The organism is Caballeronia sp. NCF2 (assembly GCF_023631205.1).
Taxonomy (GTDB): domain Bacteria; phylum Pseudomonadota; class Gammaproteobacteria; order Burkholderiales; family Burkholderiaceae; genus Caballeronia; species Caballeronia zhejiangensis.
In genome coordinates this window covers 1-51,951 of sequence record NZ_JALQDN010000058.1, presented here as the reverse complement: position 1 = coordinate 51,951, position 51,951 = coordinate 1, and the positions used below count along the sequence as shown (strand labels likewise).

Below are 51,951 nucleotides of genomic sequence, written 5' to 3'. Positions count from 1 at the left end.
CGATCTTGGGATCCGGAACATTCTCGACCGTAACTTCACGAGGACCGCGATACACAACGGCTTTCATATGTTTCTCCCGAGAGTTCAACTGCGAAGAGCCTGAGCCGCGAAACCTTCGGCGGCTGTCGGCGTCGACAAACCCGCAGACCCACCTGCGGTACGTCCCTCTCTCATGCAGACCGGCACTTTGCAGACAGCGTCTGCTATTGCTGGTTGAAGCCGGACAATCTATCGCCATCCTAAATAGTGAGTGCCATGCGCTTCCGGATTCTTGGTGACGGTGCGCGATGTAAGGGCAGCTATCGGCGTGCCCGATTCGGGTCGACAGAGGCGACTCGCGGATGAGCATCGAGATCCAGTGCGATTGATACGGCTATCTAATCGATGCGTGGGGGTGACGTGTAATCGCGTAGTCGCGGAGAACTTGCACCGGGCTGCAGATCTTGCAAGAGCGGCCTGGTTCGAGAGCCGGAAGGGTCGCTATTCGGTCAGTTGACTCGCGGGCTTAACCCGCATCGCCGGTCGATTATCGAAACAGTTGTCCATGACAAAAAAGCTCGGCGCGCCCGCAGATCGGACACGGCAGCGCATAAGGACACTCATTGACATGGACACCGATGCAGGACCAGCGACTCCCGATTCCCGGCCGGCGTCGATGGCCCGATGGACAACCAGCGATGCGGGCAAGACAGCATGCGTTGAACGGAACGTCGAATGCTGTTTGCGTGGCGGTTGCCGCGTTGCTGTGAAGCGAAGAGGATGCCGCGCGATACAACCGCTCACTCACAATGGAGGCTAGCGATGAGAGCGCTCATCTGGGAAGGCAAGAAGGACATCCGGTGCGAGTCGGTTCCGGACCCGGTCATAGAACATCCCCGCGATGCGATCATTAAGGTAACGACATGTGCCATCTGCGGCTCGGACTTGCATCTGTTCGATGGGTTCATGCCCGGCATGGAATCCAGCGACATCATGGGCCACGAATTCATGGGCGAGGTGGTGGAAGTCGGCAACGCGAATAGCACGCTGAAGATCGGCGATCGGGTCGTCGTTCCCTTCACGATCATCTGCGGCGAATGCGAACAGTGCAAGCGCGGCAACTTTTCCGTCTGTGAGCGGAGCAATCGGAACCAGGACGTCGCGAACAAGGTGTTCGGCCACACGACTGCGGGCTTGTTCGGCTATACGCATCTCACAGGCGGCTATCCGGGCGGTCAGGCCGAATACGTGCGCGTACCGTATGCGGACAGAACGCACGTGAAGATTCCCGACGGCCTCACCGACGAGCAGGTGCTCTTCCTCGGCGACATCTTTCCGACCGGCTGGCAGGCGGCGGCTCAGTGCGACATCGAGCCGACAGACACCGTTGCGATCTGGGGGGCAGGGCCCGTCGGCCAGATGACGATTCGCAGCGCCGTTCTGCTCGGCGCGAAGCAGGTGATTGCAATCGACCGGGTGCCCGAGCGTCTCGCCATGGCGCGTGCGGGCGGGGCCACGGTCATCAACTTCGAAGAAGAGAGCGTCCTCGAGCGCTTGGCCGATCTCACACAAGGCAAGGGCCCCGAGAAGTGCATCGACGCGGTCGGCATGGAGTCGCATGCGACGCGCTCATTCGATTCCCTGTACGACCGGGCGAAGCAGGCCGTGATGTTGGAAACGGACCGGCCGCACGTATTGCGGGAGATGATCTACGTCTGCCGTCCGGCGGGCACGCTGTCGGTTCCAGGCGTGTACGGCGGTCTCATCGACAAGATTCCGTTCGGCGCTTCCATGAACAAGGGGCTGACATGGCGCATGGGTCAAACACATGTGAACCGCTGGACGGACGACCTGTTGCGACGCATTCAGGAAGGGCAGATTGATCCGTCGTTCGTCATCACGCACACGGTGCCGCTCGATCAAGGACCCGAGATGTACAAGACATTCCGCGACAAGGAAGATGGCTGCATCAAGGTCGTGCTGAAGCCTTAGTCGGGAAGACGGCGGCTTGCCTGAATCCGCTGGTGCGGAGGTTCCGCCGTGACCGTTGAAACGGTCGCACGATCATGGACGGAAGCACCGCGAATGTCACTGCCGCGAGCCGCCTTCTTCTATGGCGCGGCGACCGCACTGTCGACGGCTTGAGTCAGTTGCGCGATATCGACCGGCTTCGTGAAGTGAAAATCGAATCCGGCGTCTGTTGTGCGCGCCCGGTCCTGTTGCTGACCCCAGCCGGTGACGGCAATGAGCGTCACGTCGTGCGTCGAGGGCGTTGCCCGTATGCGGCGCGCGACGTCGAGCCCGCTCATGCCCGGCAAGCCGAGGTCGAGCAAGATCACGTTCGGGTTGTATTCGCCGAGGAGTTCGATCGCCTCTTCGCCGGAATAGACTGTTCGTACATCGTGTCCCTGCATCTCCAGAAACGCCGTCATTGCGTCCGCTGCATCGACGTTGTCGTCGACGACCAGGATCCGGCGCTTCGGGGCCGACGCGTGAACGGCAAGCGCAGCGCGTGTTGGCGCCGGCATAGGCAACACGCGCGACGTCGCGGGCAGATGAATGGCAAAGCAGCTCCCCCGATCCTTTCCGCCACTCGACGCGGTGAGTCGGCCTCCATGCAGCTCGATGAGCGATTTGGACAGCGCGAGTCCGATGCCAAGACCGCCCTGCCGATGCTGATCTCGATTGACCTGCGAAAACATCGCGAAGATCGCCGACAGTTTGTCCGGCTCGATGCCGATACCGTTGTCCGTGACGGACAGGACGATCTCGGCGTCGTCAGCCGTCGCCGCGAGTTCGATGCGCCCGCCCGGTGGCGTGTACTTCGCCGCGTTCATCAGCAGGTTGGCCAGCACTTGCGCGAGCCGGAGCCGGTCCGCCTCGATATGCAATGGTCTGACGGGCGGCTTGATGACGAGCTCGTGCCCCTTGCCTGCGAGGATCGGTCTCGCGATTTCGACCGCTTCGTCGACGACTTCGCGCATCGCCACGGCCTCTTTGCGCAGCTTGAGCGCGCCGCGCGTGATGCGCGACACGTCCAGCAAGTCGTCGAGCAGAAGCGCCATCGCGGCCGACTGCCGGCGCAGCACGCTGATGCACCAGATCCTGCGCTCTTCCGTCAAGTTCGGCTGTTCGAGTATCTCCGCGACGTGTCGGATCGGCGCCAACGGATTACGCAATTCATGTGCGAGCGTCGCGAGAAACTCGTCCTTGCGGCGATCAGCCTCCGAAAGGGCCTGTTCGGCCCGCACGCGTGGCGTCACGTCTCCGAACCACGCCACGACCGAACCGTCCAGAGACGCCGCGACGACGTGAAACCACTGCTCGCCGTTTTCACCCGATACGCGTATGTCGAAGGCCTCTCTTCCCGGGCGCTGGGCGAGCGGTGTGAGCCGCTCGAGCAGCATGTTCGCCTCCCACCCGGCCGGACGCACATATGCCGTGGAACTGCCGATCACGACTGCGGCGTTCTGATTGAAAAGCTGGGCGGCCGCCTTGTTCAGATAGTCCCATCGAAACTCGGCGATGCGGCCCTCGCGAACGACCGGGGTCAGGATGACGAACGGGACGCCTGCGCTGTCCAGGGCCACGTCGAACCGGTGTCGCGCCTGGCGCTCGACCTGCAGAAGGCGATCCGTGGCCTCCTGCGTAGCGGCTTCGGCGCTTCCTGCACGCCGCGCCACCTTGGCGAGTTGCTGCCCGGCCGCCACCAGAAATGCCCCGACCAACGCGTATGCCACCAGCACGATGCGGTCGTCGTGTTGCAGAACGGCCAGACTGCCGACGGGCGGCATCCAGAGCGCGCCGAAGGCCATGCCGCTCACGAGAAGCAGCGATCCCGACCACGCGCCGAACAGCACCGTGATCAACGGAAGCGTCGCGCTGAAGAAGAGGAATGTCAGCCGTCCGTGGGCAACCATCGTCAGCGCCTGCTGAGCTGTCACGATAACGGCGGTAGCTGCAATACCGAAGACCAGACGCTGTTTCGGTGGATATTGGGCGATGCGTACGATCATGGTCGTGACTCGATTGGGCTGGTTGTTATCCTGTCCACTGTGCAGTCTTTGTTCCTATCTTCTCGCGACTTGCGGAGCGTTGGAATCCGCTGCCGGCGGAACTCGGTGCCCCTCGCTCGGTCAGCGAGTCGCGTCCGAGTCGCCAACAAAAAAGCGCCGACTCCATTCCGGGGGCGGCGCTTGAAAGTCCGTCAAAGAAGCGAGATTCCGACGAACCTGAGAGACCTGAATTCTAGGCAGAAAGGTCCACCGGTTCTAATAGCATCGCGTGATGGCTCGGATAAAACTTTCTTATATCGGTATTACACAGGATGACTCTTGCCTTTCTTTTTGGTGCCTTGGCTCGGCACGACGAAGCCGGCCCGCCACCCGCCATCACCGCAGCGGCGCGATCCCGTCCGCGACGCCGGCTGGCATGCAGATATGCTTGAGCTCGGTGAAATCCGCAAGGGCATCATAGCCATGAAGCCGTCCCAGCCCGCTTTGACGATAGCCGCCGGTTTCCGCCTCGGCGAATAGCTTGTTGTGATCGTTGATCCACACCGTCCCGTTGCGCAGCGCCCGCGCCATGCGAAACGCGCGCGGACCATCGTTCGTCCACACGCTCGCGGAGAGGCCGAAAACCGTATCGTTGGCTTTCAGAATCGCTTCCTGCTCGTTCTCGAACACCTCCAGCGTGACGAACGGACCGAATATCTCGTCCTGACAGAAGAACGCCTTGGGGTCGGCATGCTCGACGAGCGTCGGCGACAGAAACGCATGTCCCGATGGAGCACCGCGCAGCAGCACGCGATCGGCAGTCGCGCACGCACGTTCGATCGTGTGCTCGACGGAATCGCGCGTGGCGGCGTCGATGAGCGCGCCGATATCCGTCGCCGGATCGATGCCCGGCCCCACCTTCAGCGACGCGAGCGCCGACGCGAGCTTCTCGCGCATGTCCGCCGCCCGCGACGCATGAACCAGCACGCGGCGCGCCGCGGTGCATTGCTGACCCGAGATGATCGTCGCGGCCCGCGCGAGACGCGGCGCGATGGCGTCGATATCCGCATCGCCGAACACGACGCAGCACGACTTGCCGCCGAGTTCGAGCGACAGCTTCTTGATGCTGTCCGCCGCCGCGACCATGATCTTCTTGCCCGTCGCGGTCGATCCCGTAAAGCTGAGGACATCGACGCCGTGTGAATCCGCGAGCCACTCGCTCGCCGCATATCCGCGCTCGTTGACGAGATTCACGGCGCCCTTGGGCAACGCGGTGAGCTCGAAGCAGCGCATCATCGCGGCCGTCACGAGCGAAGTCTGGGCGGCGGGCTTGACGATCGCCGTGCAACCGGCCGCCAGCGCGGGCGCGAGCGAGCGCACGAGCAACACGGCGGGCGCGTTCCACGGCACGATGATCGCGACGACGCCGGCCGCTTCGCGCAGCATCGTCGATATCGTGCCGGGCTCAGGCTCCAGCACATGCCCGGCGATATGGCGCGCGAGGCCCGCGTAATAGCGCACCTCCGAGATGGCGCCCGCGATCTCGCCACGCGACTGCGCGATCGTCTTGCCGTTCTCGCGCGTGAGCAGCGTCGCGAGCGACTCGCGCTCGTGGTCCAGCGCCGCGGCCCACGCCAGCAGCACGTCCTGACGCAAACGCGCGTCCTGCGCCCACGTCGTGCGATCGAACACATGTCGCGCGGCGGCGATGGCTGCGTCGGCTTCGTGCGCGCCGCCGTCGGCATATTGGCCGATGGCTTCCCCCGTCGCGGGGTCGATGCTGTCGAGCGTCGGCGTGCCGGTCCATTCGCCGGCGATCCAGTGTCGTGCGTTCATGCGGAGCTTTCCTTGATTAAGGGGGAGGGTTCGTCACCCGAAAAGTTCGACGCCCGATGCAACTCGTCGCCGATGATCGCGATGAGCGCTTCGGCCGCCGCGCTCAACGGGCGGCGCGGATGGCTCACGCAGAGAATGTGTCGCACGATGCGCGGCGCAAGAATCGGACATGCGCGCAACGTGCCGTGCCGCGCGGCCCGCTCGACGACGATGCGCGGCAGGATCGTCGCGAAGCGCGTATTTTCGACGAGCTTGAGAATGGTCGACAGCACGTCGATCTCGAAGCGCGGCGCAAGCAGGATGTCTTCGTGCTGCGCGGCGCTGTCGAGCACGCCGCGCAGACCGTGGCGCTTGGTCGGCAGCACGAGTTCCAGTTCCGGCAGTTGCGCGAGTTCGATCGCGTGCGGCAGATCCGGTCCATGCGTCGCACTGGTGGCGAGCACCATCTCTTCGTCGAGCAGCGGGCGCGAGTCGAGCGAAAGACGCGCGCGCGGCTTGTTGATGATGGCGGCATCGAGCTGGCCGCCCGCGACCCAGTCGATGAAGGTGGCGCTGTAGCCATCGGCGACGGTGACTTCGACATCCGGGTAACGCGCGTGAAAGCGCGACAGCGAATCCGCGAGCACGCTCTCCGTCACCGATGCGATCAACCCTATGCCGACATGTCCCGTGACCACTTCGTCGCGCTGCACGAGTTGCTGCCGCGCGTGGGCCAGGTCCCGCATGATCGGCAAGAACAGGCGGTACATCAGCCGTCCCGCGGCGGTCGGCGCCATGCCGTGCGCGCCGCGCTCGAAAAGCTGCTGATGCAATTCGTCCTCGAGCTTCGCGATCTGCATGCTGAGCGCGGGCTGCACGATGTTGAGACGCTTGGCCGCGCGCGTGACCGAGCCGTCCTCGAACAGCGCGATGAAGTACTGGATTTGCTTGAGGTCCATGTTCCGTGGGGTATCAGCGATGCTAATAGGCGACCGCACCGTTATCAGACTGCTTCGATGGACCGCGCCGGGCGTTTGTTCAGGCTTGCTGCTCAAGCGCCCATTCGCGCGTGCTCCATTGATACGTGAGCGCAACAACCGTGTCATCCGGGCTAGCACCGATATAAGCACGAATGATTCGGCGCATCAATAAACAGTATTAGCCGTTATGGGGTGATCTCGCTACGCTTCATCCAATGCGCTGGCTTTGGCAGGCGCGCCCAGATGGAGACGCTGATGAACACACGCGATGCCGCAACGAACGGCAATCCCGCATTCTCGTGGGCCCCGGATCGCACCGATACCGGCTCCCTTTCGCTGCGCGACTGGCTCGCGCATCTTGCGCGGACCGGCCGCGTCGCGACGATCGACAAGCCCGTTGCGCTCGAACATGAACTCGCTGCCATCGCCAAGCGCCTCGACGGCACGCAGGCGGCGTTCTTCACGCAGCCGGGCGGTCACGCGGTGCCTGTCGTCAGCGGCTTCATGGCGAAGCGTGCATGGATCGCGGAAGCGATGGGCGTCGACGAAACCGAACTGCTCGCCCGCTTCTCGGCTGCTGCTGCTGCGCCGCTTCCATCGAAACGCGTCGAACGTGAAAACGCGCCGTGCCAGCAAGTCGTGCATACGAACGGCATCGACCTGCACGCGCTGTTGCCGATTCCGACGCATAGCGAACACGACAACGGCCCGTACATCACCGCGGGTCTCGTGATTGCACGCAATCCGCGGACCGGCGTGCAGAACGTTTCGATCAACCGCATTCAGGTGCATGGCCGCGACCGCATGGCGATCCTGCTGCTGCCGCGCCACCTCTATGCCTTTCAGCGCGCGGCGGAAGAAGCCGGCGATGCGCTGGATGTCGCCGTAGCCATCGGCGTCGATCCGCTCACGATGCTCGCTTCGCAAGCGATCACGCCGATCGATCACGACGAGCTGGAGATCGCGGGTGCGCTGCATGGCGCGCCGCTGCCCGTCGTCGCGTGCGTGACGAACGGCGTGCATGTGCCGGCGTTCGCGGAGATCGTCATCGAAGGGCGCATTCTGCCGGACGTGCGCGAGCCGGAAGGCCCGTTCGGCGAATTCCCGAAGTACTACAGTGCAAAGGAAGCGCGCGAAGTCATCGAAGTGACGGCGGTGACGCATCGGCTCGATCCGGTCTTTCATACGATCGTGCCCGCCGAGATGGAGCATCTGCTGCTCGGTGCGATTCCGCGCGAAGCGACGTTGCTCGCGCACCTTCAACGCAGCCATCCCAACGTGAAGGACGTGCATCTTTCGGTGGGCGGCGTGTGCCGTTATCACCTGTGGGTGCAGTTCGACAAGAAGCGCGAGGGCGAAGCCAAGAACGTGATCCTCTGCGCGTTCGGCGCGCATTACGACATCAAGCAAGTGGTCGTCGTCGATCCCGATGTGAACGTGCACGATCCCGCCGAAATCGAATGGGCCATCGCGACGCGTTTTCAGGCGGACCGCGATCTCGTCGTGATCGCGGGCGCGCAGGGTTCGCCGCTCGATCCGTCGACGACTGTCGGCCAGCCCGCCGATGCGCCCGCGCATCTGCAAGGCATGAGCACGAAGATGGGCCTCGATGCGACGCGCCCCGTCGTCTATGCCGAGCACGTCTTTACGCGCGTGCGCATTCCCGGACAGGACGCAGTCGATCTGGACGCGCTCGTCGCCGCCGACAACAGCGCACTGGACGCCTACCTGGCGCGCAATCATGGCTGAGCAGAAGAAGCGCATCGTCGTCGGCATTTCCGGCGCGAGCGGCGCGGTGATCGGCGTGCGCCTGCTCGCTGCGTTGCGGCGGCTCGGCACGCACGAGACGCATCTGATCGTGTCGGCATCGGGCGCGGTGACGGCGGCGCAGGAACTCGGGCTGACGCGCGGCGACATCGACCAGCTCGCCGACCTCGTCCACAACGTGCGCGATATCGGCGCGTCGGTCGCAAGCGGATCGCATGTCAGCGACGGCATGGTGATTGCACCGTGTTCGATGAAGACGCTCGCGGCCGTCGCCAACGGCTTCGCCGACAACCTGCTCACGCGCGCCGCCGACGTGATGCTCAAGGAACGCCGCCGCCTCGTGCTCGTCGCGCGCGAAACGCCGCTCAATCTCGCGCATCTGCGCAACATGACGCTCGCCACCGAAATGGGCGCGATCGTGATGCCGCCGGTGCCCGCGTTCTACGCGCATCCGAAGAGCATCGACGATGTGGTCGATCACACGGTCGGGCGCATTCTCGATCTCTTCGGCATCGAGCATCAGGAGATCGCGCGACGCTGGAGCGGCCTCGCCGATGCATTCGGCCGCCGCGCGCAAGATGAGGAATGATGCGATGAATCAGCGCGATACCGCCTTCGCAGATATCAATGCACGCGTCGCCGACGACGCCGTTGCCACGCCGCAGCGCCACGTCGGCCGCGCCATGCAGCGCCTCGAAGATCCGGCGATTCTCACGGGCCGCGGCCGTTACGGCGATGACATCGCCGTGAAACCAGGCACGCTGCACGCCGCGGTCCTGCGCTCGCCGCACGCTCATGCCGACATCGTTTCTATCGACACGGACGCCTCGTTGAAGCTGCACGGCGTGCATGCGGTGCTCACGCGCGACGATCTGCGTGCGTGGTCGCGTCCGTTCGTCGTCGGCGTGAAATCGCCGATGGAACAGTGGGCGCTCGCCATGGACCGCGTGCGCTATGTGGGCGAGCCGGTCGCGGTCGCCATCGCGGATTCGCGTGCCCTCGCGGAAGACGCGCTCGATCTCATCAAGGTCGAATACGCGACGCTCGATCCGGTCACGTCGATCGAGCAGTCGGTGCGGGACGACGCGCCGTTGCTGCACGAGCGCGTCGGCAGCAACGTCGTCAGCGACCGGCATTTCCGCTACGGCGAGCCGGAAGCGGCGTTCGAGAACGCGCCGCATCGCGTGAAGCTCGTCGCGCAGTATCCGCGCAACACCTGCGCGCCGATCGAGTGCGGCGTCGTGATCGCCGAATATCTGTCCGGCGACGAAGGCTACGACGTCACGTCGAACTTCATGGGACCGTTCTCGCTGCACGCCGTCATGGCGATGGCGCTGAACGTGCCAGCGAACCGTCTGCGTCACAAGGCTCCGCGCGACTCTGGCGGCAGCTTCGGCGTGAAGCAGGCCGTGTTTCCGTATGTCGTGCTGATGTGCCTCGCGTCGCGCAAGGCGGGCGCGCCGGTGAAATGGGTCGAGGACCGGCTGGAGCACCTGAGCGCGGCGACCTCCGCGACGGCGCGCCTCTCGACCATCGAGGCGGCGGTGCAAAGCGATGGCCGCATCGTCGCGCTGTCCTACGACCAGCTCGAAGACGTCGGCGGTTACGTGCGCGCGCCGGAGCCCGCGACGTTCTACCGGATGCACGGCTGTCTGACGGGCGCGTATGCGAGCCCGAATCTGCTCGTGCGCAATCGGGTCGTGCTCACGAACAAGACGCCGACCGGCCTCGTGCGCGGCTTCGGCGGACCGCAGGTGTACTTCGCGCTGGAGCGGCTGATTCAGCGCATTGCCATCGAACTGAAGCTCGACGTGCTCGACGTGTATCGCCGCAACTTCGTTCCCGCCGATGCGTTTCCGTATCGCGCGGCGGCCGGCGCGCTGCTCGATTCAGGCAACTATCAGGAAGCGCTGCGCCGCTCGATCGACGAAGGCGGCTACGCCGAACTCGTCGCACGCCGCGATGCCGCGCGCAGGGAAGGGCGGCTCTTCGGCATCGGCTTCGCGGCGATCGTGGAGCCGTCGGTATCGAACATGGGCTACATCACGACCGTCATGCCCGCCGACGCGCGCCGCAAGGCCGGGCCGAAGAACGGCGCGATCGCGAGCGCCACAGTCAGCGTCGATCTGCTGGGCGGCGTCGTCGTGACGATCGCATCGACGCCCGCGGGGCAGGGGCACATGACGGTGTGCGCGCAAGTCGTCGCCGATGTGCTCGGGCTGGACCCGAAGGACATCGTCGTCAACGTCGAATTCGATACGCACAAGGACGCGTGGTCCGTCGCGGCGGGCAACTATTCGAGCCGCTTCGCGGGCGCGGTGGCGGGCACGGTGCATCTGGCCGCCACGCGCGTGCGCGAGAAGCTGTCGCGCGTGCTCGCGAAGCAGTTCGGCTGCTCGCCCGACGAGATCCGCTTCGAAGGCGCGCGCATCTTTCCTGTGCACGCCGAGGATCGCGCGCTGCCGTTCGCGCGCGCCGCGAGCAATGCGCCGCACTGGGCGCCCGCGCTCCTGCCCGAAGGCGAGGAGCCGGGCCTGCGCGAGACGGTGTTCTGGTCGCCGCCGCACATGGACGCGCCCGACGAGGCCGACCGCATCAACACGTCGGCGGCGTATGGCTTCGCGTTCGACATGTGCGGCGTCGAAGTGGACCGGGCGACCGGGCGCGTGCGGATCGACCGTTATGTCACCGTGCACGATGCCGGCACGATCCTCAATCCCGCGCTCGCCGATGGCCAGATTCGCGGCGCCTTCGCGCAGGGCGTCGGCGCGGCGCTGATGGAGGAGTTCCGCTACGGCGCGGACGGCAGCTTCCAGTCCGGCACGCTCGCCGACTATCTGATGCCGACGACCTGCGAAGTGCCCGATCCGGTGATCGTGCATCTGGAGACGCCGTCGCCGTTCACGCCGCTCGGCGCGAAAGGGCTCGGCGAAGGCAACAACATGAGCACGCCGCCGTGCATCGCGAACGCGGTGGCCGATGCGCTCGGCGTCGAAGACATTCGCTTGCCGCTCACGCCGTCCAGGGTCATGGCGATGATCGGCATCGACGATCCGGAGCCGTCGCGCCCCGAATATCGCGAAGCGCCGGCGGCGAAGCCCGCGACGCCGGGCGGCGGACGCGCACTGACGGCGCAGGGAAGCGTCGATCTGCCCGCGACGCCGGAAGCCGTGTTCGCCGTGCTGCTCGATCCGAAGGCGCTCGCTAACGTGATTCCGGGCTGTCATGCGCTCGAAGAAGCCGCGCCGAACCAGTATCGCGCGGACGTGACCGTGGGCGTCGGCCTCATCAAGGCACGTTTCGAGGCGCGCATCGGCTTGTCGGAGATCGACGCGCCGCATCGTCTGCGGCTGGCGGGCGCGGGCACGTCGCCGCTCGGCAGCGCGCGCGGCAGCGGTCTCGTCGAACTGAAGCCGCAAGGCAGCGGCACGCGGCTCACGTACGACTACGAAGCGCAGGTGTCGGGCAAGGTCGCCGCGGTCGGCGGCCGCATGCTCGAAGGCGCGACGAAGGTCGTGCTGAATCAATTGTTCGAATCGCTCGGGCGGCAGGCGGCGGGCAAGCCGGTGCAGACGCGCGGATCGTGGCTCGCGAGATTCCTCGCACGTTTCAGGAGGCGCGCATGAAGCCCGTAGCGTTCGATTATCTGCGCGCGCCGACCACGCAGGACGCGCTCGACGCCCTTGCGCAATACGGCGAGGACGCGCGCGTGCTGGCGGGCGGACAGTCGCTGATGGCCGTGCTCAACATGCGGCTCGCGCAGCCGAAGATGCTCGTCGATATATCCCGCACCGCCGAACTCAGTGCCGTGCGCATCGACGAGAAAGCGGGGCGGCTCGTCGTGAGTGCGGCCGCGACGCAAGGCAGCGTCGAATGGCGCGCGACGCTCGCAGAAGAAGTGCCGCTGCTCGCGATGGCCTTTCCGCATATCTCGCATTTTCAGATCCGCAATCGCGGAACGGTGTGCGGATCGATCGCACATGCGGACCCGAGCGCGGAACTGCCGCTCGTGCTCTCGGCGCTCGGCGGCGACGTGATGCTGCGCTCGAAGAAGAAGCGGCGCACGCTCGCCGCGCAGGATTTCTTTCAGGGCATGTTGATGACCGCGCGCGAGCCGGACGAACTCGTCGAAGCGGTGCGCTTTCCGCTGCGAAAAGCTAGCGAGCGCTACGCGTTCAGCGAATTCTCCGCGCGTCACGGCGATTTCGCGATCGTCGCGTGCGCGGCGGTCGTATCGGACGATGCGATTCGCATCGCGGTGGGCGGCGTCGCCGACAGGCCCGTGGTCGAAAGCTGGCCGCGTCTCGCAGGCGACGACCTGCGCGGCGCACTGAACGATTTGAGCTGGAAACTGAACGCGCAGGACGACGCGCATATCAGCGCGAAATATCGCCGGAATCTGGTCCGGCAACTCGGATGGCGTGTGATCGAGGAGGCGAAGTGAGCGACATGTCGGCAAACATCATGCGGCGGGACGAACGGCAGCGCATCGCGCTGACGCTCAACGGCCGCGAGCGCAGCGGCCATTGCGAGCCGCGCGAACTGCTGTCGGATTTCATCCGGCACGAACTGGGCGCGACCGGCACGCACGTCGGCTGCGAACACGGCGTCTGCGGCGCATGCACCGTGCACGTCGATGGCGTTGCGGCGCGCGCGTGCCTGATGCTCGCGGTGCAGGCGGACGGACGGCGTATCGATACCGTCGAAGGTCTCGCGCCCGAGCAGACGCTCGGCGACCTGCAGCAGGCGTTCCAGCGGCATCACGCCTTGCAGTGCGGCTTCTGCACGGCGGGCATCCTCATGTCGTGCGCGGATTATCTGCAACGCGTGCCGAATCCGACCGAGGAGCAAGTGCGCGAAATGCTGTCGGGGCATATCTGCCGCTGTACGGGCTACACGCCGATCGTGGCGGCGGTGCTCGACGTGGCGGCGCGCCGGCGGACGCAAACGGACACGAGCGAGGTCGAACATGCTTGATCTCGGCCGCACCTTTCTGCAAAGCGTCGAGCGCAGTCCGAACGCGCTCGCGCTCGTCGATGGCGAACTGCAACTGACCTATGCACAGTGGCATCGCGTGATCCTGAATGTCGCCGATGGCCTGCGCGCGCTCGGTCTCGAACGCGGCGACCGGCTGCTCGTCGTGCTGCAGAACCGCTGGGAAATGGCGACGCTGCATTGGGCGGGACAATTCGCCGGCATCGTGATCGTGCCGCTCAACTGGCGCGCGAAGCCGGACGAACTCGACTATTGCGTGACCGATGCCGGCGTGAAGGCGATCGTCTACGAGCCCGTTTGCGCCGATGCCGTCATCCAGAGTCCGGCTGCGCAGAACGTGCCGCGCATCGGCCTCGACGATGCGCCCGGCCGCAACCTGGGCTTCGATGCGCTCGTTGCCGACCGCAGCGAAGCGCGCCACGACGCGACGACGCGCGCCACCGCCGACGACATCTCGCTGATCCTCTACACGTCCGGCACCACCGGCAAGGCCAAGGGCGTGCCGCGGCGTCATCGTCACGAACGCGCGGGCGCGCTCGCGCATGTCGCGCAGAACCTGTATCGGCGGGGCGAGAGAACGCTCGGCGTGATGCCGCTCTATCACACGATGGGCGTGCGCTCGCTGCTCGCGATGGCGCTCGTCGACGGCCTGTTCGTCTGCGTGCGCCGCTGGAACGCGAAGCTCGCGCTCGAATCCATCGCCGCGCACGGGCTCACGTGCCTCTACCTCGTGCCGACGCTCTATCACGACCTGCTCGCCGACAAGACGTTCGCGGCCACGGACACGTCGTCGGTCAGGAAGCTCGGTTTCGCGGGCGCGCCGATGAACGACGGCCTGCTCAAGCGCCTGTCCGCCGCCTTCGAGCCGGAACTCTTCGTCAATCACTATGGCTCGTCCGAGGTCTATACGTTCAGCATCGATCAGGACGCGACGAAGAAGCCCGGCAGCGCGGGGCGCGCGGGCATCAACACGCGGCTGCGCGTCGTGAAGCTGGATGCCGTATCGCCCGATCAGATCGCCGCTGCCGGCGAGGAAGGCCAGATCATCGCGGACCTGCTCGGCGACGAGGCTTTCGAAGGCTACTGGAATCGCCCGGACGCGAATGCGAAGTCGCTGCGCGAAGGCTGGTACTTCACCGGCGACACCGGCTACTTCGATGCCGACGGCGACCTGTACGTCACCGGCCGCGTCGACGACATGATCATCAGCGGCGGAGAAAACATCTCGCCGGTGGATATCGAATCGGTGCTGTCGCTGCATCCGGCCGTCGACGAAGTCGCGGTCGCGGGCGTCAAGGACGAGCGATGGGGCCAGCGCGTCGTCGCGTTCATCAAGCGCCGCGAGTTCGTCGATGCAGAAGCGCTCGACGGCTGGTGCCGTCAGTCCGATCTCGTCAACTTCAAGCGGCCGCGCGAATACGTGTTCGTCGACGACATACCGAAGTCTCCGGTCGGCAAGATCCTGCGCCGCAAGCTGCAGGCCGGCGAATACGCGAGCGAGACCCACGCAACCTCTACAGAGACCACCAAGGAGTAACCGAACATGAGCGATTTGAACCATCGCGGCCAGACGCTGCTGCAAGACCTGGACGGCTTTTCAGTCGAGATCGACGCCGCCCGCGAGCGCGCCGACATCATCCTGCATCGCCCGCCGTTCAACGTCATTTCGATGCACGCCCGCGACCAGTTGCGCGCTGCATTCGAGGCGCTCGACGAGGACGACCGCGTGCGCGTGATCGTCGTGCGCGCCAGGGGCGAGCACTTCTCGAGCGGCGGCGACATCAAGGGCTTTCTCGAGGCATCGCCGGAACATGTGTCGAAGCTCGCGTGGAATATCGCGGCGCCCGCGCGCTGCTCGAAGCCGGTCATCGCGGCCAATCGCGGATTCTGCTTCGGCGTGGGCTTCGAGTTGTCGCTCGCGTGCGATTTCCGCATCGTCACCGATACGACGTTCTATGCGCTGCCGGAGCAGAAGCTCGGGCAGATTCCCGGCTCGGGCGGCTCGGCGCGCTTGCAGTCGATGGTCGGCATCGGCCGCACGAAGGACATCGTGATGCGCTCGCGCCGCATTCCCGGCAAGCAGGCGTACGAATGGGGCATCGCGGTGGACTGCGTGGCCGACGCGGAACTCGAATCAGCGACGGATGCGCTCGTCGACGAACTGCGCGCGTTCTCGCCGCTGGCACAGCGCACGGCGAAGAAGCTGCTGAACGACTCGGAAGACGCGCCGCTTTCGATCGCGATCGAACTCGAAGGCCATTGCTATAGCCGCCTGCGCTCGTCGGACGATTTCCGCGAAGGCGTCGAAGCGTTCCACGGCAAGCGCAAGCCGGTGTTTCGCGGGTCCTGATCCCGCGCTTTGCACAATAAAAGGAGACAGGCGATGGAGCGCTTCGATGTCGTGATCGTGGGCGGCGGCTCGGCGGGATGCGTGCTGGCGCATCGGCTGTCGGCGGTGCCGTCGCTGCGCGTCGCGCTGATCGAGGCGGGCGCGGATACGCCGCCCGGCGCCGTGCCCGAGGCCATTCTCGACAGCTATCCGATGCCGGTCTTCTGCGGCGATACCTACATCTGGCCCGACCTGAAAGCGAAGGCCACGAAGGATGCCGCGCCGCGCGTGTACGAGCAGGGCCGCGTGATGGGCGGCGGCTCGAGCATCAACGTGCAGTCGGCCAATCGCGGCCTGCCGCGCGATTACGACGAATGGGCCGCGAACGGCGCCGATGGCTGGGCGTGGCGCGACGTGCTGCCGTACTTTCGCAAGCTCGAACGCGACGTCGACTTTCCCGGCGGCGAGATGCACGGCAGCGACGGCCCGGTGCCGATCCGCCGCATCATGCCCGACGACTGGCCGGCGTTCTGCCACGCGTTCGCAAAGGGTCTGCGCGAGAACGGGGTCGCGCAGTTGCAGGACCAGAATGGCGAGTTCGGCGACGGGTTCTTTCCCGGCGCGTTCTCCAATATCGACGATCGGCGCGTGTCCACGGCCATCGCCTATCTCGACGAGGCCACGCGCAGGCGTCCGAATCTCGCGGTCTACGCGAAGCTGCGCGTGGAACGCATCGTGATGGACGGCGCGACGGCGCGCGGTGTCGTCGCGATTGCGGAGAACGGCGAGCGCGTTCAGTTCGATGCGGACGAAGTCGTGCTGAGCGCGGGCGCGCTGCAGTCGCCGGCGATGCTGATGCGCGCGGGCATCGGCGATGCGCGCGAGCTCGCGGCGCTCGGCATCGCGTGCGAAGTGGACTTGCCGGGCGTCGGACGCAATCTGCAGGATCATCCGTCGCTGACGTTCTGTCATTTTCTCGAGCCGCGCTTTCGCATGCCGCTCGCACGACGCCGCGCCAGCATGATGGCCGCGCGTCTGAGTTCCGGCGTCGCGGGCTGCGATGCCTCGGACCTGTATCTGTCGAGCGCGACGCGTGCGGCGTGGCATGCGCTCGGCAACCGGCTCGGACTCTTCTTTCTGTGGTGCAACCGGCCGTATTCGCGTGGCCGCGTGCAGCTCGCATCGCCCGATGCGGCCGCCGCGCCGCGCGTCGATCTCAATCTGCTCGACGACGAACGCGATGTGCAGCGCCTCGCCGCGGGCGTGCGGATGCTGGCGAGCGTGGTCCACGCATCGGGACTCGGGCGCAGTTCGCGCGACTTCTTTCCGGCGGCGTTTTCTGCGCGCGTGAAGGCGCTGAGCCGGGTCGGCGAGGGCAATGCGCGCCTCACGTCCGTTCTCGGCGTGCTGCTCGATGCGCCCGCGCCGGTGCGCCGTTTCCTCATCGAACGCTTCTTCACGCGCGGACTGAAGATGGACGCGCTGCTCGCCGACGACCGCGCGCTCGCCGCGTTCATCCGCGCGAACGTGTTCGGCGTGTGGCACGCGAGCGGCACATGCCGCATGGGCGGCGCGGAGGATCGCGATGCCGTCACGGATACCGAAGGGCGCGTGCACGGCGCGCGCGGCTTGCGCGTCGTGGATGCATCGCTGATGCCGAGGCTGCCATCGGCCAATACGAACATACCGACCATCATGATCGCCGAGAAGATCGCCGACGCGATGGTCGCGCAGCGAAGCGCGAGCATGGCCCCGCCGCTCGCCGCCGCGTACTGACACTGCTCGAGCAATTTCGTTTTTCAATCGTAACAAGAGCACGCATCCATAAAAGCGTGCCTGCGGTAATCCAAAGGAGATACACATGTCCGTAGCAGCGCAAGACGGAGCCGCCGTGCTTCCGGCAAATCAGCGGCAGATCATGGGTGCAGTGATGGCGTCCTGCATCGGCTGGGCCCTCGATCTGTTCGACTTGTTCGTGTTGTTGTATGTGGCGCCGGTTGTCGGGCGTCTGTTCTTCCCGTCCGAACACGCGATGCTCTCGCTCGCGGCGGTCTACGCTTCATTCGCGGTGACGCTGCTGATGCGTCCGCTCGGCTCCGCGCTCTTCGGCTCGTATGCGGATCGTCGCGGCCGCAAGGGCGCCATGATCTTCGCGGTCGTCGGCGTCGGGTTGTCCACTGCGGCTTTCGGCGCGCTGCCGACGGTCGCGCAGGCCGGCATCGTCGCGCCGATCCTCTTCCTGCTGCTGCGTCTCGTGCAGGGCGTGTTCGTCGGCGGCGTGGTGGCGTCGACGCATACGATCGGCACCGAATCGGTCGCGCCGAAATATCGCGGCGCGGTGTCGGGGCTGATCGGTGGCGGCGGCGCGGGACTCGGCGCGCTTCTGGCATCGCTCACCTTTCTCGCGATGTCCGCGCTCTTTCCCGGCGATGCCTTCGACGTGTGGGGCTGGCGCTGCATGTTCTTCACCGGGATCGTGAGTTCGGTGCTCGGTCTCTTCGTCTTCAACAGTCTCGAAGAGTCGCCGCTGTGGAAGAAGCTCGCCGCCGAAAAAGCCGCGAAGGCCGCGGCGAATACCGAGCGCGCAAAGGCCGAAGTCGTGCGCTCGCCGATCCGCACGCTGTTCTCGCGCGAGTACCGCGGCGTGTTGTTCGTGAATCTCCTGCTGACCATCGGCGGCGGCAGCGGCTACTACCTCACGTCGGGCTATCTGCCGACGTTCCTCAAGGTCGTGAGCCACGCGCCGAACGGGGCGGCCGCCGCGATCCTGATGATCTGCAGCGTGGCGGTGGTGATCGCATCGGTTTTGGCGGGGCATCTCAGCACGTTCATCGGGCGCAAGGGCGCGTTCATCTGGATCGGCATCATCCGGCTCGTCGCCTTGCCCGGCCTCTTTCTGCTGTTGCCGACGGCAGAAAGCATCACGATGATCGGCGTCTATGCGGTGTTGTTGTCCGCGCTCGGCAGCGCCGGTTACGCGCCCATACTGATCTTCCTGAACGAGCGCTTTCCGACCGCGATTCGCGCGACCGGAACGGGCCTCTCGTGGAACATCGGTTTCGCGATCGGCGGGATGATGCCGACCTTCGTCTCGCTCGTCGCGAAGGATGCGAGCCAGTTGCCGTCGACGCTCGCGATTTTCGTCGGCGCGATCAGCGTGATCTTTCTCGTCGGCGCGTTCGTGGTGCCGGAGACGCTCGGCAAGCTCGAGAACGGCGACGCGGGCAGTCCTTCGTGACCTTCACGGCGCGCGTCATTCCGGCGCGCGCGTCGTCACGCGTCCGATCTCCTCGGCGATGATCGCGATCAATGCCTCGGCGGCCGGCCCGATCGGCCGCTTCGGATGCGTCACCTGAATGATGTGGCGCACGATGGGCGGCGCCGAGATCGTGCGTATGCGCAAGCGGCCTTCGTCCGCTTGCGCCTGCACCACGACGCGCGGCAGGATCGTCGCGACGCTGCTCTGCTCGACGAACTGCACGATGGTACTCAGCAGATCGATCTCGAACTTCGGCTGGATGACGACATCGGCCGCCATCAGGGCGGCATCGAGCGCGCCGCGCAGACCGTTGCGCCGCGTAGGCAACACGAGCTCGATGTCCGGCTGCCCGGTCAGATCCATCGTGCCGGGAAGCTCGGGGCCGTGCAGCGCGCTCGTCACCAGCACCATTTCTTCGACGAGCAACGGCTTGACGTCCAGCATCAGGCGTCCGCGCGGCTTGTTGATGATGGCCGCATCGAGCCGGCCCGATTCGACGGCGTCGATCAGTTGCGCGCTGAAGCCATCGGCGACGGATACTTCGACTTGCGGGAAAAGCGCATCGAAGCGGGCGAGCGATTCGGGCAATACGCTCTGCGCTTCCGACGAGACCATCCCAAGCGACACGCGGCCCGTCACGATGACATCGCGACGGCTCAGGTGCTCCCTTGCGTGGTCGATGTCGCGCAGGATCGGCGTGTAGAGGCGGTACATCAATCGTGCGGCTTCGGTGGGCGCCATGCCGTGCGGCCCGCGCTCGAAGAGCTTCTGCCGGATCTCGGATTCGAGTTTGGCGACCTGCATGCTGAGCGCCGGCTGCGCAATGTTCAGCCGCTTTGCGGCACGCGTGACGGTGCCTTCCTCGAAAAGCGCGATGAAGTACTGAATCTGCTTCAGTTCCATGAGACGGGTGTGCGGGACGGTCCGTGAACATAGTACCGCGCGCCGTCTTTCAGGGGGCGGCGTCGCGTCGCCAACCGGAGAATCGAGTCGCCGGTTGCCTGCAACGAGACCGCCCCGGCCGCCGTCAGCTCATCGCGATGACGGCGATCTCCACCAGCAACGCAGGCGACGCGAGCTTCGCTTCCACGGTCGCACGCGTCGGCGCGCAGCCTTCGGGAACCCACGCATCCCACACTTCGTTCATGCCCGCGAAATCACGCGCGATATCCGACAGCCACACTTGCGCCGACACGAGACGGGTCTTGTCGATGCCCGCCTTGTCCAGGAAGCCATCGATCTTTTCGAGCACCTTTGCCGTCTGCAGCTTGATATCGGGCGTCTGATCCGCGGACGTCTGCCCGCCGATGAACACGAGTCCCGCCGCCTTCACGACGCGGCTCATGCGCTGATTGGTGTCGATGCGAACGATATCGCTCATTACTTGTTCTCCTTACGAAAGGGTTGGGGAATACGGATCAGTGCGTGACGAGCGGCAACGCATCGGCGGCGGCCGACGTGGCGCGCGCATGGAAACGGTCGATGGCGAATGCATCGAGCGACAGCGACGGCTCGCCGTCGAGCATGAGTTCGGAGACGAGCTTGCCGCAGCCCGGCCCGAGCTGAAAGCCGCTGCCGCAATAGCCGAACGAGTAGTACAAATTCGACGCCGTGCGGCTTGCCGAAATCACCGGCAGTTCGTCTTCGGTAAATGCTTCGACGCCCGCCCACGCGCGATTCACGCCGAGATGACGCAGATGCGGAAAAAGATCCGTGACCGTCTGCGCGCTTTTCACGAGGCGCATGAAATCGACTTCGCCGTGACGGTTCGCCAGTTCCGCGATGCCGATCAGCTTGCCGCCGATCACGACCGTGCCGTTGTCGAATTGCTTGAAGGACAGCGGACGGCCCGTCGCGCCGAGCGTCGCGCGGCAGAAGGGCGCGACCCGGTGCGTGACCATCAGCATCAGGCCTTCGGGATGCACGGGCACCGGCTCGCCCGCCTGCTTCGACAACTCGCCGGACCACGCGCCCGACGCGATGAGCATCTTCTGCGCGCCGAACGTGCCGCGCGGCGTCTGCGCGAACCATCGCTCGCCGCGCTGTTCGATGCGTCTCACCGGCGTGCCTTCCAGAAAGCGCACGCCCAGACGTTGCGCCGCGAGCCTGAAGGCAGTCGTCGTGCGGTACGGCAACGCGTAGCCATCGCGCTCGACCCAGATGCCGCCGGTCACGTGCCTCGCGAGCGCCGGTTCCAGTTCGAGCACGGTTTCGCGATCGATGATCTTCTCGTGCGTGAAGCCATGCGACGCCAAAAGCGCGACGCGTTCGCGGCAGGTTTCGAGCTCGGCTTCCGTTTCCGCGATCTTCAGTTGCCCCGACGGCACGAAGCCGCCATCCTCGCCCAGCAGATCGGTCATGCCGTGCCATATTTCGCGCGACATCAGCGCGAGCGGAATTTCGGGCAGCGGACGCCCGAGCGTGCGCACGCCGCCCGCGTTGACGCCCGACGAATGACGCGCCACGTAATCCGCTTCGAGCACGATGACTTTCACGCCGCGCTTCGCCAGATGCAACGCGCTGCTGGTGCCGTGCAGACCGCCGCCGACGACGATCACATCGGCTTCGCTGATTTCATTCACCGGCGAGTTCTCCGAGCGTGAGCGGTTTGATCGGCGGGCGAATGCGGTAATAGCCGACCTCGGCAGGCGACACGCGCCGCGCATCCGCGATGACTTCCGTCACCGTCAGCCCGCACATGCGGCCTTGGCACGGTCCCATGCCGCAGCGCCCGAACGACTTCGCCTGGTTCGGCCCGACGCAGCCCAGCTCGACGAACTTGCGCAACTCGCCCGCGGTGACTTCCTCGCATCGGCAGACGATGGTTTCGTTCTTCGGAATGCGGTTCACATCGCGCGGACGATACAGCGAATCGAGGAACGGACGGATGCGCAGAGCGCCCGCGAGATCGCGCCTGAGCGCCATCGCTTCGAGATCGCGCTTGCGGGTATCGATCGCGCCGAGTTGCGCCGCCACCGCGACGCCCGCGAGCGCGCCCTGCAAGGCCGCCGCCTGCGCGCCGCCGATCCCCGCGCCGTCACCCGCGACGAAGATGCCGGGCACGTCGAGCTCGCCCCATGCGTCGGTCTTCGGCGTGAAGCAGAGTTGCGCGTTATCCCAGCGATGCGTCGCGCGCAACGCCTGCGTGAACTGCGTATTCGGCACGACGCCCTGATGCAGCAGAATCACGTCCGCTTCGATGCGGTGCGCCGCGCCCTGCGTCGTGAAGCCGAGCGCGCTCGCATGCTCCACGCCGTCGGCGCCGGTGCGCGATTCGACGCGCAGGTCGTCGGCGGCCTCGAACATCGGCACGCCCGCTTCGCGCAGCGTGCGCATCAGCTGCAGTCCTTTGCTGAGATACGGCCACGCGCGCAAGGCCGACAGCATGTGACGCTTCGCGCGCCAGCGGTCCTCGTGGCGCGTCGTGTCGACGAGCGCGCGAATCGGCACGCCCGCGCGGATGTACTGCCAGCCGAGCAGATACAGAAGCGGTCCGCATCCCGCGAGAATCGGCGGCGCGGCAGGCACTTCGCCCGCGCTCTTGAGCAGGATTTGCGCGGCGCCCGCCGTCAGCACGCCGGGCAGCGTCCAGCCGGGAATCGGGAAAGGCCGCTCCATCGCGCCGCTCGCGAGAATCACGCGCTGGGCGTCGAAGCTGCCGATCCTGCCGTCCTTCAGATAGTTGATGCCGCGCTCGCGCGTGACCTGCCACACGGTCGCGCCCGTCAGATGCCGCGCGCCCGATGCCGCGAACGCCTGGGCGATCGCGCCGCCCGCCGCGTAATCGGGACCGAGAATCTCCTTGCGGCGCGCGTCCGCCCGGCCGATGCCGCGATAGATCTGTCCGCCGGCGGCGTCCTGTTCGTCGATCAACACGGTCTTGAGGCCCGCGCGCGCGGCACGCGTCGCGGCGCTCATGCCCGCGGGACCGGCGCCGATCACGACGACATCGACAGCTTCGGCATGCGACGAAACGAGTTCAGCGGCCATGTGCGTTCTCCAGCGATGCGTCGGCGGTATCGGTGCCGATCGAAGGGGGCAGATCGCGCGCGCCTTCCTGCGACCGGATGCGCATGCCGGCTTTCACTTCGACCATGCAGCTCTGGCGGCTCGGCACGCCGTCGATCTCGACGAGGCATTCGAAGCACGCACCCATCATGCAGTAAGGCGCGCGCGGTGCGCCCGAAACCGGCGTCGCGCGAAACCGCGACACGCCCGCCGCGAGCAAAGCCGCCGCGACGGAGCGTCCGCCTTGCACGGTCAGCGCCCGGTCGTTGAAGAAGATGTCGATGCTCGCGCCGTCCGCGCCCGGCAGCGGCTTGAAAAGCGTAGGTGTCGATGAAGTCATGTCGTGCGTGCTCAATGTGCGGAGATGAGTTCTTTGGCGTGCTCGAAGCGGCGCGCGGAGAAGGTGGGCAGTTCGTCGGGAACCGGTGCGCCGAGAATCCACGGGGCGATGCGCATGGCGTGCGCGGCGGCGAGCGTCACGCCGCTGTGGCAGGTCACGACGAACGCGCCGGGATGCCGCTCCGACTGGTCATAGACGGGAAAGCCGTCGGGGCTGTAGACGCGCAACGCGGCCCACATGCGGACGAGGCGCACATGCTCCAGCAGCGGGAAGGCGCGCACCGCACGCCGGGCGATATCGGCGAGGACGGGCGTGGTCGTGAAATCGTCGAAGCCCACTTCTTCCATCGAATCGCCGAATTGCAGGCTGCCTTCGTCGGTCTGACGCACGTTGAGCGTCGGATAGTGCAGGAACGGCGCGACGCGCTCGCTTACCAGCACTTGTCCGCGATTGGGCGCGACCGGCGCATTCAGCCCGACGAACGGCGCGAGCGTGCGATTGCCGAGACCCGCCGCCAGCACCACGCGTCCCGCGCGATACGTGCCGCGCTTGCCCTGCACGACGAAGCCGTTCGCTTCGGGCACGATGCGCTCGGCGCGCTCGCCGGAAACGAGGCGCACGCCGCGCGTCTGCATCGACGTATGAAGGCCGCGCAGCAGTTTCAGCGGATTCACATGGCCGTCCATCGGCGTATAGCTCGCGCCGATCACCTTCGGCCCGACTTGCGGAATGCGCTCGCGCACTTCGGCGCCGGTGAGGATCTGATACGGGTAATCGCCGAGTTCGGCTTGCAGCGTCGAAAGGCGCTTTTCGCGGTCGGCGAGTTCGGCGTCGTTGAAGCAGAAGTGGAAGCCGCCGGGCTGGCGCAGCGCCACATCGACGCCCGATTCGGCGTGGAGCGACTCCGCGAGCGCAGGCCAGCGCACCGCCGACGAACGCGACCAGCGCGCATACGGCGACAGGCCGTAGCCCTTGCCCTGAATCCACACGAGGCCGAAGTTGCCGCGCGAGGCACGCAAGCCGCCGTCGTCTTCATCGAGCACGGTCACGCGCGCGCCTTCGCGGGCGAGACCATAGGCGACGGCGGATCCGACGAGGCCGCCGCCGAGAACGAGTACGTCGGGACTAGCAGAAGTCATCGGGCTTCTCCGATCAGAATACGGTCGAGTCCGACCATGCGGTCGAGCAGAATCATCAGGAGCACCGTGCCGACGATCAGCACCGCCGAGACGCTCGCGACCAGCGGATCGATCGTCTGCGCGATCTGGTTGTACATGGCGACCGGCAGCGTCGTGGTGCCGGGCGTGGCGACGAAAATCGTCATCGTCAGTTCGTCGAAGCTCTGGATGAAGGACAGCACCCAGCCGCCCGCGACGCCGGTGCGGATCATCGGCAACACGACGCGGCGAAACGCGGTGAAGCGGCTCGCGCCACAGGACAGCGCCGCGCGTTCGGCATCGCGGTCCAGGCCGACCGCCGACGAGAGCGCGAGCCGCAGCGCATACGGCAGCACGATCACCACATGCGCGCACACGAGCGACCAGAACGATCCCGACAGATTCAGCATCGACAGGAAGCGCAGGAACGCGATGCCGAGCACGACGGCGGGAATCATCATCGGCGAGAGGAAGAAGCTCGTGAGCGCGGCGCGGCCGGGAAAGCGGTAACGCGCGATCGCCAGCGCGGCCGGCACGGCGAGCAGTACGCCGATGGTCGCCGCCGCGAACGCGAGCTTGATCGACAGCCAGAACGCCGACACGATGTCGCCGTTCTCGATGATCGCGTGGAACCAGCGCAACGATGCGCCGTCGAAGGGCATCGAAATGAAGCCCTTGTCGGTGAACGAGACGAGCATCACCACGACGAGCGGCGCGAGAATGAAAGTCAGGAAAAGCGCGTTGAATACGAGCGCGAGCGGGCCGTTCTGCTTCATGTGCGTGTCCTCGCGGTCAGTCGAAAATGTGCTTGAAGCGGCGCTCGGCGAGACGGCTGCATCCCATTACGATGGCCACGTTCGCGATCAGCAGCAACACGGCGATGCTCGCGCCGAGCGGCCAGTTCAGCGTGCCGAGAAACTCGTCATAGGCGGCGGTCGCGACCACCTTGAGCCGCCGTCCGCCAATGAGCGCGGGCGTGGCGAACGCCGACGCCGACAGCGCGAAGACGATGATCGATCCCGACAGCACGCCCGGCATGATCTGCGGCAGCACCACGCGGCGAAACACCTTGAGCGGCGATCCGCCGAGCGAGCGGCCCGCCCATTCCACTTGCGGGTCGAGCTTCTGCATGTTGGCCCAGACGGACATCACCATGAACGGCACCAGCACGTGCGTCAGCGCGATGATCATGCCGGTCATCGTGAAGACGAGGCGGATGGGTTCCTCGGTGATATGCAGGGCTTGCAGCACGTTATTGAGCACGCCGTTGTTGCCGAGCAGAATCTGCCAGCCGAGCGTGCGCACGACGACCGAGATCAGCAGCGGCCCGAGCACGATCAGCAGACACAGCGATTGCCACGGCTTCTTCATGCGCGCGAGGATGATCGTCTCCGGCACGCCGAGCACGATCGACAGGAGCGTCACGCCCGTTGCGAGGCCCGCCGTGCGCAGAAAGATCGTGCCGTAGTACGGGTCGCTCACGACTTCCCAATAGTTCGACAGCGTGAACGCGCTGGTGATGCCGGCCGTATCGCTGAAAACGCGGAAGGAGAGGACGAGCGTGAGGATCAAGGGCACCAGCAGCAGGCCGGTGAACAGCAGCAGCGCGGGGCCGGACAAGAGCCACGGCGCAGCGCCGGGGTGAGCGTCGTCAAGCGTGGCCATGCAGCGTCTCCTTGCCGTCTTGCGTGAGCACGCGCAGGTCGTCGTCGGTCCAGTCGAGACCCACTTCGTCGCCTTCTTGCGGCGGCGGCGCGCCGTGGTTCGGCTGCGCGATGCGCAACTTGCCGAGCGCCGTCTCCACTTCGAGCAGCCATTGATTGCCGATGAACACACGCGTCGCGATACGTCCTCTGATGCGCGCATCGCCGTTGGCGAGATGCACTTTCTCCGGGCGAATATAGACATTCACCGCGCCATCGACGTGACGGCCTTCGTGCGGCACATGCAGTTCCGTCCCGGCGACGTTCACGACCGCGCAACGCGGATTGCGCTGCAGCACTTCGCCCGCGAACGCATTCGTGCGGCCGAGAAAGGTCGAAGCGAAGGGCGTCGCCGGACGCTCGTACGCATCGTAGGGCGTGGAGAGTTGCGCGATCTTGCCGCCATGCATCACCGCGATGCGGTCGCTCATGGTCATCGCTTCGACCTGATCGTGCGTGACGAGGATCGTCGTGATGCCGAGACGCTTCTGAATCGCGCGCAATTCGATGTGCATTTCCTCGCGCAGCTTCGCGTCCAGATTGGACATCGGTTCGTCGAGCAGCAACAGTTCCGGCTGCATGGCGATGGCGCGCGCAATCGCCACGCGCTGCCGCTGCCCGCCCGACAGTTCCTTCGGATATCGATGCCCGAGGCCCTTGAGCCGCACCAGAGCGAGCGCCTCCTCGATGCGCTCTTCGCGCTCGCGGCGCTTCACCTTGCGCATCTCCAGCCCGAAGCCGACGTTGCCCGCCACCGTCATGTGAGGAAACAGCGCGTAGCTTTGAAACACCACGCCGATGCCGCGCTTCTCCGGGCGCTCGTTGGTGATGTCGCGGCCATCGAGCAGGATGCGGCCGCTCGTCGGCGTGACGAAGCCCGCGACCATCTGCAGTGTCGTGGTCTTGCCGCAGCCGGACGGACCGAGCAGCGAGAGAAATTCGCCGCGTTCGACGGACAGATCGACATGTTCGATCGCCGTGAAATCGCCGTAGCGTTTGGAGATGCCCTGAAGCGTCAGGAATGCCATGCGCGTGACTCCTTCGACAGATGCGGATGCGCGGCTTTAGCGCTCGACCGAACGGTTCCAGCGTTCCGTCCATTCCGTGCGATGCTGGTTGATCGTCGCCCAGTCGACGGCGGTGAGCTTCGACACCTGCTCGGGACCGTAAGGCACGCGCGCGGCGACCTCCGGCGCGAGCTTCACGGTCTTGTTGACCGGCCCGAGACCGATGTTCTGCGCTTGCAGCAGTTGCACTTCGGGCGTCAGCAAGTATTGAACGAATTCCTGCGACAGCTTGGGCTGCGCGTTTTCCGCGAGCACGCACGCCGCCACTTGCAGCGCGACCGCGCCTTCCTTCGGATAGACGAACTTGAGCGGAAACCCGGTGTTCTGCAACGCGACCGCGCGACCGCTGCCGTAGGGCGCGAGAATCACGTCGCCGGATTGCATCTGGCCATCCATTTCGCCGGGCGTCGGGGCCCACGAGAGCACGTTGGGCGCGACTTGCTTGGTCATCGCCGTGAAGCCGGGGTCGATGTTCTTCTCGCCGCCGCCCGAGAGACGCGCGAGCATCACGAGGGTATGCAGGCCGTAAGTGTTGGTGATCGGCGGAACGCCGAGCTTGCCCTTGATGCGCGCATCGGTGAGCACTTTCCACGAGTCCGGCGGCGGCAGGCCGGCCTTCTTGAACGCTTCTTCGTTATAGCCGATGCCCGTCGCCACCATGCCGACGCCGATCGCCGTCGAGCCGAGTTTCGCGAGCGGATACACGTCGTTCATGATGGGCGCGTCGTCGAGCTTCGCGCACAGGTTCATCTGCATGGCCTGATACATCGGGCCGTCGTCCATCACCGCGACATTGATCTGCTGATGGCCCTTTTGCGCCTGCAACTTCGCGAGCGTGTCGCTCGAATTGCCCGCCACATAGACGACCTTCACGTTGTGCGCCTTCTCGAACGCCGGAATGATTTTCTGCCGATACAACTGTTCGTTCGAACCGCCGACATTGGCGACGTACAGCGTCGTGTCGGCCTGCGCGAGCATCGGCGCGGCAACGGCCGCCGAGAACGCGAGAGCGGCGATGACGCGACGTGCGGGAAGGGCGGACGGACGGCGATGCAACGCTTTTTTCATGACGAGGATCTCCATTGCGGGGGCGTGGGCGGGTGGGATTTGGAAGACATCTGGCCCATCGACGGATCGAGTGTCGCGCTGTCAATTCATATCGTCCAATACAAATAAAATACCTACCTATACATGGTTGATATACATTTCATCGTGTCATGGTGACTACTTAAGGGAAAGCGCGCATGAACCTGAAGCACATCGAGGCGTTTCGCGCGGTCATGGTTTCCGGGTCGATGACGGCCGCGGCCAAGGCACTCTTCACATCGCAGCCGAACGTCAGCCGGCTCATTTCGCAACTCGAACGCGACACCGGTTTGCAGCTTTTCCAGCGCAGCGGCGTGCGTCTGATTCCGACCAGCGAAGGCACCGCGTTCTTTCGTGAAGTGGAGCGCGCGTTCGTCGGCTTGCAGGGTCTCGCGAATGCGGCGGCGCAGATCCGCAATCTCGGCAGCGGGCGGTTGCGCATCGCGGCGATGCCATCGGCCGGCATGACGCTCGTGCCCCATGCGATCAAGCGATTTCATGCGCTGTTTCCCGACGTGACGGTCTCGCTGCATGTCAATACGTCGGGGACGGTGAATCACTGGACGGCATCGCGCTTTTGCGATCTCGGGGTCGCGGTGTATGTGAGCGAAGCGTCCGATTGCCAGGTCGAGCAGTTATCGAACGTGGCCGCCGTGTGTGTGATGCCGGCGAATCATCGGCTCGCGGCGAAGCGCAACATTCGGCCGAAGGATCTCGAAGGCGAATCGTTCATCTCGCTCTGTCACGGCGATGGCACGCGCGCCGTGATGGATGAAGTCTTTCAGCGCGCGGGAGTGCAGCGCGTGCTGGCCATCGAGGCGCAATACACGGCCATGTGCTGCGAGATGGTTCGGCACGGCATGGGCGTGACGCTCGCGCATCCGATCGTGGCGCGAGACTTCGTCGGACCGGACATCGTCATCCGGCCGTTTCAGCCGGTCACGCGCTTTCCGACGTATCTGCTGTTTCCGCCGCATCGGCCGCGTGAGCGGCTTGCATCCGCGTTCGTGGAGGTCCTGCGCGAGCTGCACGACGAACTGCTCGATGGGATCGTCTAGCCGTCGAACGGTGCTCATCGGCTCGGCGTATTCACCGCAATCCTTTCACGAAGTACGCGGTCGCCTTTCGCAAGAATCTCGATACGGGTCTTGCACTGTCCGGCCACGCCGTGACGGCGTTTGGCTCCGCGGCACGCGGCATGCTGGCAATCAGCATTCCAGACAGGAGATTCCATGAACACCACACCGACTGCGACGGCCCTGGACGTGGGCGCGCCGCATGCGCAGCGCGTCGCCTGTACGCTCTCGATCAACGGCGGGACGCAGACCTTCGACATCGAGCCGTGGACGACGCTGCTCGATCTTCTGCGCGAGCGGTGCCAGCTCACCGGCACGAAAAAGGGCTGCGACCACGGGCAGTGTGGCGCTTGCACCGCGCTCGTCGATGGCCAGCGCATCAATACGTGTCTCGCGATCGCCGTTTCATACGACGGCGCGGAAATCACGACAATCGAAGGGCTCGCGAGCGGCGACACGCTGCATCCGATGCAGCAGGCGTTCATCGACTGTGACGCGTTCCAGTGCGGCTACTGTACGCCGGGCCAGATCTGCTCGGCGGTCGGCATGCTCGCGGAAGGACATGCACACGACGCCGCGGAAGTGCGCGAGGCGATGAGCGGAAACATCTGTCGATGCGGCGCGTATCCGAACATCGTGCAGGCGATTCTGCAAGTATCGAGCGCGAACGGCGTCGATGAGACCGCCGTCGAGAACGGGGAGACGCACTCATGAACCGGTTCTCCTACACGCGCGCGAACGATGTATCCGCGGCGCTCGAAGCGCACCGCGCACCGTCGGCGCCGTTTCTCGCGGGCGGCACCAATCTCGTCGATCTCATCAAGGAAGGCGTCGCGCGTCCCGAGCGGCTCGTCGATATCCGCCGCCTGCCGATAGCGGCGATTCAGCCAAGCGCGGACGGTGGCATCGAAATCGGCGCGCTCGCCACGAACAGCGCCGTGGCCTACGACGAACGCATCCAGTCGCGCTACCCGCTGCTGTCGAAGGCGATTCTGTCCGGCGCTTCGGCGCAGATTCGCAATGTCGCGACGGTCGGCGGCAATCTCCTGCAGCGCACGCGTTGTCACTATTTCTACGACACCGCCACGCCATGCAACAAGCGCCGGCCCGGCAGCGGCTGCGGCGCGATGAATGGCGTCAACCGCATTCATGCCATTCTCGGCGCGAGCGAGCATTGCATCGCCGTTCATCCGTCCGATATGTGCGTGGCGCTCGCCGCGCTCGACGCCTCCGTGCGCGTGACAGGCGGCGAAGGCGAGCGCGTCGTGCCGTTCGACGCGTTTCACCGGCTTCCCGGCGATGCGCCGCATATCGATACGAACCTGCGCGACGACGAGATCATCGTCGCTGTCACGTTGCCCGCCGAGGGCTTCGCCGATCGCTACGCCTACGTCAAGGTACGCGACCGCGCGTCGTTCGCGTTCGCGCTGGTGTCGGTCGCGCTCGCGCTCAAGCTCGACGGCACGCGCATCGAAGCGGTCCGCTGCGCGCTCGGCGGCGTGGCGCACAAGCCGTGGCGCAATCGCGATGCCGAAGCCGCGTTGCGGGGCAAGACGCTCGACGCTACGACGGTGCGCGATTTCGCGAGCGCGATGATGCGCGACGCGCGCGGCCTGCCCGGCAACGCATTCAAGATCGAACTGACCGCGCGCGCCATCGAGCGCGCTTTCGAGCAGGCATCGGGGATCAGCCTCGCCGCCAGAGAGGACGACGCATCATGAACTTTCCGAACGAACTGGAACGCATCGCCGAACGGGGCGCGCATGTCAGCGGCAAGCCCGTCAGCCGGGTCGACGGCAGGAAGAAGGTGACGGGCGAGGCCCGCTACGCAGCCGAATTTTTTTCCGATGCAATGACCTACGGCTTCGTGCTCCCGAGCCGCATCGCGAGCGGGCGCATCGTGTCGATCGAGTCGCGGCGCGCGCTGGAATTGCCGGGCGTGCTGATGGTGCTCACGCACGAGAACCGGCCCGAACTGCCGCTGCGCGACGCGGCGTGGCAGGACCAGTCCGCGCCGGGCGGCATGCCGTTTCGGCCGCTCTGGGACGACCGCATCTGGTACAGCGGCCAGCCGGTCGCGCTCGTCGTCGCGGAAAGCCATGAACTGGCGCGTCATGCCGCTTCGCTGATCGAAGTCACCTACGAGCGAAGCAGCCACTGCACGGATCTGCGCGAGGTGGAAGCCGAGAGCTATCCGCCATCGACCGAAAAGGGCGGCTTCGAGCCTCCGCCGCCGCCTCGCGGCGATGCCGACGGCGCGCTTGCCGCAGCCGCCGTGAAAATCGACAGCCGCTATTCGACGCCGGCCGAGTATCACAACCCGATCGAATTGCACGGCTGCACGGTGATTCCCGAAGCCTCCGGCAAGTTCGTCGTGTACGAGAAGACGCAGGGCGTGCTCAACACGAAGCAGTATCTGACGAAGCTCTTCGGCTTCGACGACGACGCGCTCGAAGTCGTCTCGCCGTTCGTCGGCGGCGCGTTCGGCTCGGCGCTGCGTCCGCAATATCATCTGCCGCTTGCCGTCATGGCCGCGCGCGATCTGAAGCGGCCCGTGCGCCTCGTGCTGACGCGGCAGCAGATGTTCACCTTCGCGCATCGGCCGATGAGCCTGCAACGCGTCGCGCTCGCCGCGAATCGCGACGGCAAACTGCAGGCGGTCATCCACGAGGCGGTGTCGGAAACGTCGCAATACGAGGACTATTGCGATGTCATGGTGAACTGGGCCGGACAGCTCTACGCCTGCGACAACGTGCGGATGGACTACAAGGTGAGCAAGCTCGACGTGCCGACGCCCGCCGACATGCGCGCGCCGGGCGCAGCGCAGGGGCTCTTTCCGCTCGAAATGGCGATGGACGAGCTCGCCGAGGCGCTCGACATGGACCCGCTGAAGTTGCGCCTCATCAACTACGCGGAGCGCGACGGGAACAAGAACCTGCCGTTCTCCAGCAAGGCGCTGCGTCAGTGCTTCGAAGAAGGCGCCGCGCGCTTCGGCTGGGACAGGCGCCCGCTCGCGCCGCGTTCGATGCGCGAGGGTAACGAGCTCGTCGGCTGGGGCATGGCGACGGGCATCTGGGACGCGATGCAGAACGAGGCTTCCGCGCTCGCGCAAATCGGGGCGGACGGACGTGTCGTCGTGGCGAGCGCCACGGCGGACATCGGCACCGGCACCTACACGGTGATGACGCAACTCGCCGCCGATGCGCTCGGCGTGCCGCTCGAGCACGTCGATTTTCGCTTGGGCGACAGCCGTCTGCCGAAGGCGCCGCTCGAAGGCGGATCGTGGACAGTGTCATCGGTCGGCAGCGCGGTGCACGCGGCCTGTACGCGTTTGCGCGGGAAGCTGACGGCGCTCGCGGCCGAACACGGCGGCGATGCGTTCGCTCGCGCGCAGCCCGACACGATGCAACTCGATGGCGAATACGTCGTTTGCGGCGAGGGCAAGGCGCAACGCGTGTCGCTGTGGGAACTGATGACGCGCGCCGGCCTCGACACGATCGACGCGCAGGTAACGGTCACGCCGCACGACAGGCAGCAGTCGTATTCCATTGCCACGCACTCGGCGGTATTCGTCGAAGCGCGCGTCGATGCCGCGCTCGGCACGGTGCGCGTGACGCGCGTGGTCAGCGCGGTGGCGGCAGGACGCATCGTCAATCCGAAGACGGCGGCGAGTCAGATATCGGGCGGCGTGGTTTGGGGCATCAGCATGGCGTTGCACGAGCACGGGCAGTTCGACCACGAGCTCGGCCGGCAGATGAACCACAACCTGTCCGAATACCACGTACCGGTGAACGCGGACATCCACGACATACATGTGCTCTTCGTCGACGAGCATGACGACATCGTGAATCCGCTCGGCGCGAAGGGCGTGGGGGAGATCGGCGTGGTCGGCGTCGCGGCGGCGGTGGCCAACGCGATCTGGCATGCGACGGGCAAACGCGTACGGGATTTGCCGATCACGCTGGAGACAGTCTTCGCATGATTGGCAGGCCGGCCATCCTCGCATGGCAGAAACCGCCGCGAAGCCGCTTTCTGCAGACAATTGTGCGACGGCGCACGTCAGGCCGGTGCGCCGAGCGTTAAGTTAGCGCTTCCAAAACTGATGCGTCCCAGCGCCGCGGTGGTCCGCGATGTCTTCGGGGCAACGGACATGGCCCTCGTCAAGATCACCGCCCGCGAACTGCAAATTGGTACGCCGCTTCCGTTCGCCGTGTATTCCGCAGCCGGCAAGCTCCTTCTGGCGCGCGGATATCGGGTTCAGTCGGAGAGCCAGCGCGACCGGATTCTGGCGGCCGGGGGCTTGCGCAGCGAGGATGCGGTGACGAGTGCATCGAACGAAAGCGCACCCCGGCCAGCCGGAATACTCATCTCGACTGCCAGACATGAAGAGGAATCGGGCGAGGCCATCCTCGACGAGCCCATAGCGAACACTGGAATGCTGCCGAAGACGCTGGACAGCATCCAGGTGACGGTCGACGGAAGCGGAACGCTGCGTTGTCAGACCGACTTCGTTGGTTCCATTACCGGCCGCGCGCTGCTCGTGACCGCTACGGACGGACACGAGTTGTTCGAAACCGGCGCCGAGGTCGCTTGCAGTGCGCTCAGAGGGCGTCACATCCATCAGTTTCGCAGCACCGTGATCGGACGAAGCGAGACGCCGGTACGCGTCATCTATCTCGCATGGCCCGAGTCCGTGAAGACTCAGGTCGTGCGCAACCATGTGCGCGTTTCGACGGAGATGCCGGGACGGCTCATTAGAAACGACTGTATCGCCGCCGGGTTCGACATTTCGGTCACGAACGTGAGTCTGGGCGGAGTCGCCTTCCGTGCCTCCGACGCCCTCGTCAACGTCGCCGAGCACTTCCGGTTAGGACTGCGCCTGCGCGCCGGAGGTAAGTCTCACGCGGTCGTGTTCAACTGCATCGCGCGCAATGTCAGGCGCGTCGACGGCGGCGTCCTGATAGGCGCCGAGTTCAGCAGCCAACAGGCGGATACCATGGCGCTTCTGAGGCATCACATGTTCGAAGCCGCAACGGGCAGTGCCGCGCAGTTGCGCTGAACACGACGCGAATCGCGGAGCGCCGCCGACATCGACGTATCGCGCCGCCTGGGTCATCGATGAATGATGCGCGTCGCCCGAAACGGCCGACGAGCCTTGCCGCTCGTTCGCATCGGCATGAAACCAATCCAGGGCTTTTCGGTCGACCCTATGTCGATCGATAACGCGCGTCACTGCGCACGTACCTGGAAAGGCGAACCATTCACATCATGGACAAAAGAGCACTCATCATTGGAGCCACCGGCATCGTCGGCGGCAATCTGGCCGACCATTTGCTCGCATCCGGCGACTGGCACATCACCGGACTCTCGCGCGGACGTTCCGCCTTGTGTGACGGTGTCGAATCGATTACGGCGGATCTCACATCGGCCGAATCGGTGCAGCGCGCGTTGAGCGGGAAGCAATTCACGCATGTGTTTTTCACGGCATGGTCGCGACAGGCGACGGAGCAGGAAAATATCCGCGTCAACGGCGCGATGGTTCGTCATGTACTCGAGGCGCTCGGACCTTCCGGCACGCTGAAGCACGCTGCGCTCGTCACAGGGCTCAAGCACTATCTGGGGCCGTTCGAAGCCTATGCGAAGGGCAGCGTGCCGCTGACGCCGTTTCGCGAGGAGCAGGGGCGGCAGGACGTCGATAATTTCTACTACGAGCAGGAGGATCGACTGTTCGACGCCGCCAGGCAGTTCGGTTTCGGCTGGAGCGTTCATCGTCCGCATACGGTCATCGGCTTCGCGGTCGGTAATGCGATGAACATGGGCGTGACACTCGCGGTGTACGCGACGCTCTGCAAGGCGAGCGGCGCGCCGTTCATATTTCCCGGGTCCGCAGCCCAATGGAACGGCCTTACCGACATGACGGATGCCCGCTTGCTGGCGCGTCATCTGGAATGGGCGGCGACGTCACCGAACGCCCGCGACGAAGCATTCAACGTGGTCAACGGCGACGTGTTCCGTTGGAAGTGGATGTGGTCGCTCGTCGCGAATTACTTCGGAATCGAGCCGGTGGAATTCGACGGCACGATGCGTCCGCTCGAAGATCGCATGCAGGATGCGGGCGAGGCGTGGCGTGAAATCGCCGCGCGCCACCATCTTGCCGAAGCCGATATCGGCAAGCTCGCGTCCTGGTGGCACACGGACGCCGATCTGGGGCGGCCCATGGAGGTGCTCACCGATATGAGCAAGAGCCGCAAGGCAGGCTTTCTCGACTATCAAAGCACGCCCGACTCTTTCATTGCGCTATTCGATCGTTTGAAGACGCTTCGCATCATTCCCAGCTGAAGCGTCCGATATGCCGGACGTCTCGTCGTCCGGTACAAAACCGCACCGAGCGTCCTGGTACTTTCCCTTACCGAATAGCTCAGTCCACATCTGAATTGCCATAGGCAATATCGCTATTGCATTCATTGCATTGCCAGAGTGTGCGCGGAATCGTATCTTCGTCTCCATTCGAGGAGACATATATGAAGATCGCATTTCTGGGCGCGGGCGCGCTGGGCTGCGCCATCGGCGCCGCGTTGACCGAAGGGGGTCACGAGACGTGGCTCGTCGACAAGTTCGCGGCGCACGTAGAGGCCATGTCCCGCGACGGCCTGCAAGTCGACGACGAACGCGGCACGCGCCGCGTCAAGGTGCGCGCGACGATGAACCCCGCCGACGTCGGGCCGGTGGACGTCGTGATCGTACTGGTCAAATCCTTCCACACCGATTCGGCGATGCGCGGCGCGCTCGACCTTATCGGCCCCGAGACGCTCGTGCTGTCCCTTCAGAACGGCCTCGGTCACGAAGACGTGCTGAGCGATATCGTCGGACGCGAGCGCGTCCTTGCGGGCAAGACCTACGTCGGTGGCGTGTTGCGCGCACCGGGACACATCCAGTCCGGCGTGACCGGAAAGATCACCATCATCGGCGAACTCGACGGCCGCGTGACGCCTCGCGCCCAAGCCGTGGCGGAAGCGTTCGACAGCGCGGGGCTCACGACCACGGTCAGCGACAACATCCTCGGCACGATGTGGGACAAGCTGCTGATCAACGTCGCGACCGGTGCCATCACAGGCATCACGCGTTTGACGTATGGGCAGCTTTACAGCGAACCGGTGCTGAAGGCGACCTCGCTTGCCGCCATCGAGGAAGCGATGGCCGCGGCGAAGGCGGCCGGCATCGAACTTTCCATCACGCGTGCGGAAGACGCCTGGAACATGGCCGCCGAAGGACTGCCGGCCGCGTTCAAGACCTCCATGCTGCAAAGCCTGGAGAAGTCGTCCGTCACCGAAATCGACTTCATCAACGGCGCGGTCGTGCGATGGGGCGAACGGCTCGGCGTGCCGACGCCGGTGAATTCGACGCTCGTGGCGTGCATAAAAGGCATCGAGCGTGGCATGACCGACCGCCAGAATGAGGAGCGCGCGGCATGAGCGCAACCGAAGCCTATCTCGAACACGTCGCGATCTGGGTGAAGGATATCCACTGGCACATTCGCTTCTTCGAAGAAGTGCTCGGCATGACCATGCGCGAAGTGGACGGCCCGCGCGGCGAGCCGCGTCAGTACTGGACACTCGGCGGACTCCAGTTCATCAGCGATCCGACTTACGACGGTCCCGACGGCCGGCTCGCGCATCTGGGCGTGATGTGCGAGGACCTCGAAGCCGCGCTCGCCGCCGCGCAGCCGTTCGGCGTCACGGAGATGACGCAGGGCCGCAACTGGCTGCGTCTGCCCGACGGGCTCGCCGTCGAACTCATTCAGGCAAGACCCGCCACATGCGTCGCGCAGGCGCTGTCGATCAATCCACGCGCGGAGGCGTGAGCATGAGCACCATCAACATCACCGAGAAATACTGGGACGATGCGCAGGAAGGCGACGCGTGCGTCAGCCCGACCTACACCGTCACGAAGGAACGCATTCTCGCTTACGCCGATCTCACGGGCGACCATACGCCGGTGCATGTCGACGAGGACTATGCCACCGCGAGCCACTTCGGGTCGATCGTCGCGCATGGCCTGTTCGGGCTGTCGATCGCCGATGGCCTCAAGACACAGAGCGACTATCGCTTCCTGCCGGGCATGTCGCTCGGCTGGACGTGGGACTTCGTGCTGCCGATCAAGGTCAACGACGTGCTGCATGTGAAGTTTCGCGTGACGTCCATGCGCGCGAGCAAGAGCCGTCCGGGCTGGGGCATCGTCGTGTTGCCGTCCGAACTGATCAACCAGAACGGCGAAGTCGTTCAACGCGGCGAGCATCGTCTGATGGTCCCGCGCCGTCCGGGAGCCTACTGATGCAAGCCCGTCCCCTCGAAGGCTTTCGCGTCGTCGACTACAGCCACTTTCTCGCCGGTCCCTATGTCGGACGCTGTCTCGCCGCGCTCGGCGCCGAAGTCATCAAAGTCGAGCGTCCCGGCAGCGGCGATGCAGGCCGCCAGCACGCGACGATCCTCGACGACCAGCAAAGCGCCTACTTCCTCCAGTTGAACATGGGCAAGCGCGGCGTGAGCGTCGACATGAAAGATCCGCGGGGCAAGGCGTTCATGCAGCGCCTGTGCGATTCGGCGGATGTGTTCTTCGAGAACTATCGCCCCGGTGCGCTGGATAAGCTCGGCCTCGGCTATGCCGCGCTCTCCGAGCGCAATCCGGGTCTCGTCTATTGCTCGATCTCGGCGTATGGTCACACGGGTCCGGACGCGCATCGCGCAGGCTTTGGGCTGATCGCGGAAGCGAAGAGCGGCATCATGCAGATGATCGGCAACCCGGGCGAGCCGCCGCCGCTCATGCGGATTTCGCTCGGCGACATGTACACCGGCATTCATGCGGTGGCCGCGATCAACGCTGCCTTGCTCGGCCGCGTGAAGAGCGGACGCGGCCAGCATATCGACATGGCGCTGTACGATACGCTGTTCTCGATGCACGAATATGCCGTCCAGTGCTACACGATGCAGGGCGTGGTCCCCGAGCAGACCGGTCATGACATGCCGACATCGACTTTATACGGCGTGTTCCGCGCAAACGATGGCGACCTGGTCATCGCCGCGCAGGTCGACGAATCGTGGAAGCGCTTCGCCGCGGCCGTCGAGCAAAATGGCGGCCCCGCGGGCTTCGCGACCGATGCGCGCCTGCACAGCCTGAACGGGCGCAATGCGAACCGCGAGGCCATTCTCGCGGTCGTGAAGCCGTGGGTCGCTGCACGCAACGTCGCCGATGTGCTCGCGCTGCTGGACAGCGTCGATGTGCCCTGCGCGAAGGTGCAACGCATCGACGAGGTCGTGGCCGATCCGCAGATCGTCGCGCGCGGCATGGTGATCGAACAGGAGCATCCGCGTCTGGGCACGCTGCGTCTGCCGAACCTGCCGTTTCGCTTCTCGGACTGCGATACGTCGATTCGCGAGGTCGGCCCCGATCTCGGGCAACACAACGAGGAAGTCGCGCGGTCGCTGGGCTTCAGCGCGGCCGAGATCGATGCGATGCAGACCGACGGCGTGCTGTTCTCGAAGCCGGGGGCATGATGAGCGATCGATACGCGGTCATCGGCAATCCGATCGGGCACACGAAGTCGCCGTTCATCCACGGCTTCTTCGCGCAAGAGACCGGCCAGGACATGAGCTATGAGGCCATCGAAGGGCCTGTGGAACCTGCCAGCGGCTTCTCCGATAGCGTCAAGCGCTTCATTGCAGCGGGCGGCCGCGGCATGAACGTGACCGCGCCGTTCAAACTCGCTGCATTCGCCATGTCCGATGAGCGCAGCGAACGAGCGGAGCTCTCGGGCGCGGTCAACGCGATGAAGTTCGAGGGCGGCCGAATCATCGCCGAAAACTTCGATGGCGTCGGACTCGGGCGCGACATCGAAGTCAACCTGCATCAGCCGATGGTCGGCAAGCGCGTGCTGATCCTCGGCGCGGGCGGCGCTGCGCGCGGCGCGCTGCTGCCGTTCGTCGCGGCACGGCCTGCCGAGCTCGTCGTCGCCAACCGGCATGTGGACAAGGCGCGTGCGCTTGTCGAACAGGTCGCCCGATCGAACACTGCTGGCGGATCGCTCACCGCGTGCGGGTATGCGGACCTGGCGGCACTGGGGCGCTTCGACCTCGTCATCAACGCGACATCCGCGAGCCTGACCGGGCAACTGCCGCCGGTGCCAGCGAGTGTCTTCAGCGCCGGCGGAAGCGCCTATGAACTCGCTTACGGGAAGGGGCTCACGCCTTTCTTGCGGCTGGCGCGCGATGCAGGGGTGGAAAGTATCGCTGACGGCGTGGGCATGCTGGTCGAGCAGGCTGCGGAGGCGTTCGCGTGGTGGCGGGGCGTGCGTCCAGAAACGCGCGCGCTCATCGAGCGGCTGACCGTTCCGCTCGATTGATCCGGCGAAAAGAGGCGCAGCGGTCGAGAAGACATCGGTGGAATGAACATTAACGGTCTGCAATTAGACTCGGACGAAAGAATGAAAACGTTTCTTATGCTGCATGGCGTCAACCACAACATGTTCGGCAAGCGAGATCCCGTTCAGTACGGCACGGCCACGCTCGCCGACATCGATGAGAAATTGCAGGCGCTCGCGAATCAACTCGGCGTAACGGTCGAAAGCTATCAGAGCAACAGCGAGGGCGACATGTGCGAACGCATCCATCAGGCGTTTGCCGACAAGGTCGATGGCGTGCTCGTCAATGCGGGCGCATGGACGCATTACAGTTACGGCATCCGCGATGCACTCGCCATTCTGACCGTGCCCGTCGTGGAGATTCATATGTCGAACATCCATGCACGCGAGGCTTTCCGTCATCATTCGGTGTTCGCGGAAATCGTCAAGGGGCAGATATGCGGGTTCGGTATCGAAAGCTATTCCCTTGGTCTGCGCGCGGCGGTGTCCGCGGCAGCGTGACAAACAAAGTCAGGTCCGGTGTGCGTCATCTCTGATGCAATGGTCACAAGAGCGACATTGCGTTCTACAATGGATGCATGACCACGCCCGATCTGCCCGACCTCAAGCTGCTTCAGCTCTTCGATCTTCTCTATGACGTTCGCAGCGTCACGCGTGCAGCGGAGCAGCTTGGACAGGCCCAACCGACCGTTAGCATCTGGCTCGCGCGCTTGCGCGAACATCTGCAGGATCCCCTTTTCATTCGCACGCCAGGCGGCATGACACCCACGCCTCAGGCGGATGCGCTGATCGGTCCGTGCAGGGAAATCCTCGAGTCGCTTCGCAGATTCTCGTCGTGGGAGATTTCTTTCGATCCGGTCACGGCGAAGCGACGGTTTCGCATCTGCATGACCGACGCGAGTCATATCACCTTGCTTCCGCGGATGCTGGCCTATGTGCGCGCCAAGGCACCGGGCATCCGTCTGGAGGCGGCGCGGATCGACGGCAACACCGAGCGCGCGCTCGAATCTGGCGAGGCCGATCTGGCGATCGGTCATGTTCCGTGGCTCGGCGGCGGAATGTATCAGCAACAGCTCTATATGCAGGATTGGGTGTGTCTCGCCAACCCGGACCATCCGCGCGTCCGCGCGAAGCTGACACTGAAGCAATACCGCAGCGAAGGGCACGTCATCATCGCCGCAGGCACGGGTGCGCAGTTACTCGAACAGGCATTATTGCGCGATGGAATCGAACGTGATGTCGTGCTGGAGCTTCCGGGAATGCTTGGGCTTGGATCGATTGTCAAATCAACCGACCTGATCGCGACGCTGCCGCGAAACATTGGAGAAACCTTGGCAAAAGTGAATGGCCTTGCGGTTCACTCTTGCCCGTTCCCGGTAGAGAAGTTCGCGGTGCGGCAGCATTGGCATGCGAAGTACCACGACGAAGCGGGAAACCGCTGGCTTCGCTCTGTCGTCGCTGAGCTGTTCCTCGCGAAAAACTAGACGGGCGAATAGCAATCGTCGTTCCGCCGGGCGCAGGAACAACGGTTGCAGCAAATTCCTCTCCGGGGCGGCGTGCCCTGCCACGACCTAGGAGACGAATATGGCTCACTTGTGCGACGTATGCGGCGCACGGCCCGCGACCGTGCGCCTCGCAGTGCTGCGCAACGGCCGCCGTCACGTCATCGACGTGTGCGATTTTCACTATGCGCAGCTCACGCGGCACCAGCGCGCGCTCTCGCCGCTCGAATCGCTGTTCATGGGCGGCGCGCCCGGCGAGGCGTCCGCGCCCGAAAGTGCCGCACAGCAAGAACCGCGCGATGCCGGTGTGCGGCGCAACGAAAACGAAGGCGCGAACATCGACCGATACTTCAGCGACGGCGCGAAAGAGATGCTGATGCGCGCCGCCGAGCGCGCAGTGCAATCCGGCTGCTCGCAGGTCGACACGGAACATCTGCTCTACGAGCTTGCAAACAACGCCGTCATCGAGTCGATTCTCAAGAGCATCGGCATCGATGCGGCCGAAGTCCGCGGCTTCATCGACGCCAACGCGCAACGCCGCGAGCGCGCGAGCCCGCCGCCGGACGGCATGATCGCCGTGTCGCCTCGTCTGAAGAGCGCGCTCGACCGCGCTTTTCTCGCATCGCGTCAGCTGCGGCATAGCTACGTCGCGCCGGAGCATTTGCTGATCGGCCTTGCCGATGTACCCGACAGCTTCGCGGGCCAATTGCTCGGCAAGCTCGGTGTCGATCAGCAGGCGCTCAGGCAGCAGACCGCGCAGACGGTCGGCGCGGGCGGACCGCCGCGCGGCGACGGGCCGCCGTCACGCACGCCGCATCTCGACAAGTTCAGCCGCGATCTCACCGCGCTCGCACGTGAAGGGCATCTCGACCCCGTGATCGGACGCGCGCGCGAAATCGAAACCATGGTCGAAGTGCTCGCGCGCCGGCGCAAGAACAATCCGGTGCTGATCGGCGAGCCGGGTGTGGGCAAGACCGCGGTCGTCGAAGGGCTCGCGCAGCGCATGGTCAACGGCGATGTGCCCGAGTCGCTCCGCGACAAGCGCCTCGTCGAGCTGAACATCAACTCGCTGGTTGCGGGCGCGAAGTATCGCGGCGAGTTCGAGGAGCGCGTGAAGCAGGTCGTCGATGAAATCACCGCGAATCGCGAGAAGCTGCTGCTGTTCGTGGATGAAGTGCATACCATCGTCGGCGCGGGGCAGGGCGGCGGCGAAGGCGGACTGGATATCGCCAACGTGTTCAAGCCGGCGATGGCGCGCGGCGAGCTGAACATGATCGGGGCGACCACGCTTGCCGAGTATCAGAAGCACATCGAAAAGGACGCGGCGCTCGAGCGGCGCTTTCAGCCGGTGCTGGTCGCGGAGCCGACCGTCGCGCAGACCATCAATATCCTGCGTGGACTGCGCGACCGGCTCGAAGCGCACCACAAGGTCACGATCCAGGACGATGCGATCGTCGGCGCGGCGGAACTGTCGGATCGCTATATCACCGGGCGCTTTCTGCCTGACAAGGCGATCGATCTCGTCGATCAGGCCGCGGCGCGCGTGAATCTGTCGGCCACATCGCGCCCCGCCGATATCCTCGAACTGGAGTCCGAGCTCGCGCAATTGCGACGCGAACAGGACTATGCGGCATCGCGCAAGCAGTTCGACCGCGCGCATGCTTTGGACAGCGAGATCGCGCAGAAGGAAAAGCAACTCGGCGATGCCACGGATAGCTGGAAGCAGCGCGTCGGCACGAACACGTCGACGGTGACGGTCGCGCACGTCGCCGAGATCGTCGCGACGATCACCGGCATTCCCGTGACTCAACTGACCGAGGAGGAGCGTGCCCGTCTGCTGCAGATGGAAGAGCGCCTGCACAAGCGGGTGATCGGGCAGCAAGAAGCGGTCGTTGCGGTGTCGGACGCGGTGCGGCGCGCACGTACCGGCTTGCAGGGCCGCAACCGGCCGATCGCCGTGTTCCTGTTCCTCGGGCCGACGGGTGTGGGCAAGACGGAGCTTGCGAAAGCGCTGGCGGAAGTCGTCTTCGGCGATGAAGACGCCATGCTGCGCGTCGACATGAGCGAGTACATGGAGCGTCACGCGGTGTCGCGGCTCATCGGCTCGCCGCCGGGTTATGTCGGCTATGACGAAGGCGGGCAATTGACGGAGCGCGTGCGGCGTCGGCCTTATAGCGTGATCCTGCTCGACGAGATCGAAAAGGCGCATCCCGATGTGTACAACGTGCTTCTGCAAGTCTTCGACGACGGGCGCCTGACCGACGGCAAAGGCCGCGTGGTCGATTTCAGCAACACGCTGATCATCGCGACGAGCAATCTCGGCTCTGACGTGATCGCCGGTCAGAAGCGCGCGACGCTCGGATTCACGACCAACGCGAGCGATGCGGACGCATCGGTTCAGAATGGCGTGATGAGCGTGCTGCGCCAGCATTTCAGGCCCGAGTTCCTAAACCGGATCGACGACATCATTCTGTTTTCCTCGCTCGGCCGCGATGAGGTGCGCCAGATCGTTCGGCTGATGCTCGATCAGGTGCAGCGCCTCGCGCACAGCCAGGACGTCGTGCTGGAGTTCGACGAATCCGTCGTCGATCATCTCGCGGACGTCGGCTACCGTCCCGAGTTCGGTGCGCGCGAACTGCGTCGGCAGATCAGGCAGTCGATCGAAAACCAGTTGGCGAAGGAAATGCTCAAGGGCGACGTTACCGAGGGCGCACAAGTGAAGTGCCACTACGACGCGGAGAACAAGCGGCTCGCGTTCGATGTGAAGCGCGCGGGACTGGCGAATCAGGCGGGCGAGGGCACGCCGCCCACACCTTGACCGCGAGCATCACTACGCCAAACCTCGCGTCTTTCAAGCCGACGGGCGACGGTCGCGTCATGATCCGGCAGGGTTATCCCCGATCCATTCGGAGAGAAAACATGTAATCATATATATGAATTCGATGGAGACGATCATGCAGGCCGATGGCCGCTTACCCCGTTATCAGCGCCTGCGGGATGAAATGGTTGCCCTGATCGCGGCTCGTGAATGGCGCCCGGGCGAAGCGATCCCGACCGAGCAGGCGCTTTCTCAAAGCTACGGCCTTGCTGTCGGCACAGTGCGAAAGGCCGTCGATCTGCTCGTCGCGGAAGGCATGCTCGAGCGCTTTCAGGGAAGAGGGACCTTCGTACGGCGCGCGAACTTCGACGGCTCCCTGTTTCGCTTCTTCCGCTTTCAAACACGGCAAGGCGAACGGCGCATTCCGGAGAGTCGCATACTGCGCCGGGACGTGGTCGATGCGCCATCGGCGGTAGCCGCGAGACTGCAGATATCGAGCACGGCGCGCGTGATCCAGATGTCGCGCGTGCGGCTGATCGACGGCGTTCCGATGCTCGCCGAAGAGATCTGGTTGCCCTACGCACGTTTTGCGGCGTTTGCGAAGATGGACGTGGGCGAGATCGGCGACCTCCTTTACCCGGTCTACGAGACGCAGTGCAATCAGATCGTGGCATCCGCCACGGAAACCCTTACCGTCGAAGCCATCGGCTCGCGACACGCGAAGCTTTTGAACATCGAGCCGGGGACGCCTGCCGTGGTCATCGAGCGTCTCGCCTGCGGCTACGATCGGCAGCCGCTCGAGTGGCGCCGTTCGCGCGGACCCGCCAGCGAATTCATCTATCAGGCGGAGATCCGCTAGCCAAAGAACCGCGATTGGGAGACGGCATGCGCAACCGGTTCAGGGCCGTTCGCCTGAAGCCGACGCGACCATGCTTCCCTTTCCGAGCACGATCGATTGACGAGCACGCTCGGCAAACCATTCCAAACCTAAGATTCATTCCATGACCAGTCTAGATATCGATTTGTTGCTGACCGCGCTGATCAGCGTGGTGCTGCTTGTCGCGCTCATCGTGTCGCGCATCAAGATGCATCCGCTTCTCGCTTTGCTCGTCGTTTCAATCGGCGTAGGGTTCGCAACCGGCATGGAGCCGGGAAGCATCGTCAAGCATCTGACCAACGGCGCGGGCAAGACGTTGGGCGCGGTGGGCGTCGTCATCGCGCTGGGTGCGATGCTCGGCAAAATCCTCGCGGATGCGGGCATTACCGAGCAGATTGCCGAGGCCATTCTGAGGCGCGCCTCCGACCGTATGATTCCCTGGGCGATGACCCTCGTGGCTTTCGTGGTCGGCATTCCGATGTTCTTCGAAGTGGGGCTGGTCGTCATGCTTCCCTTGATCTTCAGCGTAGCGCGCAAGCTGGAAAGCCATGCCCGGTTCAAGGGCTCGGCCTATGTGTACGTCGGCGTGCCCGTGATTTCGGCTCTTGCCGCGATGCACGGCATGGTGCCGCCCCATCCGGGTCCTTTGACGGCTATCGCCACGCTCAAGACTTCGGTGGGGCCGACCATGCTGTACGGCTTTCTGGCGGCCATTCCCGCGATGATTCTGGGCGGCCCGCTCTATGGCGCGTTCATCTCGCCGCGCATGAGCACCAGGCCCGATCAGGCCTTGCTGGACCAGTTCACCGTCGTCGAACAGTCCGACAATGGCCACCGCGCGGGGGTCGGTCTCGGCGTGCTGGCGGCCCTGTTGCCCGCCATCCTGATGCTGGTTCATGCGGTGGCGGAGATGGTGTTGCCGAAGAACGCACCGATGCTGCACGTTGCCAGCTTCCTCGGCAATCCGCTGATAGCCATGCTGCTGGGCGTACTTTTCGCAGTTGCGGCGCTGGTCCTCGCCCGGGGCGGCGATGCCGAAAAGCTGCGTCACGCGCTCGGCAACAGCCTCAAGCCGATTGCTTCCATCATCATGATCATCGCCGGCGGCGGCGCGTTTCAGGAAATGCTGACCAGTGCGAAGGTGGGTGAGGCGATCGTGCATCTGACGCAGCACTTCGCTTTTCCCCCGCTGATCCTCGGATGGCTGATCGCGATGTTGCTGTCCGTGTCTACCGGATCGGCGACGGTGGGAATCGTCGGCGCGGCGGGTCTGCTGGCTCCGCTGGCCGGCGCCGATCCGAGCCTTAACCTGCCTTTGCTGGCCTTGTCCATCGGCTGCGGTTCGCTGTTCTTCAACTATGCGAACCACGCCGGCTTCTGGATGGTGAAGGAATCGTTCGGCATGACGATGGGCGAAGCCACCAAAACGATCTCGGTGGTTCAATCCATCGTGGCTGTGGTTGGCCTGGTGATGGCGCTGATCTTCAACGCGGCAGTCCACGTTGGCTGAACTGCAGGGAACACGCCGGCAATCAGTCATCGGAGCGCTGACGACTCCAGACGAAGCGCGTGATCACCGCGCGTGCGCAGCTTCGTGACGGCCACGGCTACAACCGTGCCCAAAGCCCAGCCTAGGGTGGCCAAGCTGCCTAGGCCTCGCAGAATGGCAAGGGCGAAGGTCCAAGGATTGTCGCTGCCGATGTTCGGACCGCCGAAGCGAGCGCGTTGAAACTTTCGTTGCGGCACAGGCTCGTTGTCGTCGATGGTTTCGCAAGTCAGTGCGTCGCTTCGCTTACGGTCGGCATTCCAATGGTTCCGTCTTCCGTCCATCGCGCACCTCGGCGATTCCCAACGCGGCACGGGGCGCTTGGCGGCGTGCAGCATCGACGTATAGGCATCGACATAATTCTGCGCCATCCTGCTGGCGCTGAAGCGGCGCTCGAATTGCGCGCGGACGCGGGCGCGCGACAGCTCGTCGATCCGATGCAGTGCGCCGACCGCGTCTTGCACGTCTTCGCAGATGAAACCGGTCACGCCATGATCGATCACCTCGGGCACCGCTCCGCGCTTGAACGCAATCACCGGCGTCCCGCACGCCATCGATTCGATCATCACCAGGCCGAACGGCTCGTTCCAGTCGATCGGAAACAGTAGCGCCTTCGCACCCGACAGAAAATCCGGCTTCCGCGTTTCGCTGATTTCACCGATGAATTCGACGTGCGCCTGCGAAAGCAGCGGCTCAATCGTCGACGCGAAATACTTCTCATCAGCCTTGTCGACCTTCGCCGCAATCTTCAGCGGCAAGCCGCTTCGCGCCGCGATTTCGATGGCGAGATCGGCACGCTTTTGCGGGCTGATGCGGCCGAGGAACGCCAGATATTCCGGCTTCTTGTGCGGCTGCGGCGTGAGCAGGCCGTCCGGCAAGCCGTGATACACCGTCTTCAGCCAGTTTGCGCGCGGCAAGGGGCTACGCTGGTCGTCCGAGATCGAGATGATGTTCGCGTGCGTGAACGTCGCGAAGATCGCGCGCAGCTCGGGCAGATCGAGACGGCCGTGCAGCGTCGTGACGAACGGCGTATCGCTTTGAGAGAACAGCGGGAACGGCAGGTACTCGAGATGGAAGTGCAAGACGTCGAACTCATGCGCGCGGCGGCGAACGGTTTCGAGCAGCAGCATGTGCGGGGCAAGCGAATCGCGGATGCCCGGATCGAGCCGCAGCGCGCGCGGCCAGGCTGGTTCGAGCCTCGCGCGGGTCTGCGAATCGCCGCTTGCGAACAAGGTCACATCGTGGCCGAGGTCGACGAGTGCATCTGTCAGATACGACACCACGCGCTCAGTGCCGCCGTATAACTTCGGGGGAACCGCTTCGTGCAACGGTGCGATTTGTGCGATTCGCATAGGTTGGTTCTCCAGTGCGGCCCGCCTGCGGATTCGTGCAACGCGAGTGCTCAGACATGCTCGCGACGCTCGCACCCATCCCTGCGGGACGTCCCCTCTCATGCAGACCGGCACCTTGCAGACAGCTTCTGCTATTGCTGGTTGAATCCGGACAATCTATCGCCATCCTAAACAGTGAGTGCCAACGCCGCGCATTATTCGTGACGGTGCGTGATGAAATCGGCAGCTATCGGCGTGCCCGATTCATGTCGACAGAGTCGGCTCGCGGATGAGCATCGAGATTCGGTGCGATTGGTACGGCTATCTAATCGATGCGTGGCGCGCGACGTGTAATCGCGTAATCGCGGAGAACTTGCACTTGGCTGCAGATGTTGCAACAGCGGCTAGGTTCACGAGCCGGAAGGGTCGCCATTCGGTCAGTTGACGCGCACGCATAGTCTGCATCGGTGATGCCTCGTCATGAGCACCTGTCCAGGACGACGAAGCGCACCGATCTGGTGACGGGCCGCGGATCAGACACAGAGACGAGCCGTTTCGCGAAACGCTCACATCGCGTAGCACACGGAGATGCTTCCCCTGGCGTGGACACCAATGCAGAGCCACCGGCCACCCGTTGCCCGTGGTCGCGATGATTCAACGCGAAAAGAAGATCGGTGCAAGAGAGCAGGCATTTAACGGAACGTCGAATGCTGTCCGATACCACCGCTCACTCACGATGAACGTTAGCGATGAGTCAGGCATCCGTTTCATCGCGGCCGGCGAATTAGCCGACACGCCGCACGGAGGAACACGTTCGAAAGAGACTTGTCAGGAGATGCCCCTCGACACCCGGCGGTTCGAAAGAACTCAGCGCTGTGCGCCATAGGTATCGAATCGCCCCAACCGGAGACGATTGATATGCCAGCCCTTTGCGAGATTTGTCATGCCCGTCCGGCGGTTGCGCAGGTAACCGTCGTGCAGAACGGCCGCCGCAAATCGATGTCGATTTGCGAGTACGACTATCGCCAGTTGATGCGGCATCAAACCATGCTGAATCCTTTCGATTCCTTACTGGGCGGCGGAGGTCTGTCGCGTCTGATGGGTGACACGGACGGCACTGGCGAGGAAGACGAGGACGATATCGTCGCTTCGGTGCCGCGCGAGTCCGTCGACGTGACCGATGCCTTCAGCGAGCAGACGATGGAACTTCTGCAACGCGCCGCCGAAAAGGCGCACGAATTGCAGAAGACGGAACTCGACACCGAGCAGGTGCTTTACGTGCTGGCCGACATGGACGTCGTGCAGGCGCTCTTCAAGGAGTTGAAGCTTTCTGCCGACGACATCCGCCGCTATATCGACGAGCACGCGCAAAAGGGCAAAGCCGCGCCCGATACGCCGGTCGAAAAGATGACGATTTCGCCGCGCTTGAAGAAGGCTTTTCAGTACGCGTTCCAGGCCTCGCGAGAACTCGGCCATTCCTATGTCGGTCCCGAGCATGTGCTGATAGGGCTTGCGTCCGTGACCGACAGCATCGCCGGGGGGCTCCTCCGAAAGTACGGCGTCACGCCCGAGGCGCTTCGCCAGAAAGTGGTGAAGGTCGTGGGCAAGGGTGCGGAAGACGGCCGCGTCGATACGCCGACCGGCACGCCGACGCTCGACAAGTTCGGCCGCGATCTCACCGCGATGGCGCGCGCAGGCAAACTCGACCCGGTGCTCGGACGCGCACAAGAAATCGAAAGTACCATCGAGGTGCTCGCGAGGCGCAAGAAGAATAATCCTGTGTTGATCGGCGAGCCGGGTGTGGGCAAGACTGCGATCGTCGAAGGGCTGGCACAGCGCATCGTGAACGACGACGTGCCCGAAGACTTGCGCAACAAGCGGCTCATCGAGATCAACATCAATTCGATGGTCGCGGGCGCGAAGTATCGCGGCGAATTCGAAGAGCGCGCAAAGCAGGTGATCGACGAGATCACTTCGAAGCAGGATGAACTCATCGTGTTCATCGACGAGTTGCACACGATAGTCGGCGCGGGTCAGGGCGGCGGCGAGGGCGGACTCGACATCGCGAACGTGCTGAAGCCGGCGCTCGCGCGCGGCGAGCTGAGTTTGATCGGCGCGACGACACTCAACGAATACCAGAAGCACATCGAGAAGGATGCGGCGCTCGAGCGGCGCTTTCAGCCGGTGCTCGTGCCGGAGCCGACGGTCGAGCAAACCATCGTCATTTTGCGCGGCTTGCGCGACAAACTCGAAGCGCACCATCAGGTCACTTTCGCCGATGAAGCGTTCGTCGCAGCAGCGGAGTTGTCGGACCGCTACATCACATCGCGTTATTTGCCCGACAAGGCTATCGATCTCATCGATCAGGCTGCGGCGCGCGTGCGAATCGGCTCGAAGTCGCGCCCGCCCGAAATGCAGGAGCTGGAAGCGGAAATCGCCCAGTCGAAGCGCGAGCAGGCCTATGCCTCGTCGCGCAAGCGTTTCGATGAAGCGAAGAACTTCGAGGAACGCATCAACGAGAAGCAGACGAAGCTCGACGACCTGACCGAGGCATGGCAGCGCAAGACCGGATCGGAGACGCTCGAAGTGACGGTTGCAGCGGTCGCGGAAGTGGTCTCGCGTCTCACCGGCATTCCCGTCACCGAACTCACGCAGGAAGAACGCGAAAGACTGCTCGAGATGGAGAGCAAGCTGCGCGAACGCGTGATCGGTCAGGACGAAGCCGTGGTCGCGGTGAGCGATGCGGTGCGGCTGTCACGCGCGGGCATGGGGCAAGCGCACCGGCCCATCGCGACGTTCCTGTTCCTGGGACCGACGGGCGTCGGCAAGACCGAGCTTGCGAAGGCGCTAGCGGAGACCGTGTTCGGTGACGAGCAGGCGGTGATCCGCATCGACATGTCCGAGTACATGGAGCGCCACGCAGTCGCGCGGCTGATCGGCGCGCCGCCGGGATACGTCGGCTATGACGAAGGGGGACAGCTGACCGAACGCGTGCGCCGCCGTCCCTACTGCGTGATCTTGCTCGACGAAATCGAGAAGGCGCATCCCGATGTGAACAATGTGCTGCTGCAAGTATTCGACGATGGCCGCCTCACCGATGGCAAGGGCCGCGTCGTCGACTTCAGCAACACCGTCATCATCTCGACCAGCAATCTTGGCGCGTCCATCATCATGGACAACCTCGAGAGAACCGAGAAGGACCGCGACACCGAGGCAGCCATGCGCGAGAAGCTCATGGACGTGCTGAAAGGCCACTTTCGCCCCGAGTTCCTGAATCGCATCGACGAAATCATCGTGTTCCACGGGCTTTCGCGCGAGAACATCCGCTCGATCGTGCAGATACAGCTGGACCGCGTCGCGCGCACGGCGGCGGCTCAGGACATCAAGCTCAGGGTGCAGGACTCGGTCATCGATCATCTTGCCGATGTGGGTTATCGGCCCGAATTCGGCGCACGCGAACTGAAACGCCAGATCCGCCAGCAACTGGAGACCCGGCTCGCGAAGGAGATTCTCGGCGGCAAGCTCGCTCCGGGCGACACGGTAGACGTGAGCTACGACAAGGACAAGGACGCGATCACGTTCGCCAAGGTCGAGGGCGAAGCGAAGCCGAAACAAAACAAGTCCGGTCCAGCGAGCAAGAAGAACGGGGCAAAGTCGGCGGAACGCAGCAAGGAGTCGGCCAAGAGCGAACATTGAACGCGGCCGTTGCCAATGCCGTCCGAAGCGCGCACGGTCGGGTTCGACCGGGCGCCCCGCGGCACGTACGGATAGACGATTCGCTAGCTGTCGCAATTCCAAGTACGACATTTGAATTGAGCCTCGGCATCAATTGTCAAAGCAAAATTGAAATGTCGTACCACCGGCTAAATACAGATGTCGTGTTTTTGATGTGTGATTGGCTCTGTTT

Annotated in this window: 40 protein-coding genes and 1 pseudogene; 27 read left to right on the top strand and 14 right to left on the bottom strand. The window is 64.6% G+C overall.

Annotated elements, in window-relative coordinates:
- Positions 1-801 precede the first annotated feature (801 nt).
- A complete protein-coding gene (locus tag NCS02_RS20850) occupies positions 802-1,971 on the top strand; it encodes a zinc-dependent alcohol dehydrogenase (protein ID WP_250519957.1) in 1,170 nt (389 codons plus the stop codon).
- Positions 1,972-2,090: 119 nt separating this feature from the next.
- Here the strand turns inward: NCS02_RS20850 and NCS02_RS20845 are convergent, their stop codons facing one another.
- From NCS02_RS20845 to NCS02_RS20835, 3 genes are all read right to left on the bottom strand, one after another.
- Positions 2,091-3,995: a hybrid sensor histidine kinase/response regulator gene (locus NCS02_RS20845; RefSeq protein ID WP_008348106.1), complete on the bottom strand. Its 1,905-nt coding sequence runs from the start codon at positions 3,993-3,995 to the stop codon at positions 2,091-2,093.
- Positions 3,996-4,370: 375 nt separating this feature from the next.
- A complete protein-coding gene (locus NCS02_RS20840) occupies positions 4,371-5,810 on the bottom strand; it encodes an aldehyde dehydrogenase family protein (protein WP_250519956.1) in 1,440 nt (479 codons plus the stop codon).
- The gene (locus NCS02_RS20835) at positions 5,807-6,748 is read right to left on the bottom strand and encodes a LysR family transcriptional regulator (protein ID WP_008348104.1); all 942 of its coding nucleotides are present in this window, start codon (positions 6,746-6,748) and stop codon (positions 5,807-5,809) included. The genes NCS02_RS20840 and NCS02_RS20835 overlap by 4 nt, the downstream gene beginning before the upstream one ends.
- Positions 6,749-7,024: 276 nt before the next feature.
- Between NCS02_RS20835 and NCS02_RS20830 the strand changes: the two genes are divergently transcribed.
- The 9 genes from NCS02_RS20830 (at position 7,025) to NCS02_RS20790 (ending at position 19,098) form a co-directional block, all read left to right on the top strand.
- Positions 7,025-8,518: a UbiD family decarboxylase gene (locus NCS02_RS20830; RefSeq protein WP_034471030.1), complete on the top strand. Its 1,494-nt coding sequence runs from the start codon at positions 7,025-7,027 to the stop codon at positions 8,516-8,518.
- Positions 8,511-9,125 (top strand): UbiX family flavin prenyltransferase, encoded by a 615-nt coding sequence (locus NCS02_RS20825; protein WP_250519954.1) that lies wholly within the window; start codon positions 8,511-8,513, stop codon positions 9,123-9,125. Before NCS02_RS20830 ends, NCS02_RS20825 begins: the two co-directional genes overlap by 8 nt.
- Positions 9,126-9,129: 4 nt before the next feature.
- The gene (locus tag NCS02_RS20820; protein WP_250523274.1) at positions 9,130-12,162 is read left to right on the top strand and encodes a xanthine dehydrogenase family protein molybdopterin-binding subunit; all 3,033 of its coding nucleotides are present in this window, start codon (positions 9,130-9,132) and stop codon (positions 12,160-12,162) included.
- Positions 12,159-12,980 (top strand): FAD binding domain-containing protein, encoded by an 822-nt coding sequence (locus tag NCS02_RS20815; RefSeq protein WP_250503227.1) that lies wholly within the window; start codon positions 12,159-12,161, stop codon positions 12,978-12,980. Before NCS02_RS20820 ends, NCS02_RS20815 begins: the two co-directional genes overlap by 4 nt.
- 5 nt (positions 12,981-12,985) lie before the next feature.
- A complete protein-coding gene (locus NCS02_RS20810; protein ID WP_250503330.1) occupies positions 12,986-13,513 on the top strand; it encodes a (2Fe-2S)-binding protein in 528 nt (175 codons plus the stop codon).
- On the top strand, positions 13,506-15,068 hold the full coding sequence (locus NCS02_RS20805) for an AMP-binding protein (protein ID WP_008348097.1): 1,563 nt from the start codon (positions 13,506-13,508) through the stop codon (positions 15,066-15,068). The genes NCS02_RS20810 and NCS02_RS20805 overlap by 8 nt, the downstream gene beginning before the upstream one ends.
- Positions 15,069-15,074: 6 nt before the next feature.
- A complete protein-coding gene (locus NCS02_RS20800; RefSeq protein ID WP_008348095.1) occupies positions 15,075-15,881 on the top strand; it encodes an enoyl-CoA hydratase/isomerase family protein in 807 nt (268 codons plus the stop codon).
- A 33-nt stretch (positions 15,882-15,914) separates the two neighbouring features.
- A complete protein-coding gene (locus NCS02_RS20795) occupies positions 15,915-17,636 on the top strand; it encodes a GMC family oxidoreductase (protein WP_250503226.1) in 1,722 nt (573 codons plus the stop codon).
- A gap of 85 nt (positions 17,637-17,721) precedes the next feature.
- Positions 17,722-19,098 carry an MFS transporter gene (locus tag NCS02_RS20790; protein ID WP_250503225.1) on the top strand — a complete coding sequence of 459 codons (1,377 nt, stop codon included), beginning with the start codon at positions 17,722-17,724 and terminating at the stop codon, positions 19,096-19,098.
- Between the two features lie 15 nt (positions 19,099-19,113).
- On the opposite strand, the gene NCS02_RS20785 is transcribed toward NCS02_RS20790, so the two are convergent.
- From NCS02_RS20785 to NCS02_RS20740, 10 genes are all read right to left on the bottom strand, one after another.
- Complete coding sequence (locus tag NCS02_RS20785; protein WP_250503224.1) at positions 19,114-20,022, bottom strand: LysR family transcriptional regulator; 909 nt, start codon at positions 20,020-20,022, stop codon at positions 19,114-19,116.
- A 124-nt stretch (positions 20,023-20,146) separates the two neighbouring features.
- Entirely contained in the window at positions 20,147-20,500 is a 354-nt protein-coding gene (locus tag NCS02_RS20780; protein ID WP_008348087.1) for a RidA family protein, read from the bottom strand.
- Between the two features lie 37 nt (positions 20,501-20,537).
- The gene (locus NCS02_RS20775; protein ID WP_008348086.1) at positions 20,538-21,701 is read right to left on the bottom strand and encodes an NAD(P)/FAD-dependent oxidoreductase; all 1,164 of its coding nucleotides are present in this window, start codon (positions 21,699-21,701) and stop codon (positions 20,538-20,540) included.
- Entirely contained in the window at positions 21,694-23,109 is a 1,416-nt protein-coding gene (locus tag NCS02_RS20770; protein WP_008348083.1) for an NAD(P)/FAD-dependent oxidoreductase, read from the bottom strand. Before NCS02_RS20770 ends, NCS02_RS20775 begins: the two co-directional genes overlap by 8 nt.
- A complete protein-coding gene (locus NCS02_RS20765) occupies positions 23,099-23,467 on the bottom strand; it encodes a (2Fe-2S)-binding protein (RefSeq protein WP_033536269.1) in 369 nt (122 codons plus the stop codon). The genes NCS02_RS20770 and NCS02_RS20765 overlap by 11 nt, the downstream gene beginning before the upstream one ends.
- 11 nt (positions 23,468-23,478) lie before the next feature.
- Positions 23,479-24,606: an NAD(P)/FAD-dependent oxidoreductase gene (locus tag NCS02_RS20760; protein ID WP_175980880.1), complete on the bottom strand. Its 1,128-nt coding sequence runs from the start codon at positions 24,604-24,606 to the stop codon at positions 23,479-23,481.
- A complete protein-coding gene (locus NCS02_RS20755; RefSeq protein WP_250436532.1) occupies positions 24,603-25,400 on the bottom strand; it encodes an ABC transporter permease in 798 nt (265 codons plus the stop codon). The genes NCS02_RS20760 and NCS02_RS20755 overlap by 4 nt, the downstream gene beginning before the upstream one ends.
- Positions 25,401-25,416: 16 nt before the next feature.
- Positions 25,417-26,289: an ABC transporter permease gene (locus NCS02_RS20750; RefSeq protein WP_250503223.1), complete on the bottom strand. Its 873-nt coding sequence runs from the start codon at positions 26,287-26,289 to the stop codon at positions 25,417-25,419.
- A complete protein-coding gene (locus NCS02_RS20745) occupies positions 26,276-27,355 on the bottom strand; it encodes an ABC transporter ATP-binding protein (RefSeq protein ID WP_175980874.1) in 1,080 nt (359 codons plus the stop codon). Before NCS02_RS20745 ends, NCS02_RS20750 begins: the two co-directional genes overlap by 14 nt.
- A gap of 36 nt (positions 27,356-27,391) precedes the next feature.
- On the bottom strand, positions 27,392-28,462 hold the full coding sequence (locus tag NCS02_RS20740; protein ID WP_250523273.1) for an ABC transporter substrate-binding protein: 1,071 nt from the start codon (positions 28,460-28,462) through the stop codon (positions 27,392-27,394).
- A 176-nt stretch (positions 28,463-28,638) separates the two neighbouring features.
- On the opposite strand from NCS02_RS20740, the gene NCS02_RS20735 reads away from it, so the two are divergent.
- The 16 genes from NCS02_RS20735 (at position 28,639) to NCS02_RS20660 (ending at position 46,677) form a co-directional block, all read left to right on the top strand.
- Entirely contained in the window at positions 28,639-29,538 is a 900-nt protein-coding gene (locus tag NCS02_RS20735; RefSeq protein ID WP_250503222.1) for a LysR substrate-binding domain-containing protein, read from the top strand.
- A 174-nt stretch (positions 29,539-29,712) separates the two neighbouring features.
- Positions 29,713-30,270, top strand: a complete 558-nt coding sequence (locus NCS02_RS20730; protein ID WP_250503221.1) for a (2Fe-2S)-binding protein — start codon at positions 29,713-29,715, stop codon at positions 30,268-30,270.
- On the top strand, positions 30,267-31,277 hold the full coding sequence (locus NCS02_RS20725) for an FAD binding domain-containing protein (protein WP_175980869.1): 1,011 nt from the start codon (positions 30,267-30,269) through the stop codon (positions 31,275-31,277). Before NCS02_RS20730 ends, NCS02_RS20725 begins: the two co-directional genes overlap by 4 nt.
- On the top strand, positions 31,274-33,538 hold the full coding sequence (locus tag NCS02_RS20720) for a xanthine dehydrogenase family protein molybdopterin-binding subunit (protein ID WP_250503220.1): 2,265 nt from the start codon (positions 31,274-31,276) through the stop codon (positions 33,536-33,538). The genes NCS02_RS20725 and NCS02_RS20720 overlap by 4 nt, the downstream gene beginning before the upstream one ends.
- Before the next feature lie 168 nt (positions 33,539-33,706).
- Positions 33,707-34,615 carry a PilZ domain-containing protein gene (locus NCS02_RS20715; protein ID WP_250503219.1) on the top strand — a complete coding sequence of 303 codons (909 nt, stop codon included), beginning with the start codon at positions 33,707-33,709 and terminating at the stop codon, positions 34,613-34,615.
- A gap of 209 nt (positions 34,616-34,824) precedes the next feature.
- Positions 34,825-35,895 (top strand): SDR family oxidoreductase, encoded by a 1,071-nt coding sequence (locus tag NCS02_RS20710; RefSeq protein WP_250503218.1) that lies wholly within the window; start codon positions 34,825-34,827, stop codon positions 35,893-35,895.
- A gap of 182 nt (positions 35,896-36,077) precedes the next feature.
- Positions 36,078-37,028 carry a ketopantoate reductase family protein gene (locus NCS02_RS20705; RefSeq protein ID WP_008348060.1) on the top strand — a complete coding sequence of 317 codons (951 nt, stop codon included), beginning with the start codon at positions 36,078-36,080 and terminating at the stop codon, positions 37,026-37,028.
- The gene (locus NCS02_RS20700) at positions 37,025-37,417 is read left to right on the top strand and encodes a VOC family protein (protein WP_250503217.1); all 393 of its coding nucleotides are present in this window, start codon (positions 37,025-37,027) and stop codon (positions 37,415-37,417) included. The genes NCS02_RS20705 and NCS02_RS20700 overlap by 4 nt, the downstream gene beginning before the upstream one ends.
- A gap of 2 nt (positions 37,418-37,419) precedes the next feature.
- Positions 37,420-37,887 (top strand): MaoC family dehydratase, encoded by a 468-nt coding sequence (locus NCS02_RS20695; protein ID WP_284504362.1) that lies wholly within the window; start codon positions 37,420-37,422, stop codon positions 37,885-37,887.
- A complete protein-coding gene (locus NCS02_RS20690; protein WP_250503216.1) occupies positions 37,887-39,107 on the top strand; it encodes a CaiB/BaiF CoA transferase family protein in 1,221 nt (406 codons plus the stop codon). Before NCS02_RS20695 ends, NCS02_RS20690 begins: the two co-directional genes overlap by 1 nt.
- Entirely contained in the window at positions 39,107-39,952 is an 846-nt protein-coding gene (gene aroE / locus NCS02_RS20685; protein ID WP_250503329.1) for a shikimate dehydrogenase, read from the top strand. The genes NCS02_RS20690 and aroE overlap by 1 nt, the downstream gene beginning before the upstream one ends.
- A gap of 81 nt (positions 39,953-40,033) precedes the next feature.
- Positions 40,034-40,471, top strand: a complete 438-nt coding sequence (gene aroQ, locus NCS02_RS20680) for a type II 3-dehydroquinate dehydratase (RefSeq protein ID WP_250503215.1) — start codon at positions 40,034-40,036, stop codon at positions 40,469-40,471.
- Between the two features lie 77 nt (positions 40,472-40,548).
- On the top strand, positions 40,549-41,454 hold the full coding sequence (locus NCS02_RS20675; protein WP_008348049.1) for a LysR family transcriptional regulator: 906 nt from the start codon (positions 40,549-40,551) through the stop codon (positions 41,452-41,454).
- Positions 41,455-41,554: 100 nt separating this feature from the next.
- Positions 41,555-44,290 (top strand): ATP-dependent Clp protease ATP-binding subunit, encoded by a 2,736-nt coding sequence (locus NCS02_RS20670; protein ID WP_034470945.1) that lies wholly within the window; start codon positions 41,555-41,557, stop codon positions 44,288-44,290.
- 136 nt (positions 44,291-44,426) lie between these two features.
- Complete coding sequence (locus NCS02_RS20665; protein WP_250503213.1) at positions 44,427-45,149, top strand: GntR family transcriptional regulator; 723 nt, start codon at positions 44,427-44,429, stop codon at positions 45,147-45,149.
- A gap of 142 nt (positions 45,150-45,291) precedes the next feature.
- Positions 45,292-46,677, top strand: coding sequence for a GntP family permease (locus tag NCS02_RS20660; protein ID WP_008348044.1), 1,386 nt, complete (start codon positions 45,292-45,294; stop codon positions 46,675-46,677).
- A gap of 341 nt (positions 46,678-47,018) precedes the next feature.
- Here the strand turns inward: NCS02_RS20660 and NCS02_RS20655 are convergent.
- A pseudogene (locus NCS02_RS20655) lies at positions 47,019-48,065 on the bottom strand (glycosyltransferase family 4 protein); the annotation flags it as partial.
- An 897-nt stretch (positions 48,066-48,962) separates the two neighbouring features.
- Between NCS02_RS20655 and NCS02_RS20650 the strand changes: the two are divergent.
- Entirely contained in the window at positions 48,963-51,740 is a 2,778-nt protein-coding gene (locus tag NCS02_RS20650; protein ID WP_250503211.1) for an ATP-dependent Clp protease ATP-binding subunit, read from the top strand.
- The last annotated feature ends 211 nt before the right edge of the window (positions 51,741-51,951 follow it).

Coding starts and splice junctions, on each gene's coding strand:
- NCS02_RS20830 (WP_034471030.1), top strand. CDS start 7,025: ATGAACACACGCGATGCCGCAACGAACGGCAATCCCGCATTCTCGTGG.
- NCS02_RS20675 (WP_008348049.1), top strand. CDS start 40,549: ATGACCACGCCCGATCTGCCCGACCTCAAGCTGCTTCAGCTCTTCGAT.
- NCS02_RS20715 (WP_250503219.1), top strand. CDS start 33,707: ATGGCCCTCGTCAAGATCACCGCCCGCGAACTGCAAATTGGTACGCCG.
- NCS02_RS20735 (WP_250503222.1), top strand. CDS start 28,639: ATGAACCTGAAGCACATCGAGGCGTTTCGCGCGGTCATGGTTTCCGGG.
- NCS02_RS20765 (WP_033536269.1), bottom strand. CDS start 23,467: ATGACTTCATCGACACCTACGCTTTTCAAGCCGCTGCCGGGCGCGGAC.
- NCS02_RS20810 (WP_250503330.1), top strand. CDS start 12,986: ATGTCGGCAAACATCATGCGGCGGGACGAACGGCAGCGCATCGCGCTG.
- NCS02_RS20805 (WP_008348097.1), top strand. CDS start 13,506: ATGCTTGATCTCGGCCGCACCTTTCTGCAAAGCGTCGAGCGCAGTCCG.
- NCS02_RS20790 (WP_250503225.1), top strand. CDS start 17,722: ATGTCCGTAGCAGCGCAAGACGGAGCCGCCGTGCTTCCGGCAAATCAG.
- NCS02_RS20665 (WP_250503213.1), top strand. CDS start 44,427: ATGCAGGCCGATGGCCGCTTACCCCGTTATCAGCGCCTGCGGGATGAA.
- NCS02_RS20760 (WP_175980880.1), bottom strand. CDS start 24,606: ATGACTTCTGCTAGTCCCGACGTACTCGTTCTCGGCGGCGGCCTCGTC.
- NCS02_RS20730 (WP_250503221.1), top strand. CDS start 29,713: ATGAACACCACACCGACTGCGACGGCCCTGGACGTGGGCGCGCCGCAT.
- NCS02_RS20695 (WP_284504362.1), top strand. CDS start 37,420: ATGAGCACCATCAACATCACCGAGAAATACTGGGACGATGCGCAGGAA.
- NCS02_RS20850 (WP_250519957.1), top strand. CDS start 802: ATGAGAGCGCTCATCTGGGAAGGCAAGAAGGACATCCGGTGCGAGTCG.
- NCS02_RS20845 (WP_008348106.1), bottom strand. CDS start 3,995: ATGATCGTACGCATCGCCCAATATCCACCGAAACAGCGTCTGGTCTTC.
- NCS02_RS20690 (WP_250503216.1), top strand. CDS start 37,887: ATGCAAGCCCGTCCCCTCGAAGGCTTTCGCGTCGTCGACTACAGCCAC.
- NCS02_RS20825 (WP_250519954.1), top strand. CDS start 8,511: ATGGCTGAGCAGAAGAAGCGCATCGTCGTCGGCATTTCCGGCGCGAGC.
- NCS02_RS20795 (WP_250503226.1), top strand. CDS start 15,915: ATGGAGCGCTTCGATGTCGTGATCGTGGGCGGCGGCTCGGCGGGATGC.
- NCS02_RS20785 (WP_250503224.1), bottom strand. CDS start 20,022: ATGGAACTGAAGCAGATTCAGTACTTCATCGCGCTTTTCGAGGAAGGC.
- NCS02_RS20820 (WP_250523274.1), top strand. CDS start 9,130: ATGAATCAGCGCGATACCGCCTTCGCAGATATCAATGCACGCGTCGCC.
- NCS02_RS20750 (WP_250503223.1), bottom strand. CDS start 26,289: ATGGCCACGCTTGACGACGCTCACCCCGGCGCTGCGCCGTGGCTCTTG.
- NCS02_RS20770 (WP_008348083.1), bottom strand. CDS start 23,109: ATGGCCGCTGAACTCGTTTCGTCGCATGCCGAAGCTGTCGATGTCGTC.
- NCS02_RS20835 (WP_008348104.1), bottom strand. CDS start 6,748: ATGGACCTCAAGCAAATCCAGTACTTCATCGCGCTGTTCGAGGACGGC.
- NCS02_RS20660 (WP_008348044.1), top strand. CDS start 45,292: ATGACCAGTCTAGATATCGATTTGTTGCTGACCGCGCTGATCAGCGTG.
- NCS02_RS20745 (WP_175980874.1), bottom strand. CDS start 27,355: ATGGCATTCCTGACGCTTCAGGGCATCTCCAAACGCTACGGCGATTTC.
- NCS02_RS20670 (WP_034470945.1), top strand. CDS start 41,555: ATGGCTCACTTGTGCGACGTATGCGGCGCACGGCCCGCGACCGTGCGC.
- NCS02_RS20710 (WP_250503218.1), top strand. CDS start 34,825: ATGGACAAAAGAGCACTCATCATTGGAGCCACCGGCATCGTCGGCGGC.
- NCS02_RS20780 (WP_008348087.1), bottom strand. CDS start 20,500: ATGAGCGATATCGTTCGCATCGACACCAATCAGCGCATGAGCCGCGTC.
- aroE (WP_250503329.1), top strand. CDS start 39,107: ATGAGCGATCGATACGCGGTCATCGGCAATCCGATCGGGCACACGAAG.
- NCS02_RS20755 (WP_250436532.1), bottom strand. CDS start 25,400: ATGAAGCAGAACGGCCCGCTCGCGCTCGTATTCAACGCGCTTTTCCTG.
- NCS02_RS20720 (WP_250503220.1), top strand. CDS start 31,274: ATGAACTTTCCGAACGAACTGGAACGCATCGCCGAACGGGGCGCGCAT.
- NCS02_RS20700 (WP_250503217.1), top strand. CDS start 37,025: ATGAGCGCAACCGAAGCCTATCTCGAACACGTCGCGATCTGGGTGAAG.
- NCS02_RS20650 (WP_250503211.1), top strand. CDS start 48,963: ATGCCAGCCCTTTGCGAGATTTGTCATGCCCGTCCGGCGGTTGCGCAG.
- NCS02_RS20740 (WP_250523273.1), bottom strand. CDS start 28,462: ATGAAAAAAGCGTTGCATCGCCGTCCGTCCGCCCTTCCCGCACGTCGC.
- NCS02_RS20815 (WP_250503227.1), top strand. CDS start 12,159: ATGAAGCCCGTAGCGTTCGATTATCTGCGCGCGCCGACCACGCAGGAC.
- aroQ (WP_250503215.1), top strand. CDS start 40,034: ATGAAAACGTTTCTTATGCTGCATGGCGTCAACCACAACATGTTCGGC.
- NCS02_RS20705 (WP_008348060.1), top strand. CDS start 36,078: ATGAAGATCGCATTTCTGGGCGCGGGCGCGCTGGGCTGCGCCATCGGC.
- NCS02_RS20800 (WP_008348095.1), top strand. CDS start 15,075: ATGAGCGATTTGAACCATCGCGGCCAGACGCTGCTGCAAGACCTGGAC.
- NCS02_RS20725 (WP_175980869.1), top strand. CDS start 30,267: ATGAACCGGTTCTCCTACACGCGCGCGAACGATGTATCCGCGGCGCTC.
- NCS02_RS20840 (WP_250519956.1), bottom strand. CDS start 5,810: ATGAACGCACGACACTGGATCGCCGGCGAATGGACCGGCACGCCGACG.